Here is a 57,671-nt window from a genome sequence, read left to right as displayed (position 1 = left end):
GTCCGTACATTTCCCGTTCGAAAAACAGGTAATGATGGTTGCCGTCGGCGTCCGTCTCAATGCCCTCGGAGGCAATCATGTCGTAAATTCGAGCATGGGCCGTCTTGACAACATCAGGGTTCTCGCGAACGATTTCCAGGTATTGAGCGAATGTTCCTTTCCAGCGCAGGGCTTCTTCCTCTGCGCGATACGAGTTCAGTCGGTCAAGAAAACTCATGGTCCCATCCTCCTCCAGGATCGGTTGCACGTCTTCTCGCCTGAAGCGACCTGCAACAGACTGGACGCCTTTGTTCATCCTATTCGGTTTTGGCTTGCCCACATGCCCATGCTGTCAGTTTTGGGCCAGTCCTGATATCACTTTTGCATAAAACGGATCAGGGCGATCGCATACTTGCGGACATGTGCAACTGGTCAATCGTGAGGTGGTGATGGTTTAGATTGAACCGTAGAACAGCGATTTGAAATGGGTTATAGTGAAGCGGGCTATTGCTCGAATCCATCTTGACAATAGGGGTATGCAATGAGGGCAAATGCAAATCATTATCGACTCGCACTGATGTTGGCCATGTTCTCCGGGCTCGGACCGTTCACCTTCGATATGTATCTCCCGTCGTTCCCACAAATGGTAAAATTTTTCGGAACGAGTGCATCAACAGTCCAGATTAGCCTAACAGCATGTCTGTTGGGATTAGCACTTGGCCAGATCACGATGGGCGCCTTAAGTGATGTTTATGGCCGCCGAAAGCCTCTCATCATCGCCATGGTGATGTATTGTCTGTCGTCGCTCGCATGTGCCCTCGCACCGCACATTGGTTTATTCATTGCCTTGCGATTCATCCAAGGGTTCGCGGTGTCCGCCGGCACCATCGCAAGTGCGATTGCCCGCGACAGGTACAATGGCATAGAACTGACAAAGTTTTTCTCGCTCATCAGCGTCATGAGCAGCGTTGCGCCATTGCTCGCCCCGCTTGCGGGAAGTGCCGTCATTTCGTTTACGCGGTGGGAAGGCGTGTTCTACGTATTAGCGATACTCGGCTTTATTCTTTCGATCACGACCACATGGCGCTTGCAGGAAAGCCTGCCGAAAGACAAGCGCATTCGCGGTGATATCAGACAGATGTTTGGCAACTTCAAAACACTTCTTAGCAACCGGCGATTTATGGGCTACGTTTTGGCACAAGGCTTTATGTTGGGCGGAGTGTTTGCATATGTAGCCGGCACGCCTTTTGTGTATCAAAAGATTTACGGAGTTTCGCCACAGGTATTTTCCCTGCTCTTTGCGCTGAATGGAATCGTGCTAATTACATCCTCACAGGTGGTACGGAAACTCGCGGGACGCATGCCGGAACATCGCATTTTGCATTTCGGTCTGGGCCTGTCCTTCGCTGCAACCGTCACGGTGCTCATCGTCGTATTCGCCCACGGGCCACTCTTTGCACTGGTCGTTCCGCTCGTTTGTTACGTTGCAGCCATGGGTACCATTGGCCCCGTTTCGTTTACACTGGCCATGGAGTCACAAGGTCACATCGCAGGCAGTGCCTCTGCTCTCCTTGGTGTGATTCCATTTCTATTAGGGTGTATCAGTTCTCCGCTCGTTGGCATTGCAGGTGAGTATTCTGCGGTACCGCTTGGCGTCATCCTTCTAACGGCAAGTCTCCTTGCCATCGGATCTTATACGTTGTTGTCCGTGCGACGAGGAATTGACGTCCCGACGGCAGAATCTATGTGAAGGCCCGTCCTGTTCATCTGTGACCCACAATCCTCCGATCGAAGGGCGTGTTGCGATTTTCCCGAAGCATGACATGGTGCGCCGCCGCGCACACCACACCATCATGAGGGCGGGGAGTATGCGGATCCATGTCAAAAGGCAAGGAACGTGAAAGACGAGAGAAAACCCAAGACATGACCATCGCCTTGACCGGCTCTGAATCAGGACAAAAGGATAAACGCTTCACCGAACCGACAGACAGCACGGTGAAGGCGATGGATGGAATTTGGAGGGAGCAAGAGAACAGAACGCATCAACAATCATGCTTATCGATCCCGGTTCGCCAACCAAGTGAGCGCGTCCGGGATTTCTTTTTGCCACACGCCCCAAATGTGATTGCCAGGCCCCACGCGATAGGTGATGTCGGCACCGCGATCGACCAAGAGATCGCGCATCGACTCGTTGTATGACAAAAAGTCATACACACCTGACGGCGTCTGCGCTTTCGCTTCCTCGTCACCAATGAACATATAGGCGGACACTCTCGATAGATCCGGTTCTTGTTCGATCCGCTTCTGATACTCCGGAAAATACGCACCAGAGAACAAAATCGTCCGATGGAACCACTGCGGATACGTCAAGACAAAACTGAGTGTCGCGACGGCCCCAAGCGAAATGCCTGCCATGTAACGAGCGCGATCATCCATCCGGTACATCGCGTCGAGATACGGAATGCATTCCTCGGCAACAAACTGCAGATACTGGCGATGGCGTGCGCCATCCATCGCATAGTCATCGCGACGCTTGTCCAGATTCACCGCGATGCCGACGATGTAAAACGGGGGCAGCTGCCCCTGGGACATCAACTCGTGGGCAATGGTTGCCGTTCTTCCATGCGTGAAAAATTCGATGCCATCATGACAGTAGACGACTGGGAGCGGGCCATGCCCCGCCTCAACCGGCGGCACGAACACCTTCAGGGCACGCTCTTCGCCGCCGAGGGCCCTGCTCGTGATCACATGTGATGCGACTTTTCGGGGGTGAAGTTCCGACATCGTTCGCCAACCTCCTGATGATACCGTGCGATCGCCTGGAATTATGAAAGCGCTGTACACAACTGTTATACTCGTAAAGCAAGCTTATTCTATAACAGAACATTTCGCGCTGAACCGTTATCGTTTCGCACGTTCGGATGTGGTGTATTATAATATTTATCGACCTGTATCACTACTTCAGACATGAGGTGACAAGTTTGAGCCAAGCGGTTGCTCAATATGAACCCCCGTACGTTCAAGTCCTGGACGAAAACGGGAATGTGACAAACCCTGATCTGCTTCCGTCACTGTCCGACGAGCAGTTGCGAGAATTGATGAAACGCATGGTCTTCACGCGCATTTGGGATCAGCGTGCCATCAAGCTGTCACGCCAAGGTCGACTCGGCTTCTATGCCCCTGTTGCGGGTCAAGAGGCGTCGATGATTGGGTGCGAATTCGCGACGCAGAAGGAAGACTTCTTACTCCCTGGCTATCGGGATATTCCGCAATGCTACTTCCACGGCTATCCCCTGCATCAGCTGTTCCTGTACTCCCGCGGTCATCAACTTGGCGGCAAAGTTCCGGAAGGCGTCAACTGCATGTTGCCCCAAATCATCATCGGGGCCCAGATTGTACAGACGCCAGGCGTCGCGCTTGCCTTCAAATTGCGCGGCGAGAAACGCGTCGCCATCACCTTCACAGGAGACGGCGGTACGTCGCAGGGAGACTTTTATGAAGGCATGAACTTTGCGGGCGCCATGAACTTGCCGGCTGTATTCTTTGTGCAAAACAACCAGTACGCGATTTCCGTCCCCCGCGAAATGCAAACACACGCGAAGACACTGGCGCAGAAGGCTGTCGCCGCCGGCATCCCCGGGATTCAAGTCGATGGCATGGACGTCCTTGCCGTCTATCGCGTCACTCACGAAGCCGTGGAACGTGCACGCGCTGGCGAAGGTCCGGCCATGATCGAGGCCGTCACGTTCCGCTACGGACCACACACGATGTCTGGTGACGATCCGACGCGCTATCGCACCAAGGAAACACAAGAAGAGTGGGAACGCAAAGATCCATTGATTCGCTTCCGTAAGTATCTCGAAGGCAAGGGTTTATGGTCCGAGTCGGAAGAACAAGCGTACATCGAAGAGGCCAAGGAAATCGTCAATCAGGCGTTAAAGCAGGCCGACGAGGCTGAAAAGATGGCGGTTGCGGATCTCATCGACACGATGTTTGCAGAGCCGACACCGACACTGAAGCGGCAACGCGCAGAGATCACCGGCGAGGGGGCGAACTAAATGGCGCAAATGACGATGATTCAAGCGATCACGCACGCGCTCGACCTCGAGTTGGCGCGCGATGAACGCGTGCTCGTGTTTGGTGAAGACGTGGGTAACAATGGCGGTGTGTTCCGCGCGACAGAAGGACTTCAGAAGAAGTACGGCGCTGATCGCGTATTTGATACGCCCCTTGCCGAAAGCGGCATTATCGGCCTGGCAAACGGGCTGGCGATCCAAGGATTTCGACCTGTCCCGGAGATTCAATTCTTCGGCTTCGTTTTTGAAGCGTTTGACCAAATCGCAGGACAACTCGCGCGCACGCGGTACCGCTCGGGCGGCCGCTATACTGCACCTGTGACGATCCGCTCTCCATTTGGCGGCGGTGTACATACGCCCGAAATGCACGCCGACAGCCTGGAAGGTCTATTCGTGCAGACGCCCGGAGTCAAAGTGGTGATTCCAAGTAACCCGTATGAAGCCAAGGGGCTGTTGCTTGCCGCCATTCGCGATCCGGATCCGGTCATTTTCCTCGAACACATGAAGCTGTATCGTTCGTTCCGCCAAGAGGTTCCCGAAGATGATTACACGATTCCTCTCGGCGTGGCCAATGTCGTGCGCGAAGGCAAGGATGCAACCGTGATTGCCTACGGCGCCATGGTCAGCGTCGCACAAAAGGCCGCCGAACAATGGTCGAAGGAAAAAGGACTCGAAGCTGAAGTCATCGACCTGCGCACCATCAGCCCTATCGACATCGACACAATTGTCAAGTCGATTCAAAAGACGAACCGTGCCATCGTGGTACAAGAAGCACAGCGCTCCGCTGGTGCCGCTGCAGAGATTGTCGCTCAGATCAACGAGCAGGCCATCTATCACCTTGAGGCCCCGGTGCTGCGCGCAACACCGCCTGACACCGTCTATCCGTTTGGCATGATTGAAGACGAGTGGTTGCCGACGCCGCAGTATGTCGTCAATACACTCAACAAAGTCATGGCGCTTTAATTATTGGAGGTGAGCAAATGGCTCTGTTTGAATTCGGCTTGCCCGAGTTGGGCGAAGGTCTGCACGAGGGTCGTATCAGCAAATGGCTGGTCAAGCCTGGCGACCAAATTCAAGAGGACGATGCTGTCGCCGAGATCGAAAACGACAAATCGCTGGTCGAACTCCCCTCCCCGGTCAGTGGCAGGGTTGCGGAGATCAAGGTACCGGAAGGAACGACGTGCGTCGTCGGCGACATTATCCTGACGATTGAAGTGGAAGGCGACGTGCCTGCGTCCGCGGCACCCGAGCCACAGGCTGCAACCGCGACGCAGAAGGTGGAGGCTCAATCGGCACCCGCCCCTGCACAAACCGCCGCGGCGCCGGCCACAAAAGAGAGCAGCGCTGCTCAAGAGGTACTTGCAACGCCTGGGGTGCGTCGTTATGCCCGCGAGTCCGGGATCGACATTCGCACGGTGCAAGGAACAGGAAACAACGGAAAAGTGACGAAAGAAGACATTGACCGTGCAAAATCGGGTGCGCAGCCAGCAGCAGCCGAACCCGTCACCAGCGAAGACACTGCGCCGAAAACGCAAGGTGTTGTGTCCGTAACCGGTGATGAAGTTGAAGAACGCGTGCCATTGCCGATGATCCGCCAGGCGATTGCACGCGCCATGGTCAAGAGCAAGTACACCGCGCCGCACGTCACGCTGATGGACGAAGTAGACGTGACAGAACTTGTGAAACTGCGCAAAGAAATTAAGCCGATTGCAGAACAGCGCGGCGTCAAGATCACATACTTGCCGTTTATCGTCAAGGCATTGATCGCTGCACTGCGCACGAAGCCGCAGTTGAATTCGACGTACGACGAAGAAAAGCAGGAGCTCGTCCTCAAGCATTACTACCACATCGGTATTGCGACGGACACGGATCGCGGGCTGCTCGTCCCGGTGGTTCGTCACGCCGATAAGAAGAACATGTGGACGATTGCCGAGGAGATTAACGATCTCGCCTCGCGCGGACGCGCGGGCAAATTGACGCCTGCTGAAATGCGCGGAAGCACGATTTCCATCACGAACATCGGCTCTGCCGGCGGCTTGTTCTTCACGCCAATTATCAATTATCCAGAAGTGGCGATTCTCGGCGTCGGCCGCATCACGGAAAAACCGGTCATCCGCAATGGAGAATTCGCAGTCGGTCAAATGATGTCACTATCCCTCAGTTTTGACCACCGCGTGATCGACGGTGCACTTGGTCAACAGTTCATCAATGACATCAAGCGCATGCTGGAAAATCCGCGCTTGTTGCTCCTGGAGGTGTAATCCATGGTAGTGGGAGATATGTTGGAGGAAGTTGAAGTTCTAGTCATCGGTGCTGGTCCTGGCGGTTACGTCGCGGCCATTCGCGCAGCACAACTTGGCAAATCGGTAACCATCGTCGACAAGGCAGAACTCGGCGGCGTATGCCTCAACCGCGGTTGTATTCCCTCGAAGGCCCTGATTTCGGCGGCGCACCACTATGAGGCCGCAAAAGAATCCCCATTCCCAGGGGTCGAAACGACGGCTACGCTGGACTTTGCCAAGGTTCAGGCATGGAAACAGAGTGTCGTCGACAAGATGACGGGCGGTGTCCAGCAGTTGATGAAGGGCAATCGCATCAACGTCATTTCCGGCGAAGCGTTTTTCACGAAGCCGAACGAAGTGCGCATTATGCATGAGAACGGTAGCCAGCGCATTCAGTTCCAACAATGCATTCTGGCGACGGGATCGCGCCCCATCGAGTTGAAGAACTTGCCACTGGGCAAGCGCGTGATCGATTCGACGGGCGCACTCGCCCTTGATCACGTTCCCAATCGCCTCGTCGTCGTCGGCGGCGGCTATATCGGTGTCGAACTCGGGCAGACGTTTGCGAAGTTTGGCAGCCAGGTGACCATCATTGAAGGTCTCGATGGCATCCTCGCACTCTTTGACAAGCAAATGGTGCGGTTGGTGGAGCGCAACTTGAAAAAGTATAACGTCGAGATCGAAACGAACGCCTTGGCACAATCGGTCGAGGAGACTGACGACGCGGTCAAACTCACGTACAAGAACAAGGCTGGCGAGGAAAAGACGATTGAGGCGGACTACATCCTCGTAACCGTTGGTCGTCGCCCGAACACGGACGAACTCGGACTCGCGGATGCTGGTATCGAACTCACTGAGAAGGGCCTTGTCAAAGTGGACGCTCAGTGCCGGACGACAAATCCGAACGTCTATGCGATTGGTGACATCGTACCTGGTGCCGCTCTCGCCCATAAGGCTTCGTACGAAGGCAAAGTGGCCGCAGAAGCCATTGCCGGCAAGCCGAGCATCGTCGATTACCGCTGCATTCCGTCCGTCGTCTTTTCCGATCCGGAGATGGCATCTGTCGGCCTTTCCGAAGAAGAAGCGAAGAAACAGTATGGCGATATCGCGGTCGGTCGCTTCCCCTATGCGGCAAATGGCCGTGCGACCGCCCTCAATGCGGACGCTGGCTTTATCAAATTGATCGCCAACAAAGAAAACGGCGTACTCGTTGGTGCCCAAGTGGTCGGTATCGAGGCCTCCAACTTGATTGCAGAGCTTGGCCTCGCGATCGAGATGAGCGCGACACTTGAAGATATCGCACTCACCATTCACGCGCACCCGACACTGGGCGAAATGGTGATGGAGGCTGCCGAAGTCGGACTTGGCGAGCCCATTCATATCATTACCCGCTAATCTTCTCCGTCAAAAAGCTCAGGCAGATTCGCCTGAGCTTTTTTCATTCCCCTTTTACGACGCCGTCATCACATCTTCGACATATTTCCCGCGCAATAGATCGACAAGCCTTGACGTCTCCCTACGGCAGTTACACCATACCGGTAAAGCCGGTTTGCCGCAGCGCTTCGAAGACCACAACAGCCACAGCATTCGACAAGTTCAAACTCCGCGCCGCCCCATCAGGCAGCATCGGAATCCGAATGACATGGTCCTGATTCGCCGCAAGCACGTCCTTTGGCAACCCCTTCGTCTCCTTGCCAAAAACCAAGAAGTCCTCTTTTGTGTACGTGACGTCTGTGTACCAGCGCCCACCTTGTGTCTCCACATAGTGAAAACGTGCTGTCGGAAACTGCGCCCACAGATGATCGATCGAGTCATGATACCGAATGTCGAGAAGATGCCAGTAATCGAGTCCGGCACGCTTTAGCTGCCGATCATCAGTGGAAAACCCGAGTGGTCTTATCAAATGTAACGTGCTTCCGGTTACGGCACAGGTCCGTGCAATATTTCCGGTGTTCGCCGGAATCTCTGGTTCGACGAGAACAATGTGCATACGTGACGTACCCCCAAATCCAAATCCGCAACCAGTCTATCACGGGCTTGGACAAGGGGCCAATCATTTCGACGAGAAGGACGCTGATCAGCTCTGCTTCACAAGCGTTACCTGATCCGGCAGGTGGACGAACGCGTAACGCGTGTTCGGAGTGTAAGCACGGCTATCGTAATACAAATACGGTCTATGGAAGCTATCGTCGGTATGGGCGTTGACCAGAGGTTCACCTGCCGCATCGAATTCCGTGACGATGGTTGTATGGTGATAGGCGCCTGAACCGGTCCAGTCGTAAAAAATCAAATCACCCATTTTTAAATCGCTGGCCGTCGCCACAATTTGACCACCCAGCGCGGACGTGACAATTCGAAACAGAGCGTTCGACGTCGTCCAGCTGTAGCTCCATCGCCCAGTCTGCGGATCGTTCGTATCGATCCACCATCCCCCGCTTACATCTGGCTGTCCCCACATGGGAATCCCGCCTGCATGCAAGCACTGCGAAATGAAATTGGTACAGTCGTCCTCCAAACGTGGGTAGCGTGGATTGGTCGAATCCCACCATACATCGGCATACCGAGTCGCACGCACGCGATCGTACACGTCCTGCCGCCGGTTGCGATCCCGAGGCAACCGTGGTAACACGTAGTTACCACGTGTCTCTGGAAAACTGTCGAACGATTTTCCGTCCGTCGTCTCTTCCGCCTGCACAAGCCGCCATGTATGGCCTGCCCTTTGCCACAATTGGCGATGCTCGATGGTTCTGCATTCAACCTCGACGACATTTCGTCTATCCTCATATGTCCAGCACAGCCGTTCGGTGGCACGGGCGTGTACGAGATTCGGTTCCTTACCCTGGACAAGTTCTCGAATTTCAATTTGTGTGTGAACGCGCAGCAGTTGTTTGCCTTGTGCTTGATACGCACGGTGTTTTCGTTCCGCCAGGTGAACCGAGCGCTTCACCCAAGGCTCATTCGCTGCCGCGCCCTTGAGAGCTGCAAACGATTCCGCATCACGGGTCAACCATACGCGCGAGCGCGCATCGAAGTACTGGCGTAAAGCCTCAATACAAGAATCCACGGCGTCTCACACCTCATTCCTTGCTGATGCATCATATGACAGACGCCGTGCCTCGTTACCGCCGGAATGTTCTAACAACACAAGTGAACAACAATTTGTGATATACTCGCCGAGGAGCAAGTTTTGCAGTATGAAACAGAGGGGGCGTCCCTGTTGCCGTATCGATCGACTCCACCCACGACCGTTCGCGCCGTCGAAAGGGCGCTCGACATTTTACTCTGTTTCACGAAATCCACTCACGAATTGAGCCTGAGCGAGATCGCACGTGATGTCGGACTGCATAAAAGCACAGCGCATCGGCTGTTGCTGTCCCTGCAGCAGAAGGGCTTTGTGCGCAGACAGCAAGGTTCCGACAAATACATGCTTGGCTGGAGCGCCCTCTGCTTGTCCGCAAACGCGCCACTCTTCGACAGCTGGACTTCGATCGCGCTACCTGTCATGACGGAACTTCGCGACCACACCGGAGAGACGGTGAGTCTGTACGTGCGCAGCGGGATCGAACGCATTCGCGTGCAGGCTGTCGAAAGCCGTGAACCGATTCGCAATGTCGCCACTGTTGGCGAACGGTATCCGCTTTATATCGGTGCTTCCGGCAAGGTATTACTCGCCTGGTCCGATATCGATCTGATCAATGAGATACTGCGTAGAGAACGCTTGCCGAGTGGCTTTTCGCTCAGCGAGTTGCGATCTCAGCTGGTACAGGTGCGTACCGATGGCTATGCGGTGAGCTTTCAGGAACGGGATGCCGGAGCGGCGGCGATGGCAGCACCTGTCTTTGGACCGGAAGGCGACTGCATTGCGGCCTTGGCTGTATCGGGACCCGTGTCCCGTTTGACGGAGGCCAAAATGGAGCATTCCGCAAGCGATCTAATGGGCGCGGCGGCAACGTTCTCGCAGGCTATTGCAAACGCCACGTAAGCGATATGGCTCCAACGTAAAGTGGAACGTAAATGAGGTGAAGGAAATGACAAAACCGACCATCGTCGTGATGGAGGGCGACCAAACTGGACAGGAGCTTCTCGAACAGGCCCTGCGTGTATTGGCGCCTGAAGTGACTGGCTTCGAACTGGCTCTTTCGCGTTTTGATCTGAGCCTGGAAAACCGCCGCAAAACCAACAATCAAGTGGTGTTTGAAGCTGCGCAAGCCATGCGCGAGTCCGGCTTAGGACTGAAGGCAGCGACGATCACGCCTGAAGAGAAGGGCGATGTCGGAAGTCCGAATGCAATTCTGCGCAAGGAAATCAACGGGACCGTCATTGTCCGTACAGGCCGTCGGATTCCCGGGATTGCACCGCCGGTAGGCGTATATTCGCCGATCTCGGTCGTCCGCATGGCTGTGGACGACGCCTATGGCGCGAAAGAATGGCGTGAAACGGCTGACAACGGAGACGAGATCGCATTCCGGACAGAGAAGATTTCGCGTTCGGTATGTCGCGGTGTCGCCAAGTACGCTTTTCAGCACGCCCGTCGCTTACATGCGAAAGTGTTTGGCGGCCCGAAGTTCACCGTCAGTCCGGTGTATGAAGGTATGCTTAAGGAAGAGATGGATGCCGCGGCGGAGGAATACCCTGACGTCGCATATGAGCCTCAACTCATTGATGCGACGTACGCGCTGTTGCTCGTCAAGGCAGGAGAGCCGCTCGTCATCCCGGCCCTCAATCGCGATGGTGACTGCCTGTCCGACTTGGTCCTGCAAATGTTCGGGTCCATTGCCGGATCGGAATCGATGCTCTTGGCCTTGGACGACGACTTCCGCCCGCAGGTCGTCATGGCTGAAGCGCCACACGGCACGGCTCCGAGCCTGTTTGGCAAGAACATCGCCAATCCGATGGCCATGATTCTAGCCGGCGCGGCACTCCTTGGTTACATCGACGACAAAGACGCACATATCGCCTCGCGAGCCATTTACGAGTCGACGCTGGAAGCCATTATCGAGGGTTGCCGAACATCCGATCTCGGCGGCAGCGCGAGCACAACGGAATTCACAGACGAAGTCATCCGCCGCGTTGGCACAAAGCGCGAAGTGTGGAGCACATTTGGTGACAATGTATAAGACGTACCCGTTACAAGCCGTCCGACCACAAACGTGATCGGACGGCTTGACCTATGCCAAGGGTTCCTTTGCAGCTATATCCGCCGATCCAGCAAACTCCCCCCCCACTTGCGGCACGCTGCTGCCTTTGCCTCCTTCTCGGAATGGGCCATCGCCTGTTCACCCCCACCCTTCTGTGAATAGGCTGGTGACCGAAGGAGATGCGAAACATGCCAAAATCCCCTCGAACCAAATTGCCCGATTGGGTGCAACAATTGATTGACGAGTTGACACGACCACCATACTTTCTGGAGCCAGGAAACAGTGGCAACCGAAACGTCGGGGGAAAACGCAGCCAACCAGCGGGCGAACAGGAAACACCCTATGAAGCAAGACGCGACGCGGGTCACGAACATCAGGAATCGGCGTATCGCGCACACCGCGCAGAGGATGCAGGCCGCAATCGAGCAACCCAAGCCACAGCCCGCGCCCATACGTCTGCTGAACCGACCCGCGTACCCAAGTCGGTACTTGCCAAGTACGATCTCGCCCCGACCAAACGCGAGCAGCTTCTTGGCGTCGAACAGGTGACGACAGAGGACGGCCAGCGATATGCTGTGAAGCGAGCGTCTGTCGCCCCAGCGCGCGTGCGCTTCATACACCGGGCGCTCATGTATGCACGCAAACAAGGCTTCACGCGCTACGCCCCCTTTGTGCTTAACAAACAAAAATCGCCCGTTGCGATCGACGAAGGTCAGGCGTATTACGTGACCAAGTGGATCGATGGGCAAACGGCCAATTTTGCATCTGCGGAGCATGTTGCGCAAACAGCGTATACGTTGGCACAATTCCACGAAGCGACACGCGGCTTCGTCAGCGAAAAATACGCGCCTGCTGACGCCTTCGATCTCTTTGGGATGCTGCAGCGGCGCACGCGCGATCTCCGACAGATGCTCATTCGTGCCGATGCCAAACGGGATAAGGACGCCTTCGATGCTCTACTGCTCTCCCTGCGCGATTCGCTGCTCGACGATGCGGCACACAGTCTGCACCTCGTCGACGATGCCGAGGCTATTGCCTTCCTTGCTGAAGACAAAGACGAAGCAGGACTGTGCCATCTCGACGTGATCCCGGGAAACTGCTTGTACACGCCAGACCATCACGTCTGCCTCATTGATTTCGATCTCGCCACATATGCCCCGCGTGCATTGGACATGGCGCATCTATTGCGACGGAGCTTCCAGGCAAGCGATTGGAATGGCGAACTCGCGTACGCGTGTTTCCTGCATTTCGACGCAGTGCGAGCCATCCCGCGAGTCGAATACCGGCTGGTCGAGTCGCTCTTGCGCTTCCCATACCTGCCGTGGCGACTGGCACACACGCGTTACAGGTACTTTGCAAGCGAATCGCAACTTGACGAACTACAACGGTACGCACTGCAAGGCGAGAAGCGCCAAGCCTTTTTGTCTTCACTCGCGGATCAAATCGAACATCTCGGGGAGCAGGAGGAGTAACCCTTGTTCCAATGCGAGTAACCCTTCCTGAATGTCGACCGCAGCGCCAGCATAGCCGCGCAGGACGCTACCTTTGCCGACAACGCGATGACATGGCACGATAACCGCGACGGGGTTCGCCCGGTTTGCCTGCCCGACTGCCCGCACGGCAGCGGGCCGTCCAATCCGCTCGGCAATTTCGCCATATGTCGCCGTTTCGCCGTACGGTATGGCGCACAGAGCTTGCCATACAGCCTTCTGAAATCGCGTGCCATGGGCACGGACGGGAACCGTGAAGGCGGTCAACTCGCCCCGAAAATAGGCTTGTACCTCCTCTATCGCCCGATCCGCGAGCCTCGCAGACAGTCGCGAGCCATCCCGATTTTCTTTAAGCCTATCCACCTCGTGCTCTGCTCGCAGCCACGTCGCTTCCACCACGGTTTCATCGTCTGTCACCACGGCAAACGGGCCGAACTGCGTCGCGATCACACGCACACTCTGTCCATCCAATTCGATCACGCCTCCTTTTCCTTTGTCCTGTTCTTGATCGACATCACGGCTTCCTCTAGCTCACGGCGCACGTCTTCGTCCGCTTCCACGGCCTGTGCAGCCACGAGGAGCTTGACAGCGTCCGGCCCGCCGATTTCACCCAACGCCCACGCTGCACTCGCGCGCAATTCCACCCTGTCCGACCGAAGAAACGGCTCTATATGCGCAATCGCATCATGACGTCCAATGTTGCCAAGGGCAATCAGCGCATTGCGTTGTAATGTTCGCACACCCCGCCATCCCATGGCCGTCTCGCCGTACACGCGCATAAACTGACGATTTGACATCTTGAGCAACGCCACCAAATCTGGGTAGGCGAGCTCTGGGTTTGGGTGAAACGCCGGATCGTCCGCCGCTTCGCGCATTCGATTCAAGGGACACGCCGTTTGACAGACGTCGCATCCCCACACGCGGCGCCCCATTTTCTTGCGATACGCCCGCGGAATCACACCCTTCATTTGTGTGATGTATGACAGACAACGCGTCGCATCCAGTTGGCCCGGGCCCACGATGGCACCTGTCGGACACGCGGTCATGCAGCGTTCGCACGATCCGCAATGGCGGCCAATGGCAGGCGGATACGAATTTGCGTCGGCGATTTCAATGTCCAGCAACAAAGCGCCTAAAAACACGTAGGAACCGTATCGTTCGCTATATAACATGCCGTTTTTCCCAACCCAACCGACGCCACTGCGCTCCGCCACCCGCCTGTCGACCAGCGGCGAAGTATCCACTGCAACGCGCGCGCCGACAGGCCTGCCTAAACAGTCTTCTATCGCAGCTTGGAGTTGCGTTAAGCGATCCCGCAAGACACCATGGTAGTCTTGGCCATAGGTGTAACCGGAAGCTTGCCCACGCATTTCGCCGCGCGGATGTGACCTTGCCAGCGCTTCTCCGGCTGGTGTCATATAGGGCAACGCGGCAACGACAATCGACTTGACTTCCGGAAAAAGCAGGGATGGTTGTATTCGCGAAGCGAGATCGCCAGCTTCAAAACCGGTTCGCCCCCGCTCTTCGTACGCGAGGAGCGGGGCAACGAGCTCTGGAAACGGCTCTGCATCCGTGACGCCAATCTCCGGGAGATCGAGCGCAGCAGCCATTTGTGCAATGTCGTCCCGGGTGAGCCGGAGAGGCGGAGTCATCGCGGAATCGCCGCCCGCGCCAATTCGTCACAGCGCTCGTTCCAGTGTACGCCGGCGTGGCCCTTGACCTTCTGAAACTGCACGTTGTGTGGTTTCATGGCAGCCAGCAACGCTTCCCACAGGTCCTTGTTTTGCACAGGATCCCCTTTGCTGTTACGCCACCCGTTTTTCTGCCAGTTCACATACCACTTCTGCTGAAAGCAATTGACGACATAGGCTGAATCCGAATGAATCACAACATCACATGGACGTTTTAAAGCCCTTAGTCCTTCGATCACGGCTTGAATCTCCATACGTTGATTCGTCGTCTCGCGCTCGCCCCCGGACAGTTCCTTGACGGTATCGTTCCATTGCAAAATCGCCGCCCAGCCGCCTGGTCCTGGATTTCGAGAGCAAGCGCCGTCAGTATATATCACAACCGGTTCACGGTTCTCCATGATGTATCCTCCTTGCCACCAACAAGGGGGCATTCAATCCAGAACAGAATATACCGGGTCGGCTGGACGGTCAAACATCAGATTAACAACTTCCACAGTGCCGCCGCGCTGACGGCCAGAGACAGAACACCCAGCGTACCAGCAGATACCTGCGCCGTCGCACCGGCACGACTGCCTGCCCAACGCATGAATGACATCGTATACGCGAAAATCATGACAGGAATAATCATGGCAAACAGGAATTTAAACACGCTGCATCCTCCTTCGCCCACGATGGCCTCCGTGGAAGCGGCCGCCTCCCCGCATCAACTTCACCATGGCACCGATGGACAACACCGCAATCGGAACCGCAAAGACCACAATCCACCCCCAACGAAGCAAATAGGTACCGTCAAAATTGATGACCTGAATCCAGTTTTCAGGCCACATGCCCAGCGAGAACGATAACAGAACAAGCGCTGGCACCGCCGGGCGATACGTCGGCCAATCAAACGCCTTGCCAAGCAGGTACGAGCACCCCCACAGGGTAACAGCCATCCGCACAGTGGCGGCAGTCACCCACAAAAAGATGAAGATACTCTCCAGTCTTTGAAAGAACGGCCCGAGGTGGATCATGCGCGCCAACCGATACAAGGCGAAAGACGTCTTTCCCGTTTCGGATGCCGGAAAGACCATGTGATACGTGAGCATCAGCCCAACGAGCAACAAGGTCGAAACCACAATGCTGACAAAGCCAATTCTGCGCATTTTCGACGTGTCATGCACGTGCGGATAGATGATGGTCAGCAGCAACACGTTGGCGAAAATCGAGCTGTATTGAAGGGAGCCGCGCAGAACCTGTTCTGGTCCCGTCCCCCACAACGGCAGCAGCATGTAGGGCCGCCACCAATTGACGGTCAGAAGGCACACAGCAACAAGCCCAACCAAGAGTATCGGCAAAAAGATGAAGGCTGTTCGACAAATGCCCTCAATGCCGCCGTAGACGATGTATCCCACAGCAAACATGAACACCGCGCCAACGATCAGAATCGGGGTTGAGGGAAGGACGGTGCTGACCACATTTTCGGTAAACTCGCGCATGACCGCGGCGGTAGAACACAGGAAGTACAGCGAGAACAAAAGCGCTATCAAGATTGCACCGAACCTTCCAAACACCTCTTTAGAGACTTCGACGATGTCCAGGTTTTTGAAATACCTCCGCAACAGGTGTTCGACCAGGAAAAATAAAATGAGCGTCAACATCCCCGAAAATACGGGCTCCATCCAAGCTGCCTCATAGCCACTCAAACTGATGTATCGCGGATAGGTGAGGAACGCATTGGTACTGACGAAAATGATCAGCATGGCTGTCATCTCGGAGCCTGGGACCTTCGCGTTGCGCCGCGCCGACTGACTCATGTCTCTCCCCCCTCTTTACCAGCCGATTTGCGCGTTGGCGCACTCCAAGGCCTGGACATGGGCTTTTGTCGCCAACTTCGCAACGGATATAAAAACGATGGGCGTTTGTTCATCGACCAGAGTGGCCCGCGCAGCAAAACGTCGCGCGAAGCGCCGCTAGACGGCGCAATGGGCGATAAAATAGGAACGCCAAACGATTTCAGCATCGTCAGACGCACGACGTACACAACAAACAGAATGGCAATTCCATAGAACCCCAATACGGCACCGGCAATCAAGAACGCAAAGCGCATGATGCGAATGCCCATGCTCAATTCATAGTTCGGCACCGTGAACGAAGCAAGTGCAGTCGTCGCGACGACGATGACCAACAACGGGCTCACGATACCAGCCTGAACGGCCGATTGGCCGATAATCAACGCGCCGACAATGCCGATGGTCGGACCGATCACCGACGGAATGCGAATGCCCGCTTCGCGAATCAGCTCAATGGCAAATTCCATAAGGAGAACTTCCACCACGACTGGAAACGGCACTTGTTCGCGGCTGCCTGCAATCGCAAGCATCAGATCTGTGGGCAACATCTCCGAGTGATAATTTGTCACCGCCACATAGAGCCCCGGAAGCAATAACGCCGTCAGCAACGCTATCCAGCGAATCAGCCGCATGAACGTCCCTGGCAAGAAGCGAATGTTGGAATCCTCCGAACTGTGCACCAAGGACCAGAGGACAACCGGGACAATCAGGCAATATGTGCTATTGCCCACAAACAGGGCGACATAGCCTTCCGCCAGAGAGGCCGCGACCCTGTCCGGCCGCTCCGTCGCCATCACCTGCGGAATCAGCATGCTCGGCCGATCTTCGATGAACTGTTCCAACATACCGCTATCGAGGATAAAGTCGACGTCGATCTGCGAAATGCGCCGACGCACCTCGCGCACCAGCTTCGGATTGGTCACGCCATGAATGTACATGATGGCGACGTCTGTGCGCGCCAGATTGCCGACAGTATGAATTTCCGTAACCAAGTGTTCCGTACGCAGTCGCGCACGGACCAATCCTGTGTTCGCACGAAAGTTTTCCGTAAACGCATCCTGTGAACCACGAACGACGTTTTCCGTCTGCGGCGTCGATACGGATCGGTGTTCCCAGCCCTTTGTCTCAATCACCAGCGCGCCATTGCAACGGTCGAGAAAGAGCACAGTTGATCCTGTCAGGATATTGGCAACCGCCTCTGACCATTTGTCGACGATTTGAGATTGATTGCCGGGGAGTAGTTTTTCCACGACATACTCGAGCGTGCGTCGCGGATTTTCTTCGCTCACGTGTGTGAGAATCATCAATGGCTCAAGGATGGCTGAATTGATGACGTTTTTGTCGGACAGCCCATCGACAAACACGGCCATACCGCGCCATGGCGACTTGCTTTCAACGCCGACGCGAAACTCGCGGATCACGATATCTTTGTTCTGCGGCAGGTGGAAAAACCGCTCCAATCGCCGCTTCATCTCGTCGATATCGCACTCGATCCCGTCATCCTGGCCCACATGAGCCTTCTCCACGGCGTCTTCGTACTCTCTTGTCGCCCGCCGCAGAAATGTCCGCATCGAGACAGGTTTCTTTGAGGTGTCTGTCTTGTTTTCTGCAGTGGTGAAATTGACCGTCTCCGGCTGCGGTGTCTCGCCATAGGTATCAGCCGGTTCTGACGAATCATCGTCGGCGAGTGTAAACTGGTCGTCGAGCATCGAATCGTCGACCGTCAACAGGCGTTTCAGTGCTCCTGTGAAGCTCATATCCACCGACGCACCCTCCCATCGTCTCACGAACCATCTTTCATGTTTTGTAGGGTGCGACAGGCAGCTAAAAGTTATCCCGCCGCCGCGCCGGCGCCGGGACAAATTCTGATATTCCTCATGTGAAGACTGCGATTTACTGATTGCCCGAAAGGACGGCTTGCGGGGAAATTGTCAATTGGAGAGCCAACTTCTTCGTGGTATCCGAATAATTCAACACGCGAATGCCAAACGGGCGTTGCGGCCGCTTCGAAAAATCGATCCCGACATCATCTTGGTTGGGATTCGTCTCGACCCAATCCGGCGTGTGCGCCCGTTCTAACACCGAAAACAGAATACTGTTGGGTATGGGGAAAAAGGACATGGAGGCACTGTCGACATGAAGGACAAGGTTCCCAGACGTCACCTCTGGCGTAAGCACAAGGTGGAATGGCACGATTCTGCCGAGCAAGCGAATGCCAAAGTCGCAGTTCCAGTTTCGATCGAACTGCACATCGGCCGAACCGAGTATCTTGCCCACTTCTTCATCGTGCGCGATGGCATAAGAAAGATACGCGTTAATGGCGTCCTGGCCAATCTGGACCTCGACGGCCGGCTGCTGTCCAATCCCTTTAGGGGCTGTCCCGTTCCATGTCTGACTCTTGGTTGGAAGTGTATTCCACACAATGAGAGCTGCCACCACGATGAGTAAATTGATCGACAACAATACGATAAACGCCCGCTTCCAGGCCATCCGTGGACGCCTCCTCCAGCCCTTTGATCAAGGTACTGCCTTGCGCCGGTTGTTTCCTGTTGCAAGCCGCGCCTGCGTACGGGCGTAGTTACATAAATCGGCAACCGGGCAGATTTCACACTTCGGCTTACGCGCGACACAAATTTGGCGGCCATGGTGTATAAACAGATGATGTGCTTGCGTCCATAATTCGCGCGGCAGTTTGCGGCAGGCCTGTTCCTCTGTTTTCAACGGATCGTCGCTGTTCACAATGCCAATCCGATTCGTCACGCGCTGCACGTGCGTGTCCACCGCAAACGCGGGAATACCAAACGCATTGGAAAGCACAACGTTCGCAGTCTTTCTGCCGACGCCGGGCAGCTCAACCAACTGTTCGCGGCTTTGCGGCACGTCCCCGCCGTACTTCTCGAGCAGGATGCGCGCCGTTGCAACGATGTTCTGGGCCTTCGTGCGAAACAGCCCCACTTCGCGAATATCATTTGCCATCTGCTCAGGCGTCGCAGCGGCGAATGCCGCTGGTCCTTTGTACTTTTGGAACAATCGTGCCGTCACCATGTTGACGCGGGCATCTGTACACTGTGCAGACAACATCGTCGCAATGAGCAGCTCAAACGGCGTCGTGAAGTTGAGTGCGCATTTGGCGTCTGGATAACACGCGGCCAAACGCGCCACCACCTCCGCTGTCTCCCGCTTGGTCAGCAGGGCCATCGTCTCATCCCCTCTCGTCGGCAGACACTCGGACATACCGCCTCATCTTCGCCCGTTCGATCCGACCTTCTTCCGCGATTCGGGCAATCAACACTTCTCGCACCAACGGCGGTTGATACGTGATCTCCCGCGCGCTGCGGAACGGACCGAACACGGGAGAAAGCCAGAGATATTCGCATGTGATGATGCGATACGTGCGATCCGGCTCCAGTTCCCCGCCCTGGTGCACAATGCGACGCACGTGTTGGCGATCTCCATCATCCACCAATTCGACAACCGCCCCGGCAATCACGAGGTAGCCGATCTTCCCACCCCGAAAACCAAAGCCAATGCCCAGGCGACCGTACGTCTCCGGCTGAATTCCTTGTTCGATGGCATCTTGCAACTCTCGCCCTGTCATACTTACAATAATTGGACGTGTTGGCGTCGGACACGCAGCGAGTAACGCTTCCAGCGTCAGATTGCCAGGTAACAGGCTCGCGTTTAATGCGCCTGTCATCATCACGGCAAGGTCGCCCTGACATTCGTCAAACAGCACGTCGACCAACAAATTGGCGAAGACCGACTCGTCTTCATAGACAATCGGCAGGCGCTCCGGAATGGATGCAACCGTGCGCCCGAGAATCCCCTTCACCCGATCCTCATATCGGCGGTAAACCTCTTCCATCGCCGTGTCAAACAGGCTATCGTGCAGTACGGGTACAGGTGTTGACGTGACTTGTTGGACGCGTTCACCGTCCCACTCGATGACGGTGTGGCCAAACGCGCTCGCATGTTTGCCAGGTTGAAAGATGGCCGTTTTCTCGACATATTCGGCCTTCGGCATCGATTCATGCGAATGCCCGCCGAGAATCGCATCGATGCCTGGCACCGTCGCTGCCAGACGGCGATCATCGCGCAACCCCAAGTGTGATAAACAGACGATGATGTTTGCACCGGCGGAACGAAGGCTGGCAACCGCAGTGCGGGCACACGCGAACGGATCGAGGGGCCGCACTTGAAGCATCTCGTAGGGAAGATCGTACTTTGGCGTCAAGCCAAACGTGCCGATGCGGACGCCGTTTACGTCATACACGTGCGTGTCGATGAAAAAGGGAAACGGCTCGCCATTTGCCTGCCGCAGGTTGGTGCCGAATACCCAGGCGTTCGATCTCGCCGCTAAACCTTCCCAATCCTGAACTGGGATGGTCAATCCTTCGTTATTGCCAAACACCCAACCGTTCACGCCAAGTGCGGCCATCATGTCGGCGTTCAAGAAGCCCATCGTCGCTTCGGTCTCAGGACGCACGCGGTCGAGAACGTCGCCGATATCGAACGTAAGAACTGGTTCTCCCTGCTCGTGCAGTCGCGATCGCAATGCTCGTAGCTGTCGTCCCAAACGCATGTAACTTTCTAGACGACTGTGAACGTCGTTCATATGCAACAGATGAATGCGCACGCCGTCACCTCATCGTCCATGGATGGCCTGAGCCCGACTCGCCTCAACCCACAACGTACAGAGCGGAGTGAACGTGTTTTCGACCCATTCCACCAACTGAGACCCCGTCTGGGTCATCACGGTTTCTTGATCCATGCGCCGGCCAATCAGCAATTCTGCCTTTTTGACCTGCATCAGGCGTTCGCCAAACGCCACAATATCCCGCTCCGAAACTTGTGCCGCCGGGATGGATGAGGGCTGTGTATGATCTGGTATGTAAATAAAGTCAGTCGGCACAAGACGTTCGATGTCCCTCGCCTGCGCTCGGAGATAGTTTCCGAACGCCACCTTGTCCTTGGCTTCGTAAATGTAGCCAAACGCGGCAAAGATGTGCGTCGGCCAAATGCCAATTTGAAAGTGTGGGTGTTGTTTATAGCCACGGCCGTTCGCACTGAACGCGACCCACGTGTCACCCGGTGGATTCACCGTACGACGCGCGTGCTTCGCGACATGAGCGTACATCGGAGACTGCAGCCGCTCGGACAGAAACGGCACGAAATGCTCCCCAAGTGCCGCAAGCTTTGGTTGAATTCGCTCCCGAATGGCGGACATGCGCGGTTCCAGGCCTGGAATCCTAAACACGTCAAAATCCGCTTTGTCAAAACCCGTAAACAATGGCGGCACCTCACTCCATCAACTGCATATAGCGTACCTATACCTTAACCCTAGACTAGACAAGACAACAGTGTCAGGCAAGATCGATATGAATCTGTCTCGCCAATTTGCGTTCAATCCGATCCAGCCTGTGCGCCATGGCGGCTGCTTCCCCCGATGCTGGCCGAACACGCGCCAACGCCAATAGGGTCGCCTGCTTGGCCGCGTGCAAATCGGCGGTACGATGCTCGTAGTATTTTGCCAGTTCGATGAGCGGTTCGGGTTGCGTGACATAAGTCGCTTCCATCTCCTGCCAAAGTCGAACCGCCTCCTCCCAAAGACCTCGCCGCTTGAGAAAGAGGCTAAACAGCCAAAATGCGCGCCAATCGGCATCATCTGCCGCCGCTGCCCGCCGATACGCCTCGTCGGCCGCTTCCCAGTCGTGCCAGGCATCAAACCAGGTTGCTATGGCCAAATTGGGCCTTGCCGAAACGTAGACGGCATGGCCTGACAATGCTTCGGCGATCGCGATAAAAACGCTCACCAGCGAACAGACATCGTGCAAATTGTGCCGAAATACGTCCTCCATGACGAAAAACGACGCCCCGCCGACGAATTCAAAATAGCGCGCGGGCGCCTCGCGGCCAGGGAGATCGTCGATTCGTTCTACGCCGAGCAAGCTTTCGACCTCCGCTAGCGATACGCGATCGAGCACGCCTTTCCACAAACGCCTGCTGGGGTGTAGAAGATCCAGTTGTGGGCGGTCGATGCGCGGCATTTGGTGAAGGATTCGGCGGTTTTGTAGAAGCGGCCAGTCAAACGATTTGCCGTTAAAGGTGACCACGACAGCGTCCTGATCGCCCAGCGGTCCAGCTTGCAAAGCCGCAAGCACGGCGGCTTCATTCCCGTAATCGTCGACGAAGTACTGGTCGACGCAAAAGTCATCGTCCACAAAATAGCCGACACTGTGCAAGAATGGCAGTGTGCCGCTTCCAAGTCCCAGCCCGTTTGTTTCGGTGTCATAGAAGCGGAGGTTGGCCATGCTGACGGGCGCCTTCGCAAGCTTGGCTATCGGGGCGAGATCGAGATTCAATACATCGAAAAATGGCCGCTCTCCGTGCTTCGTACATACGTCAAACGATGTCGTGCGGCACCAACAGTGACCGCAATCCGTTTCCATCCGGCGGAATCCGGCCTGCAGCAATTCCTCATCGCGCGCGGCGATCGCGCCGATTTGACCGGTATCGACAGATTCGGACGGCTCGTCAACCATCACAGGCTCACTTGCGACTGTGCGGACGCTTTGTTCCAATGCGCGCAATTTATCCAGCAGGCTCCGCGCCATGGTTCAAACCTCCTGCAACTGCCGGCCATCGAGACAGCGCGCAACCAACTTCTCGACCATCTGTTTCAGCTGCTCTTCCTCGTTTCCGGGACCGACGCAACCCGGACACCCCCACTCGCACGCACAGCCGCGAACCATGTCGAGTGCCGACTGCAAGATCAGATCACGATCGCGAAACGCCCGTTCGCAAATGCCGATGCCGCCTGGATAGGCGTCGTACACATACACCGTCGGCTGGGTATAGAGCGGATCGCGCACTTGCACAGCCGCGTGGAGATCTGATACCGAGCACATGCAGTGAAGTGCAACCGCGTGCTTGAGCAGATGGCCAAACCCTTTTAATGCCGACTCCCACGCGTCAGGCCCAACCTTGAGCAAGCGTTCCTCAAACGTGCACCAATAACCCGCCGTATGCAATTCGGCCTCCGGGAGGTAGATTCGCCCCCAGCCCAGATTCTCGTGTGTGTCAAATTTGATCTTTTTAAACAGCGTCGGCGTCGCATTGACGGCAACCTCGCCTGTGCGATGGATGACACCCACACCTTGCGCATGTTGCAACTCGTCGAGCACCTGCAGCCGCACAGCCAGTTCAGCGTCGGTGTAGTAGTCGCAATCAACCGCCCGCACATACGCCTTGCCATTGTCGAGATCGAGCTTTTCTACCTGATAAGACTTTCCTTGATGCAAGTAAATAGCCTCTTCGTGCAACGTCGTCAGGGCACTGAAGCGATCCGTTTCGCCGATAACGATGGGCCTTGCTGCATCCGTTTCATCAATAATGACGACGTTCTCCTGTGCCGCACTGCGCAGCGAGACGCCATGGGAAGGCAAGGCGTCGGCCATCCAGTGGTACCGATTGTCGCCGCCCTTGTGAAGTACGCGGGCATCGGCCAGATATTCAAGCAATTCGGCAGTCGTTTCGACGGCAAACGACTCATGAACAGCAAACGGCAACTCGTAGGCCGAGCACTTCAAGTGGTCCATGAGAATCAACAGGTTATCCGGGTAAATACGGGCAGCCTCTGGTGATCCCTCGAGCAAAGCGCCAGGATGGCGCACCAAGTATTGATCAAGCGCCGATGCATTTGCCACAAACAGTGCAAGTGACACGCCCTTTCGACGCCCGGCACGGCCGCTCTGTTGACGGATGGAAGCGATAGAACCTGGGTAGCCGACGGTGATTGCTGCTTGTAGAGAGCCGATGTCGACGCCAAGTTCCAAGGCGTTCGTGCTGACAACCCCCAGAATGTCACCGTTGCGCAGCCCACGTTCGATCGCGCGGCGCTCATTGGGAAGGTAGCCGCCGCGGTAACCGACAATGCGAGATCGCAACCGTTCCCGGGCATCTGCCTTCAAATAAGAAGACAGCACCTCGACCTGTGTGCGTGTTTTGACAAACGCAATGGTCGAGATCTCAGCATCCAACAACCTGCGGGCAAGCCGTCTTGCCGTTTGCAGCGAAGACGCCCGCAGCCCCAACTGCGGGTGGACGATTGGCGGATTGTAAACAATCGTATGCCGTTCGCCCTCAGGGCTGCCCGACTCGTCGATGACAGTCGTCTCCCGGCCACACAAACGTGTCGTCAATTCACCAGGATTCGCGATCGTGGCGGAACTGAAGATGAACTGCGGCTGTGAGCCATAAAACGCACAAATGCGCTGCAACCGGCGCAATACGTTTGCCACGTGGCTCCCGAAAACACCACGATAGATATGGGCTTCGTCAATGACGACGTAACGCAGATTCTCAAACAGGCGAAGCCACTTTGTATGATGCGGTAGAATTGCGGCATGGAGCATGTCAGGATTCGTGACTACAATGTGTCCCGCTTCGCGAATCCTCTGTCGCGCATGTACGGGCGTATCGCCATCGTAGGTGAAGGACTGTACTTGCGTTTGCAACCGTCCAATCCAATCGTTGAGTTCCGCCACCTGGTCCTGGGCCAAGGCCTTGGTCGGAAATATGTACAAAGCTCGAGCACTCGGGTCACGGCAGATTTGATCGAGCACGGGCAGGTTATAACATAGTGTCTTGCCGCTTGCCGTCGGCGTGGCCACAACAATGTCGCGGCCAACCGCGAGCGCATCCCAGCACTCGGCTTGATGGCTGTACAGGCGGTCGATCCCGCGGGTCAACAGAGCTTGTTTGACATCTTCATGAAGCTCTTTGGGAATCTCGCGAAACCGCCCAAGCCGCGCCGGCGCAACATGCCACGCGGCCACTTGCGTCGCAAACGCCTCATCGCGCCGCCATTCTTCCAACAGTTGTTCCAAAACCACTCATATCATCCGCTTTCATCGCATTCAGTGTGTGAAGTTGCCTACGAAAAACACCTTTCATCTGTCACCTATTCAGTCACAATTTCAAAAGTCAATCATAGCATGTAATGAAGCCCCCGATAGAGAGGGTATGAATCTTGTACAGCATGGCAATAAGGTATAGTACCGAGTAGAGGGAGGAATCATCTTGCAAACGGTTGAGAAATGGGCGACACGTTCAGACGCGTGGACTCCCGACGATGATACTCGTTTGGCCGAACTCGTTCTGCATCATATCCGCACAGGCAGCACGCAACTCAAAGCATTTGAAGAAGCAGCAACACTGCTCGGGAGAACGGCAGCCGCCTGCGGTTACCGCTGGAATGGCGTGATCCGAAAACATTATCAAAGCGAGATCGATGCGGCCAAACAAGAACGAAAGACGCAGCAAGTTCAGGCCGATACGAGTACAACCGGCAAACCTTCGCAGCCGGAAATCAGCGCGTCCATGCTAGAAGTGATCTCGTTCCTGCAGACGTTCGACGAGCAATACCAGAAACTCAAGGCGTACGTGACACAAATTGAACAGGAAAAGCAACTGCTTGCAGAGCGCGTGGAAAGCCTCGAAGCACAATTGCATACGCAGGGCAAGGCGTTTGATCAACCGTTCACGCCCGAACAGCTCGAGGAAGATTCGCGCACACTTTTCGCTATCATGGAACGAGCGCGCAAGCTATTAGGAGACAACCGTCCGGCTGGAACTTGAGGATTCATGCACGAATTCGGCCCGCAACGCGGCAGCGAGTGCGGGTCGAAATGGTCCAATGCCCCTTTTCGCCATCGCAACCAACTGTTTCGCAGCTGCCACGGCTTCATTCCGCCAACTCTGTGGATACAAGTGACTCCGCCTCGTAAATTCGTCCACATCTACTAGCGACACAGCATCGTTCTCTATGCGCACGTCGAGATCGAGATCGATAAACACCACCAAGTCGGATCCGAAGATTGCAGGCGTGATCACATTGGCATAGTAATCTGTGACGTCCGGTTTGAGAAGGACGAAAACTTGGTAAAAAACCTTGGGCCAAAACAATGCAACAACGGGATAATCTGAACTCCATGTCGTTCCATCGCGCTCTTGTACGGCCGCACCAGCCGGAATGCGGTAGCTGCCCGGGAGGCTGCCTGGCTCCATACGCTGCCACACGCGATGGAGTTGGCCGTCATAACGCAAACTGATGAGACGCACTCATCCATCCCCTCCAACGCCATCGCCCTTCTCGCTTCGCTCCGACTCATGTGGCAAAAAATCGACGAACAAACGCGTCCGCAACAAGCCTTTTGCTCCGATCAGCACGATGGGTCCGATGAATAGCCCGATCACGCCCAGCACTTTCAAACCTACATATAATCCAAACAGTGTCGTCAACGTGTCCAATCCGACACTATCCGCGAGAATCTTCGGTTCAATGGCGTGCCTGATCAGCGAGATGACCACTTGCAAGGAGAGTACTTTCACCGCCGTCGCCGTATCTCCCATGACGAGCGCCCCAACCGCCCAGGGCACCGTCAACAATGCCGAACCGACAATGGGCACTAACCCCGTCAGGGCAAACAAAATGCCAAGCAGGACGGCATATGGAAAATGCAAGATGTACATGCCGATCACACCAAGGAACGCGGATAGGCACATGAGGATGAATTGGACGCGAATCGTCCCGAGAAACGCGCGCTCCATGTCTGTGAAGACGACGTTTACTTTCGGAGCCCATCCAGGCGGAAGTAAGCGATAGAAAGATGCGAGCATGCGTTCGCGCCGCAACAGGATAAAAAACGCGGTCACGACAGAAATCACAAAGATAAACAAGGTATCGGGCAAATGGGTAACGATGGAGATAAGCGATGTGACGAACTTGCGGACACTGCCTTCCAAGCTGTGCACAAACTGCGTCACCGCAGATTGCACGGCATTGCTCACCTGCGCCGGCAATTGCCCATAGAGAGGTTGCGTTCCATCGAGCCGCTGTTCTAACTGGAACAGTTCCGCTTTTAAAAACCATTGGCTATGCGTCAAAAACGACGTAGCTTCACGCAGCGTACCGATGATCACACCGACGGAAATCGCAAGCGCAACCGCGACTGCAACGGTCATGACACTGAGTACCGAGGTCAGCCGCCGCATGCCCCGACGCTCGCACACTCTCACGACGGGGATGAGTAGGATGGCAAATATCCAGCCAATTACAAACGGCAAGATATACTGCATGAGATATGCCAGCATCAGTGCAATGGCCGCGATAAACGCGAGCATGATGCAGACTTCGAGGGCGCGCCACAAGTAGCGGCGCAGTTGCACTTCGCGTCCCATCCCTTGCAAGCAAAGCGCTCCTTTATTCAGCGGCTGTAGGTTTCAGCAATCGGCGGCGCAACATAAAGCCAACGCCAGCAAGCAATATGCCTAGCACGTAGCTCAAGGCCGACAACCAACCATGGTGTCCTACGGCCATGAGCATCGCGCCCGCGGCTAGCAGGGCCATTGTAAACAGGGAAATACAAAAAAACATGACACGCACGGGAACAGACATCACGTTCCCCCCAATTGTAGTGTAGATAGCAACAAGCCATTTGATGTTTTCATCATACCATAAGACGTCGTTTGTGCAGAGGATGAAGGCAATGTCGGAAGACCATTTTACGGGGGGTGTCCAAGCTGGATCGAGGCGGGATCAGTGGCTGTGCAAGGTTCATCGCCCCATGGCAACATGCGGCCGCCGCAAACACTTGTCTAGGCCGCAGGCCGGACATGGTCTGCGGCCCTCCGTCGGATATCAAGCGGAGACATGCAGATGAAGGTACGGCATGATGCGATCCCACGCTTCTTCATGGGGATCGACAACCACCACGTTGTTGGCGCCGCAACGGCGGTACATCTGTGCGCGTGATTCATCCTTGCACATGACAATGATCTGCGGTACACCCGCCTCGCGCAAGGTCTGAATCAACAGCGCCGAGCGTATGACATCATGCATTTCACGGACGATCGCGATATCTAATTTCGCGCTTTGTACAGCCGCTTTTACTGTCGCTTTATGAGCTGGAACCCCAATGGTGCGATTGGGATACCAAGCTCGAACCTTATGATGAACGTCGTCAAAGCAAGTGAGCACTCGCACGTCGATTCCCGCGCCAAGGGCGCGATCGATCAGCAGTCGATCTTCTTCCGAGCAAGTAGCCACCAGCATGTTTTGTACCACGTGAATCAACCTTTCAGAAGCACATTGTTGATAGCGCTTTCATCAACAGTATAACATGAATCGACGACGAACAGAACCTTAGAACGCCGATTTGGGCGTCCGTTTTTTCAGCTGGATCGCTCGCAGAAGTTCTTCTCCATACGCATATACCACTTCGCGCGCCACATCAGGCCGTTCCATTTGTACCGCATCATAGATGGAGCGACAGGTGCGCAGGCCGAGATCGAGTTTGGGGTTGAGTACGCGCAGGCTGCTTCGCAAAGCCTCCTGCAATACGCGAAACGCATTTTCGAGCACACGGTTGGCGGCACAATCAGCCAGTACGGCATAAAAGTGCAGTTCACTGGCAATGCGATGCTCACTATGCCGCCCTGAGGACTCGAGTTCGAATAACGCCCGCGCCAACGCCGAATAATCCGATCCGCCGCGCCTTTTCGCTGCAGCATGAGCGATGCCCGCGAGCACGGCCGTCTGCAACTCGACCAAGTCGCGCACCTCGTCCAAGCCTAGGAGGATAGCGGCATCGAGCGGTTGCATCCACATTTCGACGGAGGCGGTTCGCACATACGTGCCATTGCCATGACGAAATTCCACAAGCCCCTGCCCGCGCAAAGCTCCAAGCGCCTCGCGAACCGTGGCGCGACTGCAGCCAAACTGGGAGGCCAATGCCTGCAGCGTGGGCAGCTTTTCCCCAGGCTGAAACAAGCCTTGCTCGATCATCCGGCGCATTTCGTCGGCAATCTGCATATACAGCTTCTTTTGGGTCGTGCCGTCCACGCTGCCGCCTCCCCCGCTTGTACTGGCATGTGCGCGGCCTAAAGGCTCGCACACGTCGTCAACGAACGACGATATTGACCAATCGTCCTGGTACGTAGATCTGCTTGGCGATCTCTTTCCCTGCGAGCCATTCGGCTAAATCCGGCAAGGCCTTTGCCTGCTCGATGGCGTCTTCTTGACCAATATCGGCAGCCACGGTCAATCGCGCCCGAACGCGTCCATTCACCTGAACAGCAATTTCGACTTCGTCATCCTTCAGCCATGCGTCGTCGTACGTCGGCCACGTCGCGTCAAAGACAGATGATTCATGACCTAAAAGCGACCACATCTCCTCGCCCAGATGCGGTGCAAACGGCGCAATTGCGATCGACAAGGTCTCCAGCGACGAGCGGTCAATGCCGTCCTTTGCTTCACCGCTCAAGGCATTGACGTATTCCATGAACGCGCTGACTGCCGTGTTAAAACGGAACGATTCCATGCGCTCCGTCAACGAAGCGACAAAGCGGTGGCGCAATTTGGTGAGTGCCGGGCGCTCACTCGCCGGATGGGCGGCGTGTGCGCTGACCAGCCTGAATGTGCGGCTGAGGAAACGAGCGACGCCTTCCAATCCGTTGGTGCTCCACTCCGCTTCGTCTTCCGGCGGACCGACAAACATCTCATACATACGCAAGGCGTCGACGCCATAGGTGGCGATGATGTCGTCCGGATTGACGACGTTGCCCTTCGACTTGCTCATCTTCGCGCCATTCAACGTGATCATGCCTTGCGTAAAGAGGCGTTGGAACGGCTCGTCAAACTGAATAAGGCCGAGATCGTAAATGAACTTGACGTAAAAACGCGAATACAGGAGGTGCAAGACGGCATGCTCGACACCGCCGATATACATGTCGACAGGCAGCCAGTAATCGATGGCCTCCTTCGAAAAAGGCGCCTTGTCATTGTGGGGATCGGCATACCTCAAGAAATACCAACAAGAACCTGCCCACTGTGGCATGGTGTCGGTTTCGCGTTCTGCCGGACCGCCGCACTGAGGGCATGTCGTATTGACGAAGGACGGGATGGCCGCGAGAGGCGACTCGCCGGTACCTGTTGGTTCGTAGCGCTCCACGTCAGGCAATGTGACCGGAAGTTGGTCCTCCGGTACCGCGACCGCGCCACACGCTGGGCAATGTACAATCGGAATGGGCTCGCCCCAGTACCGTTGACGAGCAAACACCCAGTCGCGCAGGCGATAGGTGACGGCCGCTTCGGCATGGCCAGTTTGCGCCAGCCACTCGATGGCTGCCTTTTTAGCCGCGGCTACCGACTTACCATCGAGTGGACCGGAATTGATCATGACGCCATCGCCCGTATAGAGTTCATCGGCCTCACCCTCAACCGGCTGGACGACCGGTATGATGTCGAGATCAAACTGTTTGGCAAACTCATAGTCGCGCTCATCGTGTGCAGGCACGGCCATGATGGCACCTGTTCCATAATCCATCAGGACGTAATCGGCAATCCACACAGGCAAGTTCCGATCAAGAAGGGGATGCTTGACATACGCGCCCGTGAACACACCTGTCTTTGTCTTGTCGACCACTTGCCGCTCGACGTTCGACTTCCGCAACGCTTCCTCGATATACGCTTCCACCGCCGCTTGCTGAGCCGGCGTGGTAATGCTGCGCACGAGCGGATGCTCCGGCGCCAAAACCATGTAGGTTGCACCGCAAATCGTGTCCGGCCGCGTCGAAAAAACTTCGATCTCGCCATCGTGATCGACTAACTGAAAGCGAATGCGCGCCCCCTCACTGCGCCCAATCCAAGCCCGCTGCATTCGCTTGACGTGCTCAGGCCAGTCGAGCTTGTCCAAATCGTCCAGCAAACGATCCGCATATGCGGTGATTTTTAGCATCCACTGATCCATTTCACGCTTGGTCACTTCTGCTCCGCAACGCTCGCACTTGCCTTCGACGACCTCCTCATTGGCAAGGCCGGTCTTACAACTCGGGCACCAATTGATAGGCATCTTCTTGCGATATGCCAAGCCGCGTTCAAACATTTTGACAAAAAAGTACTGCGTCCAACGATAAAACGATGGGTCTGTCGTGTTGACTTCGCGATCCCAGTCGTACATCGCGCCAATCTCCTCGAGCTGACGCTTAAAGTTCGCAATGTTGCGCTCCGTTGCGATGCGCGGATGAATGCCGTTCTGAATCGCGTAGTTCTCCGCCGGCAAGCCAAAGGCATCCCAGCCCATCGGATGCAGGATTTCATATCCGTGCAGTCGCTTATATCGACTCCATACATCGGAAATTGTGTAACCCCGCCAGTGGCCGACGTGCAAGCCGTTGCCAGACGGATAGGGAAACATGTCCAGGCAGTAGTACTTCGGCTTGCTGCCCTTGCCGTGCGCGCGATGCACGCCAGTCTCCCGCCACCGCTCCTTCCACTTGCGTTCAATTTCCTGTGGCTTGTATTCCATGTCTTGTCCCCCTGTTAGGTGCGTCGACGGCCGCCTGGCCGCATACTGACAAAAAACTCTCGTCCGTATTATAGGACGAGAGTTCCTGCGGCGCCAGGCCGTGTCTGTTTATGTCGATTTCATATCAACTTAACGGCGATCTGACGATCCACCCATAATGCCCATCAGGCGCAGAACGAACAGGAACAGGTTGACGAAGTCCAAGTACAGGGAGAGAACCATCCACGGTACATGCTGCTCCGCCACACCGTACTGAGCCAGACGGTTGACATCAAACAGAACATAGCCGACGAAAATGGCAACGCCGAGAAAGGCGTAAATCAAGCTCGCCACCGAAGAAAACCCTGTAAAGATGGACACGATGCCCATCAAGAGCAGAGCCAACATGCCGATGAACAAAAATCCGCCAAGGAATGAAAAATCCATCGACGAACGTGATGCGACAAACGAAGCCACGAGAAATGCACCGGCTGTGACGGCCAGCGCTTTAATCACGATCCCGACGCCAAGTCCGATTGCATAGTAACTGATGATAGGCCACAGCGTGATCCCCGAAATGAATGTGAAGAGGTACACAAACGGAAAACCGATGGCACGCGTGCGCTGCCGGAACATCGCATAGACAATCATCCCAAGTTCAACGAGGCTAAGCACAGGTATCAAACCAATGGGCAATTGCGTACCGGCCAAGACGCCGACAAGCGCGGTCAACAAGGTGCCAAACAACCCCAGAAAGACGCGCCCCAACAGGCGATTTTGCGTAATCGTATACGTCTGCATGCCAATGTCCTCCTTTACCCTTCTCCGCAGCATCGTCTCTACAGACGATGAACGGGCAAGCTGTTGAGCAACTGTGAGAGAAGTGTCTGATAGACTTTGGGCCACACGAGCTTGGACAGTTCGCCGATTGGTACCCACGCCGCACCGCCATGGTCACTGGCGATGTGCACCTGATGATACCCAATGGGCCGCAAAACGACAACCCGCCATTCCAAGTGCGTGAAGACGTGCCTTGCCTCTGCAATGGCCAGAAAATCCACTGCAGGTTGGTCGGCGACGGAAAGCACGTCTGCTTCTATGGTATTGCCGATCGCGAGTTTATGCAATCGTCTGCGCGCTGCCAGAAATAGCTCGCCTTCACTGTAAGGCGGATCGTCAGGGAGTTCGGTCATGGGAAGTTGCCACATCCCTGCAAGCAAACCGTCATCCGAGCGACGTTCGACGAGCAAGGCCCCGTCGCGCTCAATCCAAAGGGCTACGATGGTCCTTTTACGACGTGCCTTTTTGGGCGTTTTCGTTGGCAACTCCGCTGCTCTCCCGGACTGCCGGCCAAGACACCCATGTGCGACAGGACATGCATCGCAGCGCGGACGGCGTGGGACGCATACGAGTGCTCCAAGCTCCATCAATGCTTGCGTGAACAGTCGCGGTTCCGCCTGGTGAATGGCGCGATCGACCGCACTTGAAATCGTTCGTTTTGTCGTGGGCAGGTCGATGGGATCAAAGATGCCCAAGTAACGAGCCATGACACGCAACACATTGCCGTCTACGGCAGCCTGCGGCCGGTTAAAAGCAATGCTCATCACGGCACCGGCCGTGTACGGGCCCACACCGGGGAGCGCGCGAACCGCCTCCGCATCGTCGGGAATCGTGCCACCATACGAGTCACGAACGACCTGCATGGCGCGGTGAAGATTGCGTGCCCGGCGATAATAACCAAGACCCTCCCACAACTTCATGACGTCATCCTCGGCGGCATCGGCAAGCGCGGTGGCATCCGGGTAAGCCTCGAGAAAGCGGTGATAATACGGAATGACTGTTTCCACCCGCGTCTGTTGCAGCATCGTTTCGCTGACGAGAATGCGGTACGGATCCGTTGTTTCACGCCAAGGCAGCTTGCGGGCGTTGACGCGGTACCACGCCACTAGTGTATGAGCGAAATCAGTCAAGCTTTCCCTCGAGCGCATGCCAAACCTCCCGTCCACAAGATACTCGATATCACATACAGAGGGTAAAGTTGAAAGCCATGTTCGTCATGGCGAAGACAACCGAGGATTCCAGTTTGCACGTTCATACTGTGCCGATTTGCGGACACAATACGGTGCGGGGGGTGCTGTCCATGTGGAATGTGATGAACGCGATGACCGGCATGGCGCGCCAGCGCATGATGCCGCGCCGCCGCGGCAATGGTGTCGGCACGATGACCGCTTTGTTGATTGGCGCGAGTGTTGGCATCGCCGCGTGGGAAGCAGTGCGCCAAGTCCAAGGCAGGAATAGCGGCTCCCAAAGCAACAACAGCAGCGCGATGGAAATTGCTCAAGAAGTGATGAGCGAAATCCAGGAGTAAATGGGAAGGCCATCGCTTGCTGGTTCGTCGCCGCGCCGTTTCGGATGGAACGGCGCCGACGAACATCATGGCATCATGGGTATCGGCGATGAATGCCATACTTGTGTTTCCAAACCTGATACGATAGACGACTGCGCTTAAAGCTGTCCACGAATCTTTGCGTGTTGTCCAAAACGCGACGCGCTTCCGCCATACTTACCTGCCGCGTGAACAACGCTTCCCCGAATTCCTCGAGATCGATAATATGGTAGTACGAACGTTCATACAACAGCACGTCCACATACATATCCTCAACGTATATGTATTCTTGGTCTTCCCAGACCTTGACGAGATCGACATAGTGATCAAACCGCAGCCGCGGATGCTTAACGGGAACCCCTTGATCCATGCATGTGCTGACCGCAATCCCCCACTGCGGATAAATTTCGCGCATGTGATTGCTGTAGCCATGCTCAAAAGCGGGGCGCTCCACGACGACCAACCCCGGGCGCCGAAAGAACTTGTCGATGGTGAACGGCTCATTCGATCGGTCGATCCCGCGCTCTTCCCGTTTGTGTATCTGCTGGACGCGGCCTGCTCGAAGCGCCACACACGCCCCTCCTGACTCCGTGAAATCCGCTTTTCCATATAGACTACCATGAGTTGCGGAAAACACAAAGCCGAGGCGAGGGTCCCTCACCACAACCTGCGCGAAGATTTGGCTCGAAACCGCTTAGGGCGCCGCTTTCCCGCCGACACGCGCACACCTTCTTTGCGCGGTCCCCGCAGATACATGCGCTTTTTCCGCAAAGTACGGCGGCGATGCATCATCCACCACAATGCGCCCCCGATCATCGCCAGCATGATCAAATACCAGTAAGGTGGAGCACTTTCCAGGGGCTCTGCATAGGTGAGTGATGCGGCATCCGCGCGTTCAATCACAACCCATTTGCCGTCGGCACCAAACAGCTTTGCGTTGGGGGGCAACATCGAGTGACCACCGGTCGTTGGATTGTAAAACTCGAGGTAGCCCTCCTCGTTTTCGCCCTCGTATTCCCAGTTGTCGATCACGGTTTGTCCAAAATTGACCTCGTGATACAGCGGATTGCGGGAGACAAACGGCATGACCAAACGGTATGCCTCGAACATGAAGAGCAGTACCAGCACGCCCAGCACGGCCATGATCCAAATGGGAATGCGGCGGCGGTGCCCCAAATTCATGCGTGACTGCATGGACTCACCCCCATGCTTCCTTCACGACTATGATTATGAACAAGCCGCTCGGGACAGAACGGGGCGAGGAGGAAAGCAGCGGAGAGTAGAGAACGCTTAAAACAGTTGATCGGACTCAATCAGGTGGCTCAGTTGATCGACTGCCGTTTCTTCATCCGAACCATTTGCCCGCAAGACGACCTTCTGTCCGGATGCGATAGCCAGCGACATCACACCCATAATACTTTTCGCATTGACGGCTCGCCCGTCTTTTTCAATAAAGATTTCCGATTTAAACGTCGTGGCCTCCTGCACAAACTTTGCGGCCGCGCGAGCGAACAGACCTCCTTGTAAACGAACAGTGGTTTCTCTTTCCACCATCTTCATCACCAGTTTCTCATGATTTGTATTGAGTATAACACGCGTCAATGCCCGGTCGATAGCGGTTACAGGGCCGTTTCTAGCCCAAATCTGACGAATCATTGACAGTCCGTTGTCCAATGTTTGAACGATCGCGATGTTGTAATGCAATCTCCTCCAATTTGCGAAAACGGTGATTCAATCCAGATTTCGTCACGCGACCATCGAGTCGTTTGCTCAACTCCTGCAAATTGGCCTCGGGATGGCGCAAACGGATCTCTGCCACCTCCCGCAGGTGCTCCGGAAGGCTGTCTAGACCAATGGTTTGCTCGATCCAGTGAATATGCTCCAATTGGCGAACCGCGGCAGAGATCGTCTTGTTCATGTTGGCGGTCTCACAATTGACCAACCGATTCACCTGATTGCGCATTCCCTTTAAAATTCGCCGATCCTCGAACTGCAACAACGCCCGCACCGCACCGATAAGATTTAAGAAGTCCACAATTTTCTCGACTTCCTTGATGTACACGATGTATCCCTTTTTTCGATTCGTCATGCGGGCGTGCAGTTCGTACGCGTTCATCAAAGACAGCAACCAGCTTGCCAAATCGTTGGATGGAGCGTAAATCTCCAGGTGGTACGATGAACTGCCAGGGGCGTTGACGGAACCGCCTGCCAAAAACGCGCCGCGCAGAAAGGCGCGCCGCAGCTCATCCCGAGACGGTAGGTCCCAAGATGCCGACAGCGGCCCCTCATCAAAAGCCCCACGATAACCCAGGTCAGCAAGCACCGCTTCCGCCTGCGCCCGCGGCAAACGAACCGTATACACATGATTCTTCTTCAGCCTCATCTTTTTGCGTACGACAACTTCCGGGCGCACGTGGAAGAGGTCTTTTAAGGACGTATAAATTCGCCGTGCAGTCGCAACATTTTCCGTCTCGACCGCGAGCTCGCTCCGGCCCTCAAATGACTTAAACACGGCCCCCAGTGCAAGGATGGCCATTAACTCAAAACGCGATGCCGCCGCATCGGACGCCAATTGCGTAAGTTCTTTTTTGGTCTCTGCGGCAAACGACATACGCGTGTCTCCTATTCCCGCCTGGTGTCTCGTTCATAACCGAGCAGGCTGACGATTTGTTCCGCGATCTTGCGACTATCGTGACGCGCGTACGTCGCGTAATGCACGAAATCGCGGGCGATCACCTTGAGCCCCAGCCGATTCAATTCCTCAATGTCCACGCGCACTGGATAGCTCTTTTGCTGCTGGTACTGTTGCAATGCTTCCTCGGGGAGCGGCGCTGCATTGACCAGCACATAGTCGAACAAAGGTTTGCCAACATGTTTATAAATTGCCTTGACGTGGCTTGACGCAGAGAGATCGTCCGTTTCCCCGCGCTGCGTCATCACGTTACAAACATAAATCTTGCGTGCGCTGCTTCCTGCAATGGCGTCGGCAATGCCGGGAACCAACAAATTCGGCAGCACACTGGTATATAGACTACCGGGCCCCACGACAATTGCATCCGCCGACTCGATCGCGCTCAAGACGTCGGGCAAGGGCTGAAGATCCTCCGGAACGAGTTCCAGCTTTTCGATCCGGCCTCCAGCCTCCGGAATCTTCGATTCCCCTTCGACCACACTCCCATCCGCCAGATGGGCCCGCAGCCGAACATCCTCCCGTACCGCCGGAAGGACCTTCCCACGCACCGCCAAAACGCGACTTGTCTCACGGATCGCAGACTCGAAGTCGCCCATGATGTGCGTCATGGCCGCGAGAAACAGGTTGCCAAAGCTATGCCCTTCAAGCCCCTGTCCCGCCGGAAACCGAAACTGCAGCAAGCGCTCCAAAAGCGGCTCGGTGTCTGCCAAGGCAACGAGACAGTTGCGGATGTCGCCCGGCGGCGGCATGGCAAAGTCGTCGCGCAAACGTCCCGAGCTTCCACCGTCGTCCGCTACGGTTACAACTGCCGTCAGTTCGACCTGATACTCCTTCAAGCCGCGTAAGATGGTAGACAAACCAGTACCGCCGCCGATCGCGACGATTTTTAAGCGTCGCTCCTGCCAACGCTGACGCCTGCGCGACTGCCGCATATCCGACCACCAGCCAAAGGCCAGCAGCAATACGGCCGCCAACAAAACCGCCAGCCCCAGCATCGTCGCATGCGGCCAGTGCGCCAAGCGAACCACGCCAGCCAAGATGCCGATGCCGAAGCAGGCGATGGTCCATGCCAACAGCCACCACTGTCGCATGCTCAACCCTCCCGCCGAAAATCGCGATGCGTAAGCTCGACATCGGCCGCCTGCGCGAGGTGATTCGCGATATGTTTCGCGATCGCGACAGATCTGTGCTTTCCCCCGGTGCAACCGATGCCGACGACCAAGTGGCTCTTCCCTTCGCGCTGATATTCAGGGATCAAGAAATCGAGCATGTCTTCGGTCTTTTTGAGAAACTCCTGCGTGGCTGGCCATTGCATCACGTATTGATACACCGGATCGTCCTCACCGGTGTACGGCCTTAACCCATCGATATAGTGCGGATTGGGCAAGAAGCGAACATCCAATACCATGTCTGCGTCGAGCGGAACCCCGTACTTGAAGCCGAACGACATGACGTGGACAGGCAACCGCATGACGCGTTCGACAAAACGTCTGCCGAGCTCCTGCTTGAGCTGATTTGCCGTCAGCTGGCTCGTGTCGATGACGGCGTCGGCTGCTTGCCGCACCGCCGCTAAGGCCACGCGCTCCTCCTGAATGCTCTCAAGTAGACGAGCACCTTGAGCGAGTGGATGCCGACGGCGCGATTCCTTGTAGCGGCGAACCAACGTCGCGTCGTCTGCATCGAGGAACACCAGCTGAACCTCGGCGTCCTTGCGCTCGCGGATCGCCTTCAGCGTCTGCAGTAGAGGCTCAAACAGCTCACCTCCGCGCAGATCGCATCCGAACGCCATCTTCGCCAGCCTGCCGGATGCGTGTTCAGCCATATCGAGCAAGCGTGGAATCAGGGCCGGCGGCAAATTGTCGACACAGAAGAAGCCAAAGTCTTCGAACGCCTGCATGGCGACCGACTTGCCTGCGCCGGACATACCGGTCAATACGACGGTTTGCAAGCGGTTCGTCACATCGCATCCCCCTCTTGCCCTGTGCCAAACGGCTTCATGAGTGGATAGTCGGCTGGATCCATTTCGTATGCGAGCAACTTGTGATTGACGTCATACCCAAAGCGGCCGAAAAAGACACGCTTGTCGCCTCGCTCCTCCGCAGCAATGGTGCGCTGTAACATCAATCGGTCGCCTTCATCCATCGGCAAACCAAGCATCTCCTGCGGACGTACGACGGCAAGCCTTCCTTCTCTGTGTTGTTGCAACAAAACGCCATTTGCACCATACCCAACAAACTGTGCAATCAGCCGATGCTTTGGCTGCTCGTCTGGACCGCCTGCAATCTGAACCTGATATATCCCTCGCAACGCGGCATCAGTCAACGAGATTCCCGTCTCTTCTGCAAATTCGCGCATGGCGGCCAGCCGCCATAACTCGTGTTCTTCCACCTTGCCACCGGGCAAGTACCACCAACCGCGCCGCGGTTTGCACAGCATGACAAACCCCTGTTCCCAAGGAACATAGCAGTTCACAATCACTTGCAAGGCGTCCACCTCACTTGTGAAAAGCATAGCATTTCCGTGCCGAAGTATACCAGGGTAGAACACCCGGGGCAAAAAAAGGGGCGCCCGAACCGGGCGCCAAAAGCTTTATATCAAAAGGGGGTCAAATGTGCTACGGTTTCATCATAAGGGCTTCATGTTTCAATCGTGTTACAGTGAAGTGAAATTTCGATGACCAACAAACATTTTGTTGGTCATCCGCCGTCCCTGCCCGGTGAAACAAATCCGAGCAACGTCACATCACGCAACTACCCTCGTGCTTAAACACCGAGCTTGAGCAAAATCTGTTCCAAGCGACCGCTGCATTTGCGTATCGACGAAGGCGAAACGCGAAATTCTGCGGCCAATTCGCGTTGTACCACCGGCACGCCATAATAGCGCAAAACGATGTATAGAACGCTCGCTACCCAGATGTCAGGCTTGCTGATGCGCCGATTGGCATGCAGGAACATGTCATACAAGTACATGTTCCAAAGGCGTTTCGCCTCCACCGCCAGCCTCTCGAGTCCATTTGTCGAAAGCCAATGACACACGCGTTCCGAGACATACCGCCACTGCGGATTTAGGCTGAGAATGATGTCGGAACTGATATCGTCCAGCGAAATCTCCCGCAAGGCTCCATCCTGCCATGACTTCAGCCTCCCCTTCGCACCCATGCGCTTAAGGGCTACCACAGCATAAAGCCGGAGCATGTCATCGATGTCCGGACGCCCCAGAAAAAGTCGCAACGCCTTTTCTGCATCGCTGTCGGCGACAACGGCAAGTGCGCGAATGACGCGCCGCCGGGTCTCATGATTGCCGTGACGAAGCCCCCAATAAAGCGAGGCGCGTAAAAGTGGGTCTCGCCGCCACTCGTCTGGGGCGGACGACTTCAACTTGTCTTTGACTTCTGCCAATTGCGCTTCGATGGGCAAATCAAGCTGATACCCGACGCGAAAATCAGCAGCTATATCGGCGCGAACGGCCGCAAGGCGCTGCAAATAGTACTCCGCTACATGTCGATAGCCGTGATCGCGCTTGAGCAACAGCCAGTAACGCTCTGCTGTCGCCCATTCGCCACAATTCGCGGCAGCCGCCGCGACCGCGTGAAGCAGTACCGGATCATCCGATTGCGAAACGTGCAACAACCGCCGAAAGACCATCATTGCCTCGCGGTGCCAGCCGATGATGCCAAGCGTGGTGCCAATCTTCATCGCAATATCAAGGTTTAATGAAAACACTTTGGTCAACGGCTCCGCCGCCGTCGCCAAGGCCGCTTCGGCCCCATAGTGCTTTAACAAAAGGGCGCGGTTGCAAAGGGCATGCAGATTGTCCGGCTGACGTTGCAAGACCTCTTCGACCATCTGAAGGGCCTTATCGTGTTGTCCTGTGTAATAATAAGCCAGACACAGATTGTTGCAGGCTGCGAGATGGTTTGGATCTTCCTGCACGACTTGTTCCAGCCATTCGACAGCAGCCTCAAACTGACCGTTTTCAAGAAAGTAACGGCCATCCTTCACAGCAGATACATTGTCGAGTTTTTCTCTTTCTTCTTGCCACTTCTGAAGAACTCGCCCACCGCCAAACTCATCCACGAGGATGTCCAGCATTTCTTCCGCATCTGCGGCGTATTCGCCGTTCGGATCCATATCGAGATAGCGCAGCACGTACTCCTCGGCGGTATCGTACTGCCCCATGTTTGCATAATTGTTGGCAAGGTAAAACTGGCACTCAGCCATGTTCGGATCAAGGTGGTTCAACACATGCTGCAGCACCTGATTCGATGCCTCAAAGTCGCCCATCTCAGACAGGACGCCTGCGAGGTTGCAATAGTTCACAGGATTGTCCGGTTCATATTCGACTGTCTTGCGAAACGCCCTGAGTGCCCGCGGCAAGTCATTGCGCTGCAAAAAGCGAACGCCACGCTCAAAGAAGTACGATGCGTCAAATTTCATCGCAATCACGTTGGATCGACGGTCGGACGAATCTTGGCGATAATGACGTGTATCCATACGTCCATACGCACCTCCTGCAACGCTGTCCGTTGTCTGCGAAACGGCCCTGCGTTGACAAGCCGGATTGCTGCTGAACCAACCGCAAGGACAAAGATTATGTGAACTGGTGGAAAAAGTATACCACATCAGAGACCGGTTGGCGAAGTACCTCAGGAAATTCGTCCATGGTATAATGAAGAATCAGTGTTGAACGAAAGTACAGGGGGATCGACGTGAAATCCATTAAGCATGCAATTGCCGCTGCGGTCTCGGAACATACGGGATTTTCCGCAGGCGACATTGTCAACCTGATCGAATATCCGCCAAATCCAGAGCTAGGCGATCTCGCACTACCATGTTTCCAATTCGCCAAACAGCTTCGGAAAAATCCAGCGATGATCGCATCCGAGTTGGCGGACAAGCTCGTTGCCAGCGACGGCATCGACAGCGCTAACGCACAGGGTGGTTACCTCAACATTCGCTTGGAGCGCTCCACATATGCCCTCGGCATTGTTGAACAGGCTTTGCGGTCAGTGCACGGCCTCTTTTCCGAAGAACGCGGCACAGGTCATACGGTTGCAGTCGATTACTCGGCACCGAACATTGCCAAACCGTTTGGCGTCGGCCATCTGCGTTCCACCATCATCGGCCAGGCCATCGTCCGTCTCATGCGAGAAGATGGTTATCGTGTGGAAGGTGTCAACCATCTGGGCGATTGGGGTACACAATTTGGTAAAAATATTGCGGCCTATCTCAAGTGGGGCGACGAAGAGACTGTGCGCAAAGACCCGGTGCGAGAGCTGTTTAAGCTGTACGTCCGCTTCCATGAAGAAGTACAGCAGCACCCTGAGTTGGAGGACGAGGGGCGGTACTGGTTCAGGCAGCTCGAGGAAGGAGACGAGCAGGCCAATCGCCTGTGGCGCTGGTTTATCGATGAGAGTCTGCGCGCTTTTCAAGAGACGTACAAAACGCTCGGCGTCGAGTTCGACCACTATCTCGGAGAAAGCTTCTACAATGACAAGATGGACGCGATCGTCGACGAATTGCGGGCCAAGGGACTGCTGGTCGAGGACGACGGCGCAGAGGTCGTCGATCTGTCCGCGTACGACATGCCACCTTGCATCATCAAAAAATCAGACGGAACTTCCATCTACGCAACGCGCGATCTCGCCGCTGCCGACTATCGGCACCGCGTGCTCGGAGCCGACACACTCGTGTACGTCGTGGGTGCTGAGCAGAAGCTTCACTTCCAACAGGTCTTTAAGGTGCTGGAATTGCTTGGCCGCGATTATGCCAAACGCTGCACGCACGTCGCGTTCGGCTTGATGAAATTCAACGGGGAACGTCTGTCTACGCGCCGCGGACATGTCGTCTATCTTGAGGATGTGCTCAACAAGGCCATCGAAGAAGCCAAAAGGATCATTCAGGAGAAGAATCCAAACCTGGCGGACCAAGACGCTGTAGCGCGCAGCGTTGGCGTCGGCGCCGTGATCTTTAACGATCTCAAGACATATCGCGTCCACGAAGTCGATTTTCGCTACGAAGACGTACTCAACTTCGATGGTGAAACAGGGCCATACGTCCAATACACGCATGCACGCGCTTGCAGCGTATTGCGCAAGGCGGACACCGCCGCTTCCGAGACTTTCAACTGGCCGACGCAAGTGCAGCCAGACGACATCGAGTGGGCGCTCATCCTGCGCCTGGCTCAGGCCGGAGAAGCTTTGGCGCGCGCGGTCGACGAGTTTGATCCATCGGTCATGGCACGCTATATCCTACATGTCTGTCATGCGTTCAACCGCTTTTATCACAACAACCCAATCCTCCAAGCTGACAATCCGGTGCGAGCCGCCCGCTTGGCGCTGACTCAAGCAACTCGCAATGTCATCGCCAAGGCGCTCTACTTGATTGGCCTTGACGCTCCCGAGGAGATGTAAGATGTAAAAGGCGGTGGCCTCACGCCACCGCCTACATCCCCGTTTGTGATGCAATCACCTGCTCCAATTCCTGCGTAAACGCCTTCGCAGCATCCAGGCCCATACCCTTCAATCGAAAATTCATCGCCGCCACTTCGACGATGACAGCCAGGTTGCGACCAGGCCGCACCGGCACCGTTACTTTGGGCACCTCCAGATCGAGAATTTTCATCGTTTCCATGTCGATGCCGAGACGGTCATACGCATGGTTTTCCCGCCAAGCTTCGAGATGGATGACCATCGAGATGCGCTTGTGCGTGCGCACCGCGCCTGCGCCGAACAGCGTCATCGCGTTCAGCACGCCGAGACCGCGAATTTCCAGCAGATGTTGCAAGAGCGGCGGTGCGCTGCCGACCAAGCTTTCGTCCGAGATTTGGCGAATCACCACAGCATCGTCAGCAACCAAACGATGCCCGCGCTTAATCAGTTCGAGCCCTGTTTCACTCTTTCCGATCCCGCTTGATCCCGTGATCAAAATGCCGATGCCATACACATCCACCAATACACCATGCTGCAAAGTCTCTGGTGCCAATCGCTCTTCTAGGTAGTTGGAAATGGCAGCGGTTAGACGTGTCGTTACCATATTGGTGCCAAGCACCGGAATGTGCTTGGATGCAGCTTCTGCGAGTAGGACTGGCGGCGGCGTGTCACCCCGCGTGATCAAGATGCACGGCGTTTGCTGGTAGGAGCAGAACGCGAACACGCGCAATGCCTTTTCCTTTTCGTTCATCCCTCGCAAAAATGAAAGCTCGGTTCGCCCGAGAATTTGCACGCGCTCGGCGGGATGGTAACGAAGATACCCTGCCAGAGCCAGACCCGGGCGATTGATGTCGCGCGTATAAATCATTTTGTCTAAATCCGCGTCTTCGTTGAACACGCGAAGATCGAGATCCTGTACCAATTGCCGAACGCTCACACCTCGCGGTTGCCCCAAGAGGCATCCTCCCTTTCTACAACTCGCTCCATCCCGCCCATCACCAAAGCCGTCAACCTACGCCTGCACCGCCGCACGACGCAATCTATCCATACGTGTGCGATCGCGCTCAAGGATGGGACCGAGAAAGCGCCCGGTGTGGGATGCCGGAACAGAACAAACCGCTTCCGGCGTGCCTTGCGCGACCAACTGACCACCCCGGCTACCGCCTTCCGGCCCAAGGTCGATCAAATAATCGGCCGTTTTGATGACGTCCAGGTTGTGTTCGATGATGAGCACCGTGTCTCCATTGTCCACGAGGCGATGAAGCACGGTCAATAGGCGCTCAATGTCGGCCACATGTAACCCCGTTGTAGGCTCATCGAGAATGTACAATGTGCGTCCGGTACTGCGCCGATGCAACTCCGAGGCAAGCTTCACCCGTTGCGCCTCGCCGCCGGAAAGTGTCGTAGCAGGCTGACCCAGGCGGATATAACCAAGCCCCACATCCATCAACGTCTGCAATCGTCGCTGGATGCGTGGAATATTTTCGAAGAACGCACAAGCGTCCTCCACCGTCATATCGAGCACTTCCGCGATGTTTTTGCCTTTAAACCGCACCTCGAGCGTCTCGCGATTGTAGCGTTTGCCCTTGCACACTTCGCAAGGCACGTAGACATCCGGTAAGAAGTGCATCTCGATTTTAATAATCCCATCGCCCTTGCACGCCTCACAGCGCCCGCCGCGCACGTTGAACGAAAAGCGACCCTTTTTGTATCCACGCATTTTCGCCTCGTTCGTCGATGCAAACAAGTCGCGAATGTCGTCAAACACGCCAGTATAGGTCGCCGGATTCGATCGCGGTGTACGCCCGATGGGCGATTGGTCGATATCGACCACCTTGTCCAGATGTTCCAGACCCGTGATGGTATCGTGGGCGCCAGGCCGCACGCGCGCTCGGTTCAAATCGCGAGCCAACGCTTTGTGCAAAATCTCGTTGACCAATGTCGACTTGCCCGATCCGGAGACACCCGTGACACACGTAAAGACACCGATGGGTATCTTCACATCGATCCCTTTCAGGTTGTTCTCTCGGGCCCCTTTGACCACCAGCCAACGATCGCTCGGTTGCCTGCGCTCTTCGGGCACTGGGATGAAGCGACGCCCCGACAAAAACTGCCCCGTCACAGAATCGGGATCGTCCATCACTTCGGCTGGTGTCCCCTGACTCACTACCTCGCCGCCGTGAATGCCGGCACCCTTGCCCATGTCGATGATATAATCGGACGCCAGCATGGTGTCCTCGTCGTGCTCGACGACAATCAGCGTATTGCCGAGATCGCGCATATGCTCCAACGTGCGGATCAAACGCTCGTTGTCGCGCTGGTGCAGCCCGATGCTCGGCTCGTCCAAAATGTAGAGAACGCCCATCAGCGACGAACCGAGCTGGGTTGCAAGTCGAATGCGTTGTGCCTCGCCGCCCGACAGCGTCCCAGCCGACCTCGCCAGAGTCAAGTAATCGAGTCCCACGTCGCGCAAAAAGCCGAGCCGGCTCTCAATCTCTTTGAGGATCTGACGTGCAATGTGCATCTCCTTTTCCGACAGTTCCAGCGTATTGAAGAAGGCCAAAGCGTCGCCTACAGACATTTCGGTGACGTCCGCAATGTTCCGGCCACCGATGAGAACCGCCAGGCTCTGCGGCTTCAAACGTTTGCCACGGCAGTCCGGACATGGCTTGGCACTCATGAACGATTCGATAAACTCACGGATAGAATCGGAAGCCGTCTCACGATGCCGCCGCTCAAGGTTCGGAATCACACCCTCAAACGGAATCTGTGCCGTCTTGTGCTGGCCAAAGTCGTTTTCGTACGCAAAACGTATCGTTTCCCCGCTACCATAGAGCAACTTTTGCAACGCTTCCCCCGGCAACTCGGCGACCGGCACCGTGGCATCGATCCCGAACGAACGGCAAGCGGCCCTCAACAATTCCGGGTAGTAGTTGGAGAAGGACCCCGCCCAGGGGACGATAGCACCTTCTTCGATACTGAGTGACGGGTTGGGTACCACCAGTTGCTCGTCCACCTCCATGTTGACACCGAGACCCAAACACGTGTCACACGCGCCAAATGGACTGTTGAACGAGAACATACGAGGTGCAAGTTCCTCAACCGAAAAGCCACAATTCGGACAAGCTGCGTTCTGACTGAACAACATCTCTTCACCGTCGATCACGTCGACCAACACGATGCCGTCTGACAGCTCAAGCGCGGCCTCCAAGGAATCGGCCAAGCGACTGGCGATGTCATCACGGACGATGAGCCGATCCACCACCACTTCAATGCTATGCTTACGGTTCTTTTCCAGCTGAATATCGTCTTCCAGTTCGCGAATGTCGCCGTCGACACGCACGCGAACATAGCCGGCCTTGCGCATCTGCTCAAACACCTTCTGGTGTTCACCCTTGCGTCCGCGCACCACGGGGGCAAGCACCTGCAACCTCGTACGCTCAGGCAACTTCATGACGCGGTCGACCATCTGCTCCACCGTTTGCGATTGAATCGGAATGTGGCAGTTCGGGCAGTAGGGGTGCCCTACCCGCGCAAAGAGCAAACGCAGGTAATCGTAGACTTCCGTCACGGTACCGACTGTGGAACGCGGATTGCGGCTTGTCGTCTTCTGATCAATGGAAATCGCCGGTGACAAGCCATCAATGCCATCGACGTCCGGCTTGTCCATCTGGCCGAGAAACTGTCGTGCATACGCCGACAGCGACTCGACATACCGCCGCTGCCCCTCGGCATAAATCGTGTCAAACGCCAGCGACGACTTACCCGATCCACTCAGTCCCGTGATGACCACAAACTTATCGCGCGGGATTTTGACATCGATGTTTTTCAAATTGTGCGCACGTGCACCGCGCACGTGAATGAAATCCTGAGGCATGCCGTTCTTCCCTTCTGATCGGGCCTGCGATCACGATGCATCCATCAATTCGGCAATCATGTCGCGTAGCTGTGCGGCGCGTTCGAACTCTAACGCCTTTGCCGCTTCGCGCATCTGCTGTTCCAACTTGGCAATCAATTCTTTGCGTTCGCGCCCCTTGAGGGCCTGCGCCTGCTCGGCAACCGCCACATACTCCTCGTGCGTTTCAGCCACCTTCGTCGTCTCGACGACGTCGCGAACAGCTTTGCGAACTGTGGTCGGCGTAATGCCATGTTTTTCGTTGTAGGCAATCTGCTTCGCCCTGCGTCGCTCTGTCTCGTCGATTGCAATTCGCATTGAATCCGTCATCTGATCCGCATACATAATGACCGTACCGTTGACATTGCGAGCGGCCCGTCCAATTGTCTGAATGAGCGACCGATGCGCGCGCAAGAAGCCTTCCTTGTCGGCATCGAGGATGGCGACCAACGATACTTCTGGCAGATCCAGCCCCTCGCGAAGGAGGTTGATGCCGACAAGCACGTCGAAGGCACCCTTTCGCAAATCGCGAAGGATCACCATGCGCTCAATGGTCTTGATATCGGAGTGCAGGTATCGCACCTTAATCCCAATTTCCTTGAGATAGTCGGTCAAATCTTCCGCCATCTTCTTCGTCAATGTCGTAACAAGCACGCGCTCATCGCGGCGTATGCGGTCGCGGATCTCACCAACGAGATCGTCAATTTGTCCTTGAATCGGCCGAACGTGAATGACTGGATCAAGCAATCCTGTTGGGCGAATAATCTGTTCGACAATCCGCTGCTGGTGTTCTTCCTCATACGGTCCCGGCGTCGCACTGACGTAAATGCACTGCCCCACCGCGCGTTCAAATTCCTCGAACGTGAGAGGCCGATTGTCCGCCGCGGATGGAAGCCGAAAGCCGTGCTCAATCAACGTCAGCTTGCGCGTTCGATCCCCGCCATACATCCCGCGAATCTGCGGCAGCGTGACGTGGGATTCATCGATCAACGTCAAAAATCCCGGTGGAAAGTAGTCGAGGAGCGTGTTCGGAGGCTCGCCTGCAGCACGCCCTTCCAGATGCCTCGAGTAATTCTCGATGCCTGAACAAAATCCCATCTCCAACATCATTTCGATATCGTACATTGTTCGTTGTTCAAGCCGCTGCGCCTCCAGCAGCTTGTCTTGCGCCCGCAATTCCTGTAGCCGTTCGCGCAGTTCCTCCCGAATGCGCTCGATGGCTGCCTCTAACCGTGGGCGCGATGTGACGAAGTGCGAAGCCGGAAAAATGCTGAAGTGATTGCGCCGCGCAACGACTTCCCCAGTGACCACATTGATTTCCGAAATGCGGTCGATTTCATCGCCAAACAGTTCAACCCGAATCGCGTGCTCGTCGCGCGAAGCCGGAAAAATCTCAACCACATCGCCGCGTACACGGAACGTGCCGCGAATGAAATTGATGTCGTTGCGCTCGTACTGCATATCCACCAAACGCCTCAGCATCTGGTTGCGATCCATCGTCGCCCCAACGCGCAGCGACAATACGTGCTGGCTATATTCTTGCGGACTACCGAGGCCATAGATTGCAGATACGCTGGCAACCACCAATACGTCGTTGCGTTCGAGAATGGCGGCCGTGGCCGAGTGCCTCATTTTATCGATCTCGTCGTTAATTTTTGCGTCTTTTTCGATATACGTATCAGTGGATGGAATGTACGCCTCCGGCTGATAGTAATCGTAGTAGCTGACGAAATACTCGACAGCATTATTCGGAAAGAATGCCCGAAACTCGGCTGCCAATTGGGCTGCCAACGTCTTGTTATGAGCGATTACAAGAGTTGGGCGATTCAGCTCGGCAATGATGTTCGCCATCGTAAACGTCTTACCCGAGCCGGTAACGCCGAGCAGTGTCTGATGGCGCAGACCACTGTCGACACCATCGACCAACTGCTCAATGGCCGCCGGTTGATCTCCTTGCGGGCGGTAATCCGATACCAACTCAAATCTGCCCGGCAGGTTCTGCACTTCCACCCCTCCTCACCACAAACATACGTTCGTCTACACAATATCATGGAAACACCAAAAAGGGAACGTGCGTTCCCTGGCTAGCGGTATGATTCAACTCACATCAATTGAGTCTCATTATAAAGAAGTGATGAATCCTGTTCAATGAACGCGAGAGGCAAATTTAGGAATGTAGCATTCCCGATGTTATGGCGTTTAGTTGCCAGTAGGTAACGTCTGTACCGTTCCCGGCGTGTATGCTTTACGCAAAACGACGATATTGACGCGGCGGTTCGCCTGGCGCCCGGCAGGGGTATTATTGGGCGCCACATTGTGGTATTGTCCGTAACCCATGCCCGCCAATCGCGTCGGATCGATCCCATGATAACTCAGAAACCGCACAACACTCATCGCACGAGCCGCTGAAAGCTCCCAGTTGGACGGATAAATCGGCGTATCAATAGGTTGCGTATCTGTATAACCTTCTACCACGATGCTATTGGTGATATGTTTAAAAAAAGGTACAAATCCCGAGATAATGTGCTGTGCACCAGGAAGTAATACGGCTTGCCCTGTATTAAACAAGGCCACGTCGCGCATCGTGATTTGAATGCCGCGAGCCTGATCCTCTACTTGCACCTCACCGCTCAAATGATGTGCGGCGATATATTGCTGTATCTCCTTATACAATTGGTCCAACTGCTGCTGATCTGCTAACGCCGACTGCGATTGATTTTGCACGTTCTGCTTAGACGAACCGTTGGAAGCTGTCAAATTATCCGGAAACTGCGTGCCGTTGTTTTGATCACCGCTGTTGAGTAGCGCCGTTGTCCCCATCCCATTGAGAGGAATCTGTTGCCCCGGGTGCAACGCCTGATACAATGATTGGGCCAGTGTCGCGAAACGAGTCTTATCGATGGTCGACATCGCAAACATCACGATAAAAAAAACTAACAAGAGCGTGATCAAATCGGAATAGGTAACCAGCCAGCGTTCATGGTTTTGATGCTTTTTAGGCCTCTTGCGCCGCGCCACTGGAGACACCCGCTTTCTTATCGGTCCGCTCAGAAGCCGCCAAGAAGGACATCAACTTCTGACGCAACACATTCGGGTTCTCGCCCGCCTGAATTGAAAGAATACCCTCCACGCTCATCTCGCGTTCCAGAATCTCCTCGTGTGAACGCACCCGCAGTTTGTTTCCTATCGGCATCCAGAACACGTTGGCACTCGCCACACCGTACAAGGTTGCGATGAATGCAGTGGCAATTTCAGGGCCAAGTTTACTCACGTCACTCAAGCTGCCAAGCACGTGCACGAGGCCCATGACCGTACCAATGATCCCCATCGTCGGCGCAAACCCTGCAGCAGACTCAAATAAGTTGATGCCTACCTCGTGCCGTTGCTCAATGTAGGATATTTCGGTCTCCAACATCTCTTTGACCAACTCCGGGTCGATCCCGTCGACGATCAAGCGAATCCCATTGCGAATAAACGGATCTTCAAACGAGTCAACGTGGTCTTCCAGGGCGAGAATCCCTTCCCTGCGAGCCATCGTCGCAAGATCGACCAACTGCTCGATGGTCTCGCGGGGATCCCGCTTCGGCGACATAAAAGCGATACGTAAGTAACGGATGATTGACGTAAAGGACTTCATTTTATTTGACAAAAGGGTTGCGCCAATCGTGCCACCAAACACAATCAACATCGCCGGTGGCTGAATCAGAGCGCCAAGTGCTCCCTTGTCCATGACATAGCCGCCAACCAGGCCAACGACGGCAATCACCAAACCTAATATCGTTGCGAGATCCATAGGCTCGCCTCCTCACCCCGGCCATCGGCCGACAGTCATTCCGCCTGTGTTTGCGTCGCCGCAGCATTCGGCTTCTTCGCACGGCGCAGATATATGGTCTCAAGAAACCCAAATGGGCGGATGAAGCGGAGTGCTGGCTCGTCGCTGGAGACAACCAGGAGGAGTCCGAGATCGTGACGCTCGCCCTCGAATATCGGACTGCTGAGCAACCGAACTTCCCCATCCGCATCTAACACTTGGAATCTTGCATACGCCGGGTTTTGCTCCATCGCAAAGTGAATGTCATATTCGGTATGTACCGGCGACTGATTGACGTGCGTGACAATTTCCCCTGGTCGAATGCCGATCTTGTCACTCAACGAGCCGCGAATCGTATACAACACCCGGACGCCCCGGCTGCTAGGCGTATACCGAGGTTCCATCGCTGCGTCAATGCGTCGCCAAAGAAACCTGAATAGCTCGGTCATGACGATAAGAAATGCAGCGGCCCAAGATGTCACAAGCGGATCGTACAAACGAGCGAGCGCAAATCCAGCCGCCGCCACCAACGCGCGCGCGACGTCAAACCAGCGAACATGCAAAAGGGCGCGCTGTGGCCGCAGGCCGGTAAACAGCGCGTGCAGACCGAACACCAAAGGCAGGATCCCAATCTCACTTGACTGCCCAAAAGCCATCTGCCAAGGGTGGAAACCTGACTGCCATGTCACAGCGTGCTTCGCAATGGGATGCATCCAGACGGCCACAGGCATGGCATAGCCCAATTGTAATTTGAGCGCACCCATGCGCCTGCCCCTTCGCGACGTCAACAGTATTGGCAATATCGCATCGCGAACGCCCCAGAACGTCATGATACATTCAGCACAACAACTCACGGCGACGATCGCCAGCCATGCCCCAACCGGAAACGACGCAACCACGTGCAACCATTGCCATCCGACCAGAGTTGAAAGATGTGCCTGGCGAACGCAAAACGAGATGATTGCAGCTGCAGCGACTGCAAACGGTGTGGCAGCGAAGCGTGATCGGATCACGCCGAGCACAATCGACACGGCACACACATAGGCTATCGACTGCCACGTCACAGACACACCGCAAACAAGCAGCGCGATCGATCCGGCCAGTCCGACAAGACAAGCCCTGGCGTAACGCAGGATGAGCGTCTGGCCGATCCGAGTCACGCGAATGCCGAACCATTCGCGCTCACTGCGGACATTGCGAACCAGATCCCAAATGACGAACCCTGTCGATACATAGTGTAACGGGTTCAACAAGAATGACAGCAAGGCGATTGCGACAATGGCCCACCATCCATTCGCCGTCAGATGCATGTGGACGTATCCCTTCTCGACTGATGCGCGAACTCATTGGCTCCCTTAAACACGGAGGAAGCGGCGAACAGACATGACGCCCCCCCAGAGCCCGATGAACAGGCCAATGGCCAACAAAATCACGGCAAGTTTGACACCGAGATCCCCAGCCTGCACCAACGGGAAAGAAAGCCCGCTAAACACTCCTTTGGCGCGAATATACAGCGAACGGTAGCCATAGACAAGCACCAGCACAGGAACTACCGCCCCAATCAAGCCGATCAGCATTCCTTCAACGATAAACGGCCACCGAATAAACCAGTTCGTCGCACCGACAAGTTTCATGATCTCGATCTCGCGGCGCCGCGAAAAAATCGTAATGCGAATGGTGTTTGAGATCAGGAACATCGACGTGATGAGCAACGCGACGACAAACACGACACCGACGTCTCGGACGATAGCCAAGGTGCGGAAAATCGCCGCAGCCAACTGATGAGGATCGCGCACCGTCGCAACTCCCTGGATTTCGCCAACCTGCCGGGCAATCCTGTCAATTTGATGCGGATCAACCGGCTTTACGACCAACTGAATTGGCAACGGATTCTGTTTGAACGCGTTGAGAACGTCACCCATCTCGGAGCCGAGTTCCTTCTTCATCTGTGCTAGGCCCTCGTTTTTTGAGATAACCTGGACAGATTCCACGCCAGGCAGAGCCTTGATCTGAGCAGCAATTGCGCTGCCCGTCTGTTGCGTTGCATTTACGTTGAGAAAGGCGCTGAACTCCAGTTGTGAGGTTACGTCTGTCGACATCTGTGCCACGTTAAACGTGAGAATGAGCGAAAACCCAAGCACCGCGAGCGTCACGATAACCGCACTCATCGATGCGAACGACATCCAGCCATTGCGAATGACGTTTTTGATCCCTTCGCGCAGATGGCGGAATAGCCTACTCATCATATCCGTAATACCCTTTCTCCTCGTCTCTTACGATCATGCCGTTTTCGATGGCGATGACACGCCTCCGCATCGAATTCACAATTTCTCGGTTGTGCGTAGCCATGACGATGGTCGTGCCGCGATCATTGATGTGTTGGAACAACCGCATGATCCCCCATGACGTGTCGGGATCCAAGTTCCCCGTCGGTTCATCGGCGATGATGACCGCCGGATTGTTTGCGAGCGATCTCGCCACCGCCACGCGCTGCTGCTCGCCGCCCGAGAGTTGAGAGGGTAGCATGTCCATCTTGTCTTCCAGGCCGACCTGAGTGAGCACCTCTCGCACTCGCTTGCGAATTTGCTTATGAGACAGGCCGATCACCTCAAGTGCAAATGCGACGTTCTCTGCCGCCGTCAGCTTAGGAAGCAATTTGAAATCCTGAAAGACGACACCGATGCTTCGACGGAGTAACGGGATTTTGTGATCCTTCAGACGCTCGATATTGAATCCGTTGACAAAAATGTGTCCGCGCGTTGGACGAACTTCTCTGTACATCAATTTGATAAATGTCGACTTCCCGGCACCGCTCGGTCCGACGACGTAAACGAACTCTCCTTTTTGAATCTGCACAGAGATGCCATTCAGGGCCTGCGTACCATTCGGGTACTCCTTCCATACATCCTGCATTTCAATCACTGCGCAAATCGACTCCTCTGTCACACGATAAATCGGTGTAAGTTTACGTCGGCAAGTCCGCCTGTCGGGCAGAAGATGATCATCACCCTTTGCACACAAAGGAGACAGTTCGACGCGATCCGTCAAAATTCCTGTTGTTAAAACTTGACCAACCTGCAAACATTGCTCCTCAAATCATAAGGTCGCGAAGCCGCACGACTCGTTTATCGGTCGTCAACGAGTCCACCACTTCCCAATCCACCCATGCTGCGACCCCACACGTGGGCACTACAGGCAGAATTCCGGGCTGTTCAAAGCGGATCGGCTGCTGAAGAATGTCGCGTTCGAAATATCGCTCACTCGGTCCCGTATCTGTCGGCAAAGTCATACCCGCAAGCGCACAAACAGCGAGATTGTGCAAGCGTCCAACCCCTGTTTCGTACATTCCTCCACACCAAAGTGCCATCTTGTAACGTTGCGCAACTGCATGGATACGGACGACTTCACCGATCCCGCCAACTCGACCTGGTTTGATGTTGACAATCCGGCACGCGCCAATATTGGCGGCCCGTCGCACATCGTCGGCGCTGCGTATGCTCTCGTCCAAGCAAATGGACGTACGCAACCGAGTCTGAAGTTCAGCGTGATCGACCATATCGTCGTACGCGAGTGGCTGCTCGATCATCATCAATTCCAAGTCATCGAGTTGCACCAAGCGGTCTATTTGGTCGAGACGATACGAACTATTTGCATCAGCCATCAGCGCCGCGTCAGGGAAAGCCTTGCGAATGGCTTCCAGTGGAATTCGATCTGCCTCAGGGGAAATTTTCAACTTGATTCGCCGGTAGCCAGCATCCAGAGACCGTTCCACACGTGATAGCAACTCCAGTGTAGATCTCTGCATACCGAGGCTGATCCCAACCTCTACCTTGTCGCGCACGCCGCCAAGAAGTGCGGTCAAAGGCGTGTGATTCTCCATCGACCAAAGATCCCAAAATGCCATTTCGACTGCGGCTTTTGCCATCTTGTTACCGCGAATGTCCGACCAAACATCCGCGATGGTCAATGGCTTGAGCGCGATCGCCTGTTGGGCCCTTGCGAGCCGCGGCAGTAGATCGTCAAGGATTACATGCCATGCGGTCGTACTTGTCTCCTCTGTGTACGTCGGTGCGCGCATGGCGACACATTCGGCAACGCCTCTAGCACCGCTATCGCTTTGTATTTCGACGAGGATCGCAGTTTTCAAGCGATGCTCGCCGTACGCAGTTCGTATGGGCTCAACCAGCGGAATTTCTAATCTACGCAAGGTACACGCTGAGATCATCTTGGTGATATCCTCCAGGTCTTATCATACAATTCTCAAGCAACGCCACAACCATCACTTCGACCATTGTCATAGTGTATCAGTTTTTGCAGAAACGCATGGTCAATGCTCAAGTGGAAAGGTGAGCGCAAGGAGTGTTTTTTGCAATCTAAGCCACAAGCGGGGGATCAAGGGTCATTTACCAACCGGGAGAACTCCACAGTAAAAAAGGCTGCCCTGTAGATCCCATGGTCTACAAGGCAGCCGTCCTCTAACTTTATTGAACCGGTTTTAAGTGATCCATAATAATGGCAGCAGACTGGAAAGTATATGGCGCTGGGTTGATCCACAGGTTGTTCTTCGTCGGCCATCCCGTGAATTTTGCATCGTTGTACTCATACCACAGTTCACCATCGAAGATTGGAATCACCGGTAGTTGCTGGGTCACAATCGACTCAACTCTGTACAGAGCTTGCCTTTGCTGGGCTAGATTCGTAGTCCCCGCAAACTGGTTAAGAGATGCATCAACCGCTGGATTCCGATATTGCTCAATGTTGAAGTTCCCTTTCGAATCGAGCATATCGTAATAAATTGTATACGGCGTGGGGCCTTCATTCGTCCAGGACAAAGCCAGGTCATAATGTGGCTTCAATCCTGCGCCCGGGTTGATGAGGTTGTAATACGCCGAAAATTGTTGTTGTACAACATTAATGTCGATACCGATTTTTTGTAACTGTTGCTTGATCAGAAGCGCGTCCTCATCCCAATCACTCCACCCCGTGACCGTCAACAGTTGGAACGAGAGTTCCTTCCCGTTCTTTGCGAAGATACCGTGACGATCGCGACGAAAGCCAGCCTTCTCCAGAATTTGAATAGCTTTTGCGTCATTCACACTGAACGACTTGCTATCTTGAAGATTTGGATCTGACCAAGACATTTGCGAAGGAATAAGACTGGTTGGCACAGGTAATTGCGAGTACCCGGTTTCACCCTTCGATTGAATCACATTCCGATCAATCGCGAAATTCATGGCCTCCCGAACAGGTAATTGACTCAACAAAGGATTGTTGAAGTTTGGATACATCTCAACGACGCTGCCAGCCGCAAAGTAGTAGTGATTGTGTTTCGGATCTGCAGATACATATGTCTTTTCAATATCAGGTATATCAATACCTGACCAGTCAATTTGACCGCTGGCCAATGCCAAATCTGCAGCTTGGTTACTCGTATATGCAGGATACTTCACATACTGTACCTTCGGTACGCCACCGTAATACAACTTGTTCGCTTCAAAGGTGTACATTTGCGGAGAGAACGAAACCAGTTTGAACGGACCTGTCCCGATTGCCTTTTGCCACGGCAACTTCACCTGTGTAGGATCCCCCAGCGACTTCCATTCATGTTCCGGAACGATATAGGTTGACCCCAGAACATATTGCTCCGCAAACGGAATGTCAACCGTTTTGAACGTGAACACAACCTTCGAACTTCCAACCGCCTTCACGCTCTCCAACTGGGACCACACGCTGTTGGTATCTGCGGCAGGGTACTTCTTAAGCTCATTAAACGTGAACACAACATCCTGAGCGGTGAACTTTACCCCATCAGACCACTTGGCATTCGTTTGCAAATTCACTGTAAGCGTCTTATTCCCATTGCTAAAGGTATAACTTTTGCCCAGTAGATTGAATGTCTTTCCTGTCACACTGTCAAAGTAAAACAACGTCTCGTAAATATTACCGAACGTCCCGTCATTTGTGCTCGGGTCAAACGGATTAAAACTATCAGCAAAACTACCCTTTGGACTTGTAACCACCGTCAGCGTTGAAGCCGATGGATTTGTCGATGCGGAAGCGCTTACTTGCTTCGTAGAAACAACAGGCTTTGACGTTCCTCCACTTGCGACACCGGCATACGCACCCGCAGCTACCACGACAGCCGCGGCGGCTATACCAGCCATGTGTTTCCTTTTCATGGTGATCCCCCTTTTTTGTGATTACGATCAAACCGGCTCAACTAGCTCTAGTTCATCTGGCTTTTGATTCACTTCACAAACTAACCAAATCGATTTATATGAATCATAGCAGTGAATGCATGCGTTTTCAATACCATTTCAACAAAACTCAACTATAACCATTGTGTGATCTGTAAACGTATATTCCGTCGTGTGTTGCGTCACCCCGGCCGATAGCGATCTCAGCTATATGCACCCCGGCGGTTTGCGCATGGCAATCGAGTAGGAGGGGGCGCCTAGCCCCCGACCTCTCACACCACCGTACATGCGGGTCCGCATACGGCGGTTCATGAAACACTACGAAGCTGTAAGTACCTTTCCTGAAGACTCTTCAGACCAAGTGCCTCAAAGTACGCCTTGTCCATGGCGTTGTTCAGGTTCTTCGCCATGAACCATGGCCCTCG

53 protein-coding genes (1 of these 53 running past the window's edge) are annotated in these 57,671 nt (G+C 55.1%); 11 read left to right on the top strand and 42 right to left on the bottom strand.

The genetic code is table 11. From position 1 onward, the window contains the following. On the bottom strand, positions 1–217 hold the 5' end (the start) of the coding sequence (locus C7445_RS10025) for a PrkA family serine protein kinase (RefSeq protein WP_134159940.1). 1,682 nt of this gene lie to the left of the window's left edge; the window shows 217 of its 1,899 coding nt (coding positions 1–217); its start codon is at positions 215–217; the stop codon falls past the left edge of the window. Positions 218–520: 303 nt separating this feature from the next. Here C7445_RS10025 and C7445_RS10020 point away from each other — a divergent pair, with 303 nt between their 5' ends. After that, positions 521–1,729: a multidrug effflux MFS transporter gene (locus C7445_RS10020; RefSeq protein WP_134159938.1), complete on the top strand. Its 1,209-nt coding sequence runs from the start codon at positions 521–523 to the stop codon at positions 1,727–1,729. A gap of 305 nt (positions 1,730–2,034) precedes the next feature. On the opposite strand, the gene C7445_RS10015 is transcribed toward C7445_RS10020, so the two are convergent. Further along, positions 2,035–2,763, bottom strand: coding sequence for an alpha/beta hydrolase (locus C7445_RS10015; RefSeq protein WP_134159936.1), 729 nt, complete (start codon positions 2,761–2,763; stop codon positions 2,035–2,037). Between the two features lie 137 nt (positions 2,764–2,900). Here C7445_RS10015 and pdhA point away from each other — a divergent pair, with 137 nt between their 5' ends. The 4 genes from pdhA to lpdA are packed head-to-tail and all read left to right on the top strand — an operon-like array spanning position 2,901 to position 7,732. After that, positions 2,901–4,037 carry a pyruvate dehydrogenase (acetyl-transferring) E1 component subunit alpha gene (pdhA, locus tag C7445_RS10010; protein ID WP_134159934.1) on the top strand — a complete coding sequence of 379 codons (1,137 nt, stop codon included), beginning with the start codon at positions 2,901–2,903 and terminating at the stop codon, positions 4,035–4,037. Continuing rightward, positions 4,038–5,018, top strand: coding sequence for an alpha-ketoacid dehydrogenase subunit beta (locus C7445_RS10005; protein ID WP_134159932.1), 981 nt, complete (start codon positions 4,038–4,040; stop codon positions 5,016–5,018). Positions 5,019–5,035: 17 nt separating this feature from the next. Further along, positions 5,036–6,316 (top strand): dihydrolipoamide acetyltransferase family protein, encoded by a 1,281-nt coding sequence (locus C7445_RS10000; RefSeq protein ID WP_134159930.1) that lies wholly within the window; start codon positions 5,036–5,038, stop codon positions 6,314–6,316. 3 nt (positions 6,317–6,319) lie between these two features. Beyond that, the gene (lpdA, locus tag C7445_RS09995; protein WP_134159929.1) at positions 6,320–7,732 is read left to right on the top strand and encodes a dihydrolipoyl dehydrogenase; all 1,413 of its coding nucleotides are present in this window, start codon (positions 6,320–6,322) and stop codon (positions 7,730–7,732) included. 130 nt (positions 7,733–7,862) lie between these two features. Here the strand turns inward: lpdA and trmL are convergent, their stop codons facing one another. Together trmL and C7445_RS09985 are read right to left on the bottom strand one after the other, a co-directional pair. Then, a complete protein-coding gene (gene trmL, locus C7445_RS09990) occupies positions 7,863–8,327 on the bottom strand; it encodes a tRNA (uridine(34)/cytosine(34)/5-carboxymethylaminomethyluridine(34)-2'-O)-methyltransferase TrmL (protein WP_134159927.1) in 465 nt (154 codons plus the stop codon). An 87-nt stretch (positions 8,328–8,414) separates the two neighbouring features. Then, the gene (locus C7445_RS09985; protein WP_134159925.1) at positions 8,415–9,401 is read right to left on the bottom strand and encodes an amidase domain-containing protein; all 987 of its coding nucleotides are present in this window, start codon (positions 9,399–9,401) and stop codon (positions 8,415–8,417) included. A gap of 153 nt (positions 9,402–9,554) precedes the next feature. On the opposite strand from C7445_RS09985, the gene C7445_RS09980 reads away from it, so the two are divergent. The 3 genes from C7445_RS09980 (at position 9,555) to C7445_RS09970 (ending at position 12,947) form a co-directional block, all read left to right on the top strand. Continuing rightward, positions 9,555–10,319: an IclR family transcriptional regulator gene (locus C7445_RS09980; RefSeq protein ID WP_134159923.1), complete on the top strand. Its 765-nt coding sequence runs from the start codon at positions 9,555–9,557 to the stop codon at positions 10,317–10,319. A gap of 46 nt (positions 10,320–10,365) precedes the next feature. Next, the gene (locus C7445_RS09975; RefSeq protein ID WP_134159921.1) at positions 10,366–11,454 is read left to right on the top strand and encodes an isocitrate/isopropylmalate family dehydrogenase; all 1,089 of its coding nucleotides are present in this window, start codon (positions 10,366–10,368) and stop codon (positions 11,452–11,454) included. Between the two features lie 209 nt (positions 11,455–11,663). Beyond that, positions 11,664–12,947, top strand: a complete 1,284-nt coding sequence (locus C7445_RS09970) for a phosphotransferase (protein ID WP_243835114.1) — start codon at positions 11,664–11,666, stop codon at positions 12,945–12,947. On the opposite strand, the gene C7445_RS09965 is transcribed toward C7445_RS09970, so the two are convergent. From C7445_RS09965 to C7445_RS09915, 12 genes are all read right to left on the bottom strand, one after another. Further along, positions 12,903–13,445 (bottom strand): methylated-DNA--[protein]-cysteine S-methyltransferase, encoded by a 543-nt coding sequence (locus tag C7445_RS09965; protein WP_134159917.1) that lies wholly within the window; start codon positions 13,443–13,445, stop codon positions 12,903–12,905. The two genes, C7445_RS09970 and C7445_RS09965, sit on opposite strands and share 45 nt — an antisense overlap. Next, positions 13,442–14,617: a tRNA epoxyqueuosine(34) reductase QueG gene (gene queG, locus C7445_RS09960; protein WP_134159915.1), complete on the bottom strand. Its 1,176-nt coding sequence runs from the start codon at positions 14,615–14,617 to the stop codon at positions 13,442–13,444. Before queG ends, C7445_RS09965 begins: the two co-directional genes overlap by 4 nt. Further along, positions 14,614–15,054, bottom strand: a complete 441-nt coding sequence (gene rnhA / locus C7445_RS09955) for a ribonuclease HI (RefSeq protein WP_134159913.1) — start codon at positions 15,052–15,054, stop codon at positions 14,614–14,616. The genes queG and rnhA overlap by 4 nt, the downstream gene beginning before the upstream one ends. Positions 15,055–15,131: 77 nt before the next feature. Then, on the bottom strand, positions 15,132–15,305 hold the full coding sequence (locus tag C7445_RS14610) for a hypothetical protein (protein ID WP_166669085.1): 174 nt from the start codon (positions 15,303–15,305) through the stop codon (positions 15,132–15,134). Further along, positions 15,298–16,452 (bottom strand): GerAB/ArcD/ProY family transporter, encoded by a 1,155-nt coding sequence (locus C7445_RS09950; protein WP_134159911.1) that lies wholly within the window; start codon positions 16,450–16,452, stop codon positions 15,298–15,300. The genes C7445_RS14610 and C7445_RS09950 overlap by 8 nt, the downstream gene beginning before the upstream one ends. Further along, entirely contained in the window at positions 16,449–18,245 is a 1,797-nt protein-coding gene (locus C7445_RS09945) for a spore germination protein (protein WP_243835125.1), read from the bottom strand. The genes C7445_RS09950 and C7445_RS09945 overlap by 4 nt, the downstream gene beginning before the upstream one ends. Positions 18,246–18,381: 136 nt before the next feature. Further along, a complete protein-coding gene (locus C7445_RS09940; protein WP_134159907.1) occupies positions 18,382–18,978 on the bottom strand; it encodes a DUF2140 family protein in 597 nt (198 codons plus the stop codon). 27 nt (positions 18,979–19,005) lie between these two features. Then, complete coding sequence (gene nth / locus C7445_RS09935; protein WP_134159905.1) at positions 19,006–19,686, bottom strand: endonuclease III; 681 nt, start codon at positions 19,684–19,686, stop codon at positions 19,006–19,008. Positions 19,687–19,690: 4 nt separating this feature from the next. Continuing rightward, positions 19,691–21,124, bottom strand: coding sequence for a bifunctional metallophosphatase/5'-nucleotidase (locus tag C7445_RS09930; protein ID WP_134159903.1), 1,434 nt, complete (start codon positions 21,122–21,124; stop codon positions 19,691–19,693). Positions 21,125–21,133: 9 nt separating this feature from the next. Next, a complete protein-coding gene (locus C7445_RS09925) occupies positions 21,134–21,787 on the bottom strand; it encodes a YktB family protein (RefSeq protein WP_134159901.1) in 654 nt (217 codons plus the stop codon). A gap of 64 nt (positions 21,788–21,851) precedes the next feature. Next, positions 21,852–23,102, bottom strand: a complete 1,251-nt coding sequence (locus tag C7445_RS09920; RefSeq protein WP_134159900.1) for a ribonuclease H-like domain-containing protein — start codon at positions 23,100–23,102, stop codon at positions 21,852–21,854. A 3-nt stretch (positions 23,103–23,105) separates the two neighbouring features. After that, complete coding sequence (locus C7445_RS09915) at positions 23,106–25,382, bottom strand: DEAD/DEAH box helicase (RefSeq protein ID WP_134159899.1); 2,277 nt, start codon at positions 25,380–25,382, stop codon at positions 23,106–23,108. Between the two features lie 187 nt (positions 25,383–25,569). On the opposite strand from C7445_RS09915, the gene C7445_RS09910 reads away from it, so the two are divergent. Continuing rightward, positions 25,570–26,127, top strand: coding sequence for an RsfA family transcriptional regulator (locus C7445_RS09910; RefSeq protein ID WP_134159898.1), 558 nt, complete (start codon positions 25,570–25,572; stop codon positions 26,125–26,127). On the opposite strand, the gene C7445_RS09905 is transcribed toward C7445_RS09910, so the two are convergent. The 8 genes from C7445_RS09905 to mutY all read right to left on the bottom strand — a co-directional run bounded on the left by C7445_RS09905 (position 26,098) and on the right by mutY (position 33,823). Then, positions 26,098–26,610, bottom strand: a complete 513-nt coding sequence (locus C7445_RS09905; RefSeq protein ID WP_134159897.1) for a DUF402 domain-containing protein — start codon at positions 26,608–26,610, stop codon at positions 26,098–26,100. The two genes, C7445_RS09910 and C7445_RS09905, sit on opposite strands and share 30 nt — an antisense overlap. Then, on the bottom strand, positions 26,611–27,729 hold the full coding sequence (gene ytvI / locus C7445_RS09900) for a sporulation integral membrane protein YtvI (RefSeq protein ID WP_208320893.1): 1,119 nt from the start codon (positions 27,727–27,729) through the stop codon (positions 26,611–26,613). Between the two features lie 22 nt (positions 27,730–27,751). Then, positions 27,752–27,946, bottom strand: coding sequence for a hypothetical protein (locus tag C7445_RS09895; protein ID WP_134159895.1), 195 nt, complete (start codon positions 27,944–27,946; stop codon positions 27,752–27,754). A 243-nt stretch (positions 27,947–28,189) separates the two neighbouring features. After that, positions 28,190–28,603, bottom strand: coding sequence for a hypothetical protein (locus C7445_RS09890; protein ID WP_208320886.1), 414 nt, complete (start codon positions 28,601–28,603; stop codon positions 28,190–28,192). A 90-nt stretch (positions 28,604–28,693) separates the two neighbouring features. After that, the gene (locus C7445_RS09885) at positions 28,694–29,392 is read right to left on the bottom strand and encodes a FadR/GntR family transcriptional regulator (RefSeq protein ID WP_243835113.1); all 699 of its coding nucleotides are present in this window, start codon (positions 29,390–29,392) and stop codon (positions 28,694–28,696) included. 58 nt (positions 29,393–29,450) lie between these two features. After that, positions 29,451–31,856 (bottom strand): leucine--tRNA ligase, encoded by a 2,406-nt coding sequence (gene leuS, locus C7445_RS09880; RefSeq protein ID WP_134159893.1) that lies wholly within the window; start codon positions 31,854–31,856, stop codon positions 29,451–29,453. Positions 31,857–31,985: 129 nt separating this feature from the next. Further along, on the bottom strand, positions 31,986–32,636 hold the full coding sequence (locus tag C7445_RS09875) for a Bax inhibitor-1/YccA family protein (RefSeq protein WP_134159892.1): 651 nt from the start codon (positions 32,634–32,636) through the stop codon (positions 31,986–31,988). Positions 32,637–32,674: 38 nt separating this feature from the next. After that, entirely contained in the window at positions 32,675–33,823 is a 1,149-nt protein-coding gene (mutY, locus tag C7445_RS09870) for an A/G-specific adenine glycosylase (protein ID WP_134159891.1), read from the bottom strand. Positions 33,824–33,873: 50 nt separating this feature from the next. On the opposite strand from mutY, the gene C7445_RS09865 reads away from it, so the two are divergent. After that, positions 33,874–34,203 (top strand): hypothetical protein, encoded by a 330-nt coding sequence (locus C7445_RS09865; RefSeq protein WP_243835112.1) that lies wholly within the window; start codon positions 33,874–33,876, stop codon positions 34,201–34,203. A gap of 73 nt (positions 34,204–34,276) precedes the next feature. On the opposite strand, the gene C7445_RS09860 is transcribed toward C7445_RS09865, so the two are convergent. The 8 genes from C7445_RS09860 to C7445_RS09825 form a co-directional block, all read right to left on the bottom strand. Continuing rightward, entirely contained in the window at positions 34,277–34,792 is a 516-nt protein-coding gene (locus C7445_RS09860) for a DUF402 domain-containing protein (RefSeq protein WP_040289119.1), read from the bottom strand. An 86-nt stretch (positions 34,793–34,878) separates the two neighbouring features. Further along, on the bottom strand, positions 34,879–35,415 hold the full coding sequence (locus tag C7445_RS09855; protein WP_243835111.1) for a hypothetical protein: 537 nt from the start codon (positions 35,413–35,415) through the stop codon (positions 34,879–34,881). A gap of 96 nt (positions 35,416–35,511) precedes the next feature. Then, positions 35,512–35,775 (bottom strand): HPr family phosphocarrier protein, encoded by a 264-nt coding sequence (locus C7445_RS09850; protein WP_208320892.1) that lies wholly within the window; start codon positions 35,773–35,775, stop codon positions 35,512–35,514. Positions 35,776–35,854: 79 nt separating this feature from the next. Then, positions 35,855–36,832 (bottom strand): DNA-binding protein WhiA, encoded by a 978-nt coding sequence (whiA, locus tag C7445_RS09845; RefSeq protein WP_134159889.1) that lies wholly within the window; start codon positions 36,830–36,832, stop codon positions 35,855–35,857. Positions 36,833–36,843: 11 nt separating this feature from the next. Further along, positions 36,844–38,004 carry a gluconeogenesis factor YvcK family protein gene (locus C7445_RS09840; protein ID WP_134159888.1) on the bottom strand — a complete coding sequence of 387 codons (1,161 nt, stop codon included), beginning with the start codon at positions 38,002–38,004 and terminating at the stop codon, positions 36,844–36,846. Between the two features lie 2 nt (positions 38,005–38,006). Beyond that, entirely contained in the window at positions 38,007–38,873 is an 867-nt protein-coding gene (gene rapZ, locus C7445_RS09835; protein ID WP_134159887.1) for an RNase adapter RapZ, read from the bottom strand. After that, positions 38,870–39,391, bottom strand: a complete 522-nt coding sequence (locus tag C7445_RS09830) for an NUDIX domain-containing protein (protein WP_243835124.1) — start codon at positions 39,389–39,391, stop codon at positions 38,870–38,872. Before C7445_RS09830 ends, rapZ begins: the two co-directional genes overlap by 4 nt. Before the next feature lie 284 nt (positions 39,392–39,675). Continuing rightward, positions 39,676–41,406 (bottom strand): tetratricopeptide repeat protein, encoded by a 1,731-nt coding sequence (locus C7445_RS09825; protein WP_243835110.1) that lies wholly within the window; start codon positions 41,404–41,406, stop codon positions 39,676–39,678. Between the two features lie 215 nt (positions 41,407–41,621). Here C7445_RS09825 and argS point away from each other — a divergent pair, with 215 nt between their 5' ends. Further along, positions 41,622–43,325: an arginine--tRNA ligase gene (gene argS / locus C7445_RS09820; RefSeq protein WP_134159884.1), complete on the top strand. Its 1,704-nt coding sequence runs from the start codon at positions 41,622–41,624 to the stop codon at positions 43,323–43,325. A 31-nt stretch (positions 43,326–43,356) separates the two neighbouring features. On the opposite strand, the gene hprK is transcribed toward argS, so the two are convergent. From hprK to C7445_RS09770, 10 genes are all read right to left on the bottom strand, one after another. Next, complete coding sequence (hprK, locus tag C7445_RS09815; protein ID WP_134159883.1) at positions 43,357–44,298, bottom strand: HPr(Ser) kinase/phosphatase; 942 nt, start codon at positions 44,296–44,298, stop codon at positions 43,357–43,359. Between the two features lie 57 nt (positions 44,299–44,355). Beyond that, a complete protein-coding gene (uvrA, locus tag C7445_RS09810) occupies positions 44,356–47,220 on the bottom strand; it encodes an excinuclease ABC subunit UvrA (protein ID WP_134159882.1) in 2,865 nt (954 codons plus the stop codon). Positions 47,221–47,250: 30 nt separating this feature from the next. After that, complete coding sequence (gene uvrB, locus C7445_RS09805) at positions 47,251–49,242, bottom strand: excinuclease ABC subunit UvrB (RefSeq protein WP_134159881.1); 1,992 nt, start codon at positions 49,240–49,242, stop codon at positions 47,251–47,253. Between the two features lie 195 nt (positions 49,243–49,437). Next, the gene (locus C7445_RS09800) at positions 49,438–50,256 is read right to left on the bottom strand and encodes a flagellar motor protein MotB (RefSeq protein ID WP_134159880.1); all 819 of its coding nucleotides are present in this window, start codon (positions 50,254–50,256) and stop codon (positions 49,438–49,440) included. After that, the gene (locus C7445_RS09795; RefSeq protein ID WP_134159879.1) at positions 50,234–51,031 is read right to left on the bottom strand and encodes a flagellar motor protein; all 798 of its coding nucleotides are present in this window, start codon (positions 51,029–51,031) and stop codon (positions 50,234–50,236) included. Before C7445_RS09795 ends, C7445_RS09800 begins: the two co-directional genes overlap by 23 nt. A gap of 35 nt (positions 51,032–51,066) precedes the next feature. Further along, complete coding sequence (locus C7445_RS09790) at positions 51,067–52,359, bottom strand: PDZ domain-containing protein (RefSeq protein ID WP_134159878.1); 1,293 nt, start codon at positions 52,357–52,359, stop codon at positions 51,067–51,069. 45 nt (positions 52,360–52,404) lie between these two features. Beyond that, positions 52,405–53,295 carry a permease-like cell division protein FtsX gene (gene ftsX, locus C7445_RS09785; protein ID WP_134159877.1) on the bottom strand — a complete coding sequence of 297 codons (891 nt, stop codon included), beginning with the start codon at positions 53,293–53,295 and terminating at the stop codon, positions 52,405–52,407. Beyond that, positions 53,285–53,971 (bottom strand): cell division ATP-binding protein FtsE, encoded by a 687-nt coding sequence (gene ftsE / locus C7445_RS09780; RefSeq protein WP_134160051.1) that lies wholly within the window; start codon positions 53,969–53,971, stop codon positions 53,285–53,287. Before ftsE ends, ftsX begins: the two co-directional genes overlap by 11 nt. 169 nt (positions 53,972–54,140) lie before the next feature. Then, positions 54,141–55,274, bottom strand: coding sequence for an o-succinylbenzoate synthase (menC, locus tag C7445_RS09775; protein ID WP_134159876.1), 1,134 nt, complete (start codon positions 55,272–55,274; stop codon positions 54,141–54,143). A gap of 256 nt (positions 55,275–55,530) precedes the next feature. Next, complete coding sequence (locus tag C7445_RS09770; protein ID WP_134159875.1) at positions 55,531–57,228, bottom strand: ABC transporter substrate-binding protein; 1,698 nt, start codon at positions 57,226–57,228, stop codon at positions 55,531–55,533. Positions 57,229–57,671: the final 443 nt, after the last annotated feature.

This window comes from Alicyclobacillus sacchari, from assembly GCF_004366795.1.
In the GTDB taxonomy this organism is placed as follows: Bacteria; Bacillota; Bacilli; order Alicyclobacillales; family Alicyclobacillaceae; genus Alicyclobacillus; species Alicyclobacillus sacchari.
The sequence above is the reverse complement of the archived record's forward strand: the minus strand, read 5'-3'. Positions and strand labels throughout refer to the sequence as shown.

Excerpts from the sequence above, each read along its gene's own strand:
- C7445_RS10020 (WP_134159938.1), top strand. The coding sequence starts at position 521 with ATGAGGGCAAATGCAAATCATTATCGACTCGCACTGATGTTGGCCATG.
- C7445_RS09840 (WP_134159888.1), bottom strand. The coding sequence starts at position 38,004 with ATGCGACAGTGGTGGCTGTTGGCATGGACCATCGCCTGCTTCGGCATC.
- C7445_RS10000 (WP_134159930.1), top strand. The coding sequence starts at position 5,036 with ATGGCTCTGTTTGAATTCGGCTTGCCCGAGTTGGGCGAAGGTCTGCAC.
- lpdA (WP_134159929.1), top strand. The coding sequence starts at position 6,320 with ATGGTAGTGGGAGATATGTTGGAGGAAGTTGAAGTTCTAGTCATCGGT.
- C7445_RS09940 (WP_134159907.1), bottom strand. The coding sequence starts at position 18,978 with ATGGCCTGGAAGCGGGCGTTTATCGTATTGTTGTCGATCAATTTACTC.
- pdhA (WP_134159934.1), top strand. The coding sequence starts at position 2,901 with ATGTGGTGTATTATAATATTTATCGACCTGTATCACTACTTCAGACAT.
- C7445_RS09970 (WP_243835114.1), top strand. The coding sequence starts at position 11,664 with ATGCCAAAATCCCCTCGAACCAAATTGCCCGATTGGGTGCAACAATTG.
- C7445_RS09875 (WP_134159892.1), bottom strand. The coding sequence starts at position 32,636 with ATGCAGACGTATACGATTACGCAAAATCGCCTGTTGGGGCGCGTCTTT.
- ftsX (WP_134159877.1), bottom strand. The coding sequence starts at position 53,295 with ATGATGAGTAGGCTATTCCGCCATCTGCGCGAAGGGATCAAAAACGTC.
- C7445_RS10015 (WP_134159936.1), bottom strand. The coding sequence starts at position 2,763 with ATGTCGGAACTTCACCCCCGAAAAGTCGCATCACATGTGATCACGAGC.
- C7445_RS09920 (WP_134159900.1), bottom strand. The coding sequence starts at position 23,102 with ATGGCGCGGAGCCTGCTGGATAAATTGCGCGCATTGGAACAAAGCGTC.
- queG (WP_134159915.1), bottom strand. The coding sequence starts at position 14,617 with ATGACTCCGCCTCTCCGGCTCACCCGGGACGACATTGCACAAATGGCT.
- nth (WP_134159905.1), bottom strand. The coding sequence starts at position 19,686 with ATGGCCCTGCTGACCAAGCGGGAGACAGCGGAGGTGGTGGCGCGTTTG.
- leuS (WP_134159893.1), bottom strand. The coding sequence starts at position 31,856 with ATGGAATACAAGCCACAGGAAATTGAACGCAAGTGGAAGGAGCGGTGG.
- rnhA (WP_134159913.1), bottom strand. The coding sequence starts at position 15,054 with ATGGAGAACCGTGAACCGGTTGTGATATATACTGACGGCGCTTGCTCT.
- C7445_RS09850 (WP_208320892.1), bottom strand. The coding sequence starts at position 35,775 with ATGGTGGAAAGAGAAACCACTGTTCGTTTACAAGGAGGTCTGTTCGCT.
- C7445_RS09795 (WP_134159879.1), bottom strand. The coding sequence starts at position 51,031 with ATGGATCTCGCAACGATATTAGGTTTGGTGATTGCCGTCGTTGGCCTG.
- C7445_RS09825 (WP_243835110.1), bottom strand. The coding sequence starts at position 41,406 with ATGGATACACGTCATTATCGCCAAGATTCGTCCGACCGTCGATCCAAC.
- ytvI (WP_208320893.1), bottom strand. The coding sequence starts at position 27,729 with ATGGGACGCGAAGTGCAACTGCGCCGCTACTTGTGGCGCGCCCTCGAA.
- C7445_RS09895 (WP_134159895.1), bottom strand. The coding sequence starts at position 27,946 with ATGTCTGTTCCCGTGCGTGTCATGTTTTTTTGTATTTCCCTGTTTACA.
- C7445_RS09770 (WP_134159875.1), bottom strand. The coding sequence starts at position 57,228 with ATGAAAAGGAAACACATGGCTGGTATAGCCGCCGCGGCTGTCGTGGTA.
- trmL (WP_134159927.1), bottom strand. The coding sequence starts at position 8,327 with ATGCACATTGTTCTCGTCGAACCAGAGATTCCGGCGAACACCGGAAAT.
- whiA (WP_134159889.1), bottom strand. The coding sequence starts at position 36,832 with ATGTCGTTTGCCGCAGAGACCAAAAAAGAACTTACGCAATTGGCGTCC.
- C7445_RS09945 (WP_243835125.1), bottom strand. The coding sequence starts at position 18,245 with ATGAGCTTCACAGGAGCACTGAAACGCCTGTTGACGGTCGACGATTCG.
- C7445_RS09950 (WP_134159911.1), bottom strand. The coding sequence starts at position 16,452 with ATGAGTCAGTCGGCGCGGCGCAACGCGAAGGTCCCAGGCTCCGAGATG.
- mutY (WP_134159891.1), bottom strand. The coding sequence starts at position 33,823 with ATGCGCTCGAGGGAAAGCTTGACTGATTTCGCTCATACACTAGTGGCG.
- C7445_RS09975 (WP_134159921.1), top strand. The coding sequence starts at position 10,366 with ATGACAAAACCGACCATCGTCGTGATGGAGGGCGACCAAACTGGACAG.
- C7445_RS10005 (WP_134159932.1), top strand. The coding sequence starts at position 4,038 with ATGGCGCAAATGACGATGATTCAAGCGATCACGCACGCGCTCGACCTC.
- C7445_RS09790 (WP_134159878.1), bottom strand. The coding sequence starts at position 52,359 with ATGCATCTGACGGCGAATGGATGGTGGGCCATTGTCGCAATCGCCTTG.
- menC (WP_134159876.1), bottom strand. The coding sequence starts at position 55,274 with ATGATCTCAGCGTGTACCTTGCGTAGATTAGAAATTCCGCTGGTTGAG.
- C7445_RS09855 (WP_243835111.1), bottom strand. The coding sequence starts at position 35,415 with ATGCAGTCACGCATGAATTTGGGGCACCGCCGCCGCATTCCCATTTGG.
- C7445_RS09890 (WP_208320886.1), bottom strand. The coding sequence starts at position 28,603 with ATGCTGGTGGCTACTTGCTCGGAAGAAGATCGACTGCTGATCGATCGC.
- uvrA (WP_134159882.1), bottom strand. The coding sequence starts at position 47,220 with ATGCCTCAGGATTTCATTCACGTGCGCGGTGCACGTGCGCACAATTTG.